51 protein-coding genes and 2 pseudogenes (1 of these 53 only partly in view) are annotated in these 56445 nt (G+C 70.2%); 15 read left to right on the top strand and 38 right to left on the bottom strand.

From position 1 onward, the window contains the following. A protein-coding gene (locus C470_RS07945; RefSeq protein ID WP_004598676.1) for an ABC transporter permease crosses the window boundary here: on the top strand, positions 1-1088 show its 3' portion. The gene continues 523 nt to the left of window position 1, outside the view; 1088 of the gene's 1611 nt are visible here — the last part of the coding sequence; its start codon lies off the left edge, out of view; it ends in the stop codon at positions 1086-1088. 76 nt (positions 1089-1164) lie between these two features. On the opposite strand, the gene C470_RS07940 is transcribed toward C470_RS07945, so the two are convergent. Both C470_RS07940 and C470_RS16090 read right to left on the bottom strand, forming a co-directional pair. Then, positions 1165-2223 carry a sulfite exporter TauE/SafE family protein gene (locus tag C470_RS07940; protein WP_004598677.1) on the bottom strand — a complete coding sequence of 353 codons (1059 nt, stop codon included), beginning with the start codon at positions 2221-2223 and terminating at the stop codon, positions 1165-1167. Then, entirely contained in the window at positions 2213-2377 is a 165-nt protein-coding gene (locus tag C470_RS16090) for a DUF7512 family protein (RefSeq protein WP_004598678.1), read from the bottom strand. Before C470_RS16090 ends, C470_RS07940 begins: the two co-directional genes overlap by 11 nt. Positions 2378-2599: 222 nt before the next feature. Between C470_RS16090 and C470_RS07935 the strand changes: the two genes are divergently transcribed. Then, positions 2600-3445 carry a universal stress protein gene (locus C470_RS07935; protein WP_008366473.1) on the top strand — a complete coding sequence of 282 codons (846 nt, stop codon included), beginning with the start codon at positions 2600-2602 and terminating at the stop codon, positions 3443-3445. 490 nt (positions 3446-3935) lie between these two features. Here C470_RS07935 and C470_RS07930 read toward each other — a convergent pair whose 3' ends face one another. From C470_RS07930 to C470_RS07915, 4 genes are read right to left on the bottom strand one after another with little or no spacing between them, the layout of a single operon-like run. Beyond that, the gene (locus tag C470_RS07930; RefSeq protein WP_008366472.1) at positions 3936-5111 is read right to left on the bottom strand and encodes an inorganic phosphate transporter; all 1176 of its coding nucleotides are present in this window, start codon (positions 5109-5111) and stop codon (positions 3936-3938) included. Between the two features lie 12 nt (positions 5112-5123). Further along, positions 5124-5582, bottom strand: coding sequence for a YeeE/YedE family protein (locus C470_RS07925; RefSeq protein WP_007345798.1), 459 nt, complete (start codon positions 5580-5582; stop codon positions 5124-5126). Continuing rightward, positions 5583-6140, bottom strand: coding sequence for a YeeE/YedE family protein (locus C470_RS07920; protein WP_004598682.1), 558 nt, complete (start codon positions 6138-6140; stop codon positions 5583-5585). A gap of 8 nt (positions 6141-6148) precedes the next feature. Next, positions 6149-7342 carry an MBL fold metallo-hydrolase gene (locus tag C470_RS07915; protein WP_008366471.1) on the bottom strand — a complete coding sequence of 398 codons (1194 nt, stop codon included), beginning with the start codon at positions 7340-7342 and terminating at the stop codon, positions 6149-6151. A gap of 248 nt (positions 7343-7590) precedes the next feature. Between C470_RS07915 and C470_RS07910 the strand changes: the two genes are divergently transcribed. Beyond that, positions 7591-7836, top strand: coding sequence for a sulfurtransferase TusA family protein (locus C470_RS07910; RefSeq protein WP_004598684.1), 246 nt, complete (start codon positions 7591-7593; stop codon positions 7834-7836). A 2-nt stretch (positions 7837-7838) separates the two neighbouring features. Next, the gene (locus C470_RS07905; protein ID WP_004598685.1) at positions 7839-8465 is read left to right on the top strand and encodes a DsrE/DsrF/DrsH-like family protein; all 627 of its coding nucleotides are present in this window, start codon (positions 7839-7841) and stop codon (positions 8463-8465) included. Between the two features lie 205 nt (positions 8466-8670). Here the strand turns inward: C470_RS07905 and C470_RS07900 are convergent, their stop codons facing one another. The 6 genes from C470_RS07900 to C470_RS07875 all read right to left on the bottom strand — a co-directional run bounded on the left by C470_RS07900 (position 8671) and on the right by C470_RS07875 (position 13421). Beyond that, positions 8671-9297: a DUF1641 domain-containing protein gene (locus tag C470_RS07900; protein WP_004598686.1), complete on the bottom strand. Its 627-nt coding sequence runs from the start codon at positions 9295-9297 to the stop codon at positions 8671-8673. Positions 9298-9299: 2 nt separating this feature from the next. Next, positions 9300-10445, bottom strand: a complete 1146-nt coding sequence (locus tag C470_RS07895; RefSeq protein WP_008366470.1) for an NAD(P)/FAD-dependent oxidoreductase — start codon at positions 10443-10445, stop codon at positions 9300-9302. Next, the gene (locus tag C470_RS07890; RefSeq protein WP_007345802.1) at positions 10442-10678 is read right to left on the bottom strand and encodes a sulfurtransferase TusA family protein; all 237 of its coding nucleotides are present in this window, start codon (positions 10676-10678) and stop codon (positions 10442-10444) included. The genes C470_RS07895 and C470_RS07890 overlap by 4 nt, the downstream gene beginning before the upstream one ends. A gap of 122 nt (positions 10679-10800) precedes the next feature. After that, on the bottom strand, positions 10801-11394 hold the full coding sequence (locus C470_RS07885) for a class I SAM-dependent methyltransferase (protein WP_008366469.1): 594 nt from the start codon (positions 11392-11394) through the stop codon (positions 10801-10803). Between the two features lie 221 nt (positions 11395-11615). Beyond that, on the bottom strand, positions 11616-12899 hold the full coding sequence (locus C470_RS07880) for a M20 family metallopeptidase (protein WP_008366468.1): 1284 nt from the start codon (positions 12897-12899) through the stop codon (positions 11616-11618). Positions 12900-13004: 105 nt separating this feature from the next. After that, the gene (locus C470_RS07875; protein WP_049908407.1) at positions 13005-13421 is read right to left on the bottom strand and encodes a helix-turn-helix domain-containing protein; all 417 of its coding nucleotides are present in this window, start codon (positions 13419-13421) and stop codon (positions 13005-13007) included. A gap of 162 nt (positions 13422-13583) precedes the next feature. Between C470_RS07875 and C470_RS07870 the strand changes: the two genes are divergently transcribed. The 4 genes from C470_RS07870 to prf1 all read left to right on the top strand — a co-directional run bounded on the left by C470_RS07870 (position 13584) and on the right by prf1 (position 19337). Beyond that, positions 13584-14024: a DUF302 domain-containing protein gene (locus tag C470_RS07870; protein WP_008366467.1), complete on the top strand. Its 441-nt coding sequence runs from the start codon at positions 13584-13586 to the stop codon at positions 14022-14024. Between the two features lie 78 nt (positions 14025-14102). Beyond that, positions 14103-15038: an NAD-dependent epimerase/dehydratase family protein gene (locus C470_RS07865; protein ID WP_008366466.1), complete on the top strand. Its 936-nt coding sequence runs from the start codon at positions 14103-14105 to the stop codon at positions 15036-15038. A gap of 666 nt (positions 15039-15704) precedes the next feature. Next, complete coding sequence (gene argS, locus C470_RS07860) at positions 15705-17513, top strand: arginine--tRNA ligase (protein ID WP_004598694.1); 1809 nt, start codon at positions 15705-15707, stop codon at positions 17511-17513. A gap of 573 nt (positions 17514-18086) precedes the next feature. Next, complete coding sequence (gene prf1, locus C470_RS07855) at positions 18087-19337, top strand: peptide chain release factor aRF-1 (protein ID WP_008366465.1); 1251 nt, start codon at positions 18087-18089, stop codon at positions 19335-19337. A gap of 34 nt (positions 19338-19371) precedes the next feature. Here the strand turns inward: prf1 and C470_RS07850 are convergent, their stop codons facing one another. From C470_RS07850 to C470_RS07825, 6 genes and pseudogenes are all read right to left on the bottom strand, one after another. After that, complete coding sequence (locus C470_RS07850) at positions 19372-19815, bottom strand: metal-dependent transcriptional regulator (RefSeq protein WP_004598696.1); 444 nt, start codon at positions 19813-19815, stop codon at positions 19372-19374. A gap of 43 nt (positions 19816-19858) precedes the next feature. After that, positions 19859-20344 (bottom strand): hypothetical protein, encoded by a 486-nt coding sequence (locus tag C470_RS07845; protein ID WP_004598697.1) that lies wholly within the window; start codon positions 20342-20344, stop codon positions 19859-19861. A 143-nt stretch (positions 20345-20487) separates the two neighbouring features. Continuing rightward, positions 20488-21702 carry a Fe-S cluster assembly protein SufD gene (gene sufD / locus C470_RS07840; RefSeq protein ID WP_008366464.1) on the bottom strand — a complete coding sequence of 405 codons (1215 nt, stop codon included), beginning with the start codon at positions 21700-21702 and terminating at the stop codon, positions 20488-20490. Between the two features lies 1 nt (position 21703). Further along, positions 21704-23202: pseudogene (gene sufB, locus C470_RS07835) on the bottom strand (Fe-S cluster assembly protein SufB). 52 nt (positions 23203-23254) lie between these two features. Continuing rightward, positions 23255-24178, bottom strand: coding sequence for an ABC transporter ATP-binding protein (locus tag C470_RS07830; protein ID WP_008366463.1), 924 nt, complete (start codon positions 24176-24178; stop codon positions 23255-23257). A gap of 146 nt (positions 24179-24324) precedes the next feature. Continuing rightward, positions 24325-28353, bottom strand: coding sequence for an intein-containing DNA polymerase II (locus C470_RS07825; protein ID WP_008366462.1), 4029 nt, complete (start codon positions 28351-28353; stop codon positions 24325-24327). 102 nt (positions 28354-28455) lie between these two features. Between C470_RS07825 and C470_RS16085 the strand changes: the two genes are divergently transcribed. From C470_RS16085 to C470_RS07815, 3 genes are all read left to right on the top strand, one after another. Beyond that, positions 28456-28629 carry a DUF7331 family protein gene (locus C470_RS16085; RefSeq protein ID WP_004599863.1) on the top strand — a complete coding sequence of 58 codons (174 nt, stop codon included), beginning with the start codon at positions 28456-28458 and terminating at the stop codon, positions 28627-28629. Between the two features lie 111 nt (positions 28630-28740). Continuing rightward, complete coding sequence (locus C470_RS07820) at positions 28741-29211, top strand: DUF7322 domain-containing protein (protein WP_008366461.1); 471 nt, start codon at positions 28741-28743, stop codon at positions 29209-29211. Between the two features lie 26 nt (positions 29212-29237). Continuing rightward, a complete protein-coding gene (locus C470_RS07815; protein WP_008366460.1) occupies positions 29238-29708 on the top strand; it encodes a DUF7346 family protein in 471 nt (156 codons plus the stop codon). A gap of 353 nt (positions 29709-30061) precedes the next feature. Here C470_RS07815 and rad50 read toward each other — a convergent pair whose 3' ends face one another. From rad50 to C470_RS07795, 4 genes are all read right to left on the bottom strand, one after another. Then, positions 30062-32755: a DNA double-strand break repair ATPase Rad50 gene (rad50, locus tag C470_RS07810; protein WP_008366459.1), complete on the bottom strand. Its 2694-nt coding sequence runs from the start codon at positions 32753-32755 to the stop codon at positions 30062-30064. Continuing rightward, entirely contained in the window at positions 32752-34188 is a 1437-nt protein-coding gene (mre11, locus tag C470_RS07805) for a DNA double-strand break repair protein Mre11 (RefSeq protein WP_008366458.1), read from the bottom strand. Before mre11 ends, rad50 begins: the two co-directional genes overlap by 4 nt. Then, positions 34185-34538: a hypothetical protein gene (locus C470_RS07800; protein WP_008366457.1), complete on the bottom strand. Its 354-nt coding sequence runs from the start codon at positions 34536-34538 to the stop codon at positions 34185-34187. Before C470_RS07800 ends, mre11 begins: the two co-directional genes overlap by 4 nt. Positions 34539-34615: 77 nt before the next feature. Beyond that, the gene (locus C470_RS07795; protein ID WP_004598708.1) at positions 34616-34879 is read right to left on the bottom strand and encodes a helix-turn-helix domain-containing protein; all 264 of its coding nucleotides are present in this window, start codon (positions 34877-34879) and stop codon (positions 34616-34618) included. A 193-nt stretch (positions 34880-35072) separates the two neighbouring features. Here C470_RS07795 and C470_RS07790 point away from each other — a divergent pair. Next, positions 35073-36376 (top strand): annotated as a pseudogene (locus C470_RS07790) (proteasome-activating nucleotidase). A 57-nt stretch (positions 36377-36433) separates the two neighbouring features. Here the strand turns inward: C470_RS07790 and C470_RS16390 are convergent. The 12 genes from C470_RS16390 to C470_RS07735 all read right to left on the bottom strand — a co-directional run bounded on the left by C470_RS16390 (position 36434) and on the right by C470_RS07735 (position 49369). Continuing rightward, complete coding sequence (locus tag C470_RS16390) at positions 36434-36565, bottom strand: hypothetical protein (RefSeq protein ID WP_007345815.1); 132 nt, start codon at positions 36563-36565, stop codon at positions 36434-36436. A gap of 89 nt (positions 36566-36654) precedes the next feature. Beyond that, positions 36655-37830 carry a DHH family phosphoesterase gene (locus C470_RS07785; protein WP_004598712.1) on the bottom strand — a complete coding sequence of 392 codons (1176 nt, stop codon included), beginning with the start codon at positions 37828-37830 and terminating at the stop codon, positions 36655-36657. A gap of 125 nt (positions 37831-37955) precedes the next feature. Further along, a complete protein-coding gene (locus tag C470_RS07780; protein ID WP_008366456.1) occupies positions 37956-38858 on the bottom strand; it encodes an NAD-dependent epimerase/dehydratase family protein in 903 nt (300 codons plus the stop codon). Next, positions 38855-39307 carry a DUF5791 family protein gene (locus C470_RS07775; protein ID WP_008366455.1) on the bottom strand — a complete coding sequence of 151 codons (453 nt, stop codon included), beginning with the start codon at positions 39305-39307 and terminating at the stop codon, positions 38855-38857. The genes C470_RS07780 and C470_RS07775 overlap by 4 nt, the downstream gene beginning before the upstream one ends. A gap of 80 nt (positions 39308-39387) precedes the next feature. Next, on the bottom strand, positions 39388-42618 hold the full coding sequence (locus C470_RS07770; protein ID WP_008366454.1) for a DUF7286 family protein: 3231 nt from the start codon (positions 42616-42618) through the stop codon (positions 39388-39390). Continuing rightward, positions 42612-43280 carry a DUF7284 family protein gene (locus C470_RS07765; RefSeq protein WP_008366453.1) on the bottom strand — a complete coding sequence of 223 codons (669 nt, stop codon included), beginning with the start codon at positions 43278-43280 and terminating at the stop codon, positions 42612-42614. Before C470_RS07765 ends, C470_RS07770 begins: the two co-directional genes overlap by 7 nt. After that, complete coding sequence (locus C470_RS07760) at positions 43271-43744, bottom strand: DUF7285 family protein (RefSeq protein WP_008366452.1); 474 nt, start codon at positions 43742-43744, stop codon at positions 43271-43273. Before C470_RS07760 ends, C470_RS07765 begins: the two co-directional genes overlap by 10 nt. Before the next feature lie 6 nt (positions 43745-43750). Continuing rightward, complete coding sequence (locus tag C470_RS07755; RefSeq protein WP_007345819.1) at positions 43751-44251, bottom strand: DUF7283 family protein; 501 nt, start codon at positions 44249-44251, stop codon at positions 43751-43753. A gap of 83 nt (positions 44252-44334) precedes the next feature. Next, complete coding sequence (locus C470_RS07750; RefSeq protein WP_008366451.1) at positions 44335-46167, bottom strand: hypothetical protein; 1833 nt, start codon at positions 46165-46167, stop codon at positions 44335-44337. Next, positions 46164-48104 carry an ATPase, T2SS/T4P/T4SS family gene (locus C470_RS07745; RefSeq protein ID WP_008366450.1) on the bottom strand — a complete coding sequence of 647 codons (1941 nt, stop codon included), beginning with the start codon at positions 48102-48104 and terminating at the stop codon, positions 46164-46166. The genes C470_RS07750 and C470_RS07745 overlap by 4 nt, the downstream gene beginning before the upstream one ends. A gap of 73 nt (positions 48105-48177) precedes the next feature. Then, positions 48178-48642, bottom strand: coding sequence for a DUF7311 family protein (locus tag C470_RS07740; RefSeq protein ID WP_008366449.1), 465 nt, complete (start codon positions 48640-48642; stop codon positions 48178-48180). A 7-nt stretch (positions 48643-48649) separates the two neighbouring features. Then, positions 48650-49369, bottom strand: a complete 720-nt coding sequence (locus tag C470_RS07735) for a DUF7310 family coiled-coil domain-containing protein (RefSeq protein WP_008366448.1) — start codon at positions 49367-49369, stop codon at positions 48650-48652. A 74-nt stretch (positions 49370-49443) separates the two neighbouring features. Between C470_RS07735 and C470_RS07730 the strand changes: the two genes are divergently transcribed. Beyond that, positions 49444-50523 (top strand): tubulin/FtsZ family protein, encoded by a 1080-nt coding sequence (locus C470_RS07730; RefSeq protein ID WP_007995196.1) that lies wholly within the window; start codon positions 49444-49446, stop codon positions 50521-50523. 90 nt (positions 50524-50613) lie between these two features. Then, entirely contained in the window at positions 50614-51321 is a 708-nt protein-coding gene (locus tag C470_RS07725; RefSeq protein WP_004598724.1) for a phosphoglycerol geranylgeranyltransferase, read from the top strand. Positions 51322-51828: 507 nt separating this feature from the next. Here C470_RS07725 and C470_RS07720 read toward each other — a convergent pair. After that, entirely contained in the window at positions 51829-52455 is a 627-nt protein-coding gene (locus C470_RS07720) for a riboflavin synthase (protein ID WP_008366445.1), read from the bottom strand. 110 nt (positions 52456-52565) lie between these two features. Between C470_RS07720 and C470_RS07715 the strand changes: the two genes are divergently transcribed. After that, positions 52566-52880: a DUF7533 family protein gene (locus tag C470_RS07715; protein WP_008366442.1), complete on the top strand. Its 315-nt coding sequence runs from the start codon at positions 52566-52568 to the stop codon at positions 52878-52880. A gap of 9 nt (positions 52881-52889) precedes the next feature. On the opposite strand, the gene C470_RS07710 is transcribed toward C470_RS07715, so the two are convergent. The 3 genes from C470_RS07710 to C470_RS16080 form a co-directional block, all read right to left on the bottom strand. After that, positions 52890-54245, bottom strand: coding sequence for a M24 family metallopeptidase (locus C470_RS07710; protein ID WP_008366440.1), 1356 nt, complete (start codon positions 54243-54245; stop codon positions 52890-52892). Further along, a complete protein-coding gene (locus tag C470_RS07705) occupies positions 54242-56086 on the bottom strand; it encodes a UvrD-helicase domain-containing protein (RefSeq protein ID WP_004599867.1) in 1845 nt (614 codons plus the stop codon). Before C470_RS07705 ends, C470_RS07710 begins: the two co-directional genes overlap by 4 nt. A gap of 139 nt (positions 56087-56225) precedes the next feature. After that, positions 56226-56384, bottom strand: coding sequence for a DUF7563 family protein (locus tag C470_RS16080; protein ID WP_004598729.1), 159 nt, complete (start codon positions 56382-56384; stop codon positions 56226-56228). Positions 56385-56445 lie beyond the last annotated feature (61 nt).

The following is a 56445-nucleotide window of genomic DNA, read 5'->3' as shown; positions in this document are numbered from 1 at the left end:
ACACGACCCTCCTGGAGGCCGCCCGAACGCTGAACCACGGCCGGCTCGCGGCGTTCCGCCGCGTGACCCTCCCGACGATCCGGCCCGCGATCGCCGCGGGCTCGCTGCTCGCCGCGCTGTACGCGGTCTCCGACTTCGGCACCCCGTCGATCATGCGGCTCCCCGTGTTCACCCAGCAGATCTACGTCGAGTACAACGCGTTCGGCCGGGACTACGCCGCGCTGCTCTCCCTCCAGCTGCTCGTCGTGGTGGTCCTCGTGCTCGCCCTGGAGTGGGCGGTCCGCTCGGACCGGGAGACGAGCGGCGACGACGCGGGCCGGACCGAGGACCGGGTATCGCTCGGGCGGTGGCGGTGGCCGGCGACGCTGCTCCCCGCCGGCGTGTCCGCGTTGGCGCTCTTGGTGCCGCTGTGGATCCTCGGGCTGTGGCTGGTCAACTCGGAGGCCGGGCGTCGCCCCTCGCTCGCGTTCGAGCCGATACAGGTGCTCAACTCGGTGTCGGTCTCGGCGGCCGCCGCGGTCGTCGCCGCGCTCGCCGCCATCCCCATCGCGTACTTCGCCGCGAACCACGACTCGCCGCTCGCGGTCGTCTTCGAGCGCGCGACGTACGTCGGCTTCGCGGTGCCCGGCATCGTGCTGGCGCTCGCGCTGGTGTACTTCGGCTCCGGGTACGCGCCGTGGATCTACCAGACGCTGCCGCTACTGATCTTCGCGTACGTCGTCCGGTTCCTCCCGCAGGCGGTCGGCTCCACTCGGACGTCGATCCTCCAGGTCGACCGACGGCTCGTCGAGGCCGGGCGCACGCTCGGCGAGTCGCCGACCGGCGCGTTCCGCCGCGTCACGTTCCCGCTCACCCGGTCCGGGATCGTCGCCGGGGCCGCGCTCGTGTTCCTCACGACGATGAAGGAGCTCCCCGTCACCCTCGTCCTCCGCCCGTCCGGCTTCGACACGATCGTCACCCAGATCTGGCGCGCGCAGTCGACCGCGCTCTACCAGTACGCGGTCGTGCCGACGCTCATCTTACTCCTCATCTCCGGGCTCTCGATGGTCGTCATCCTCACGCAGGAGGGCGGCGAGGAGGGGCTGTGAGGGACGACGGCGACCGGACTCGCGATACTGTTGTAGAATAAACACAATTCCGCTCTCGCGGACCGAGCGGGACGTTTCAGTCCGCGGTGGACGTCTGCTGTTGCCGCGTCACGCGGAGCGAGGTGACCGTCGTGTAGAGGACCGCGAACGCGACGACGACCGCCGCGCCGATGACGAGCACCAGTCCGATCAGTTCGAGCGTCGGGTTGCCGAGGTACGAGCCCACTTCGCCGATGCCTACGGCGATGGAGCCGACCAGCAGCATCCCGCCGAAGTACACCTTGATCTCGTCGGAGTCGACGACGGCGGTCGCCGCGGAGCCGACCCGCGCGCCGAGGGCGCTTCCGAACAGCAGCGGCGCGACGATGCCGAGGTTCACGCCGCCGCCCTGTCCGTAGAGGTAGCTCCCGAGCCCGCCGGAGAAGACGATCTCGAAGAGGTCGGTCCCGACCGCGACGGGCACCGGGACGCCGATCGCGTAGATCATCGCCGGCATCCGGATGAACCCGCCGCCGACGCCGAGGAATCCGGACAGGACGCCGGTCGAGAAGGCGACGGCCGTGATGACCCACACGGAGACGCTGACGTCGCCGCGGAGCGTCACCATCGGCGGGATCCGGACGGTCCGTTGGATCTTCTTCGCGATCTCGGGGATCTCGTACTCGTCGAGGTCCTTGTCGGCGGCCTCGTGGTCAACGCCGCCCCCGCCGTCGCCCTTGAGGGCGTCGCGGGTGACCATCGCCCCGACGCCGCCGAGCAGGACGACGTAGGCGACGCTGATGACGCCGCCGGCGAGCCCCATCGACTCGAGGTAGTAGACGCTGGCGCGGCCGGCCTCGATGCCGATGGTCGTCCCGGTGATCATGATCACGCCGAGCTTGTAGTCGACCTGCCCGAGGTCGTGGTGTTTCAGCGTCGCGATGACTGCCGTCCCGAAGACGAACGCCATCCCGCTCCCGACCGCGACGGGCGCCGGGTAGTCCAACATGAGCAGGGCCGGCGTGACGAGGAACGACCCTCCCATGCCGAAGAACCCGAACAGGACGCCGACGACGAGGCCGAACCCGGCGAACAGGGCGAGCATCTCGGGGCTCGTCCCCAGGAAGCCGGGGCCGCTGAGGAGGCTACCGAGCACTCGCGTCACCCCCGACGATGATGTCCATTAGGTACGGCCCGACGAGCCGTTCGAGGCCCCCGTAGCCCACGTACAGCACGAACGCTTCGAGGAGGATCGCGCCGATAAGCAGGGCCGTCTCCGGGTCCCAGCTCGGGATCTCTAGTCCTGCCATCGACTCACCCTCCGACTTCCGAACGCGGAAATTCGCTTTTGGCACATTTCTGCTCACTCTCCCCTACCCGCTTCGTGCCTATAACGGTTTTGGGCTGACTGTACAATACTATATTCCGGTAACCTCGGCCGGAGTACCGATAACTTACAGCGAGGTTTTCGAGCGGGCGCATCCGCCGAACCGAGCGCAACCGTGTTGTCGCCGCTCGCCGTAGGCGTCGCCATGAGGGCCCTGTGCGCGACCGACCTGTCGGCCGCCAGCGAGGCGACGATAGCGAACGAGACCTGCCTCGACTGCTTGGGCCGTATCGGCGTTCGGGCGGTCCACCTCGTCACGGTCGTCCCGGCGAACGTCCACACCGGGACACCCGGCGTCGACTTCGAGGCGCGCCGGCGGCGCGGACTCGACAGGTACCGAGCGGTGATCGAGGCCGCGGGGTTCGACGTCGAGACCCACGTCGTCCGCGGGACGCCGCACCGCCGTCTCAACGACATCGCCGAGACCGTCCACGCGGACCTCGCGGTCGTCGGGTCGCGGGGACGGAGCCCGCTGGAGAACCGGGTCATCGGCTCGACCGCGCGCAACCTCGCGCGGACCACCGTCGTCCCGCTGCTGGTCAACCGCGTCGAGCGCGCGGCCGACGACCCCGAGGTCCGCCGCGAGCACCTCTTTCGGCGGATACTCTTCGCGACGGACTTCTCCGAGCACGCCGCGCGCGCGTTCGACGCCTTCTCGTACCTCCGTCACGCGACCGACGAGGCGACGCTCGTCCACGTCCGGTCGCCGAAAGACGCGGGGGCCGACGACGGCGTCGGCCCGGCGGAGCGGCTGGCCGAGCGAGCGCGCACGCTGGAGGAGTGGGGGATCGAGACGCGGACCGAGGTCCGCCGCGGCGACCCCGCCGAGGAGATCCTCGCCGCCGAGGCGGCGGTCACGCCGTCGACGGTCCTCGTCGGGTCGAAGGGGCGGAGCCGCATCCGGCGGCTCCTGCTGGGGAGCGTCTCCGGGGAGATCGTCGCGCGGGCGAGCGGGAACGTCTTCCTCGTCCCGCCGCCCCGAGCGACTTAAAAAAGCAACCGTCTTGATGAGCAGATCGTCACGCCGCGGTGACGCGATCGCTGCCGTGGCGGCTACGTCAGTAGCTCCTGCCGATCGTTTATAAACAGATGCCAGTGAGTCGCCTGCGAACACCTCCAAAGCCCCAGTCGCTCGCTTATAAATCATCAGTGACGAATCAGCGGGGAACACCTCCAAAGCCCCAGCCGCGAGGACTCGCGCGACTCGCTGTGCGCTTCACTCGGTCGCTCACTGCGCTCGCTCCCTCGTTCCAGTGCTTGCGTCGTCGTGCTTCGCCCTCGCGACTGCCCCTTTGAGTCCCGCCCCACACAGCACCGCGACCGCACCTCACGCCTCCCCAGCCTCGTCGGCCGCCCTCCGCTTCGCTCCGGGCGCCCGACTCCCTCGCGCGTGCTGCTCGGCCGCGGGGCGGCCTCGCAGGCACGCGCCGCTGCTACCGCTTCGGGTATTTATAAAGAAACGACGCCGCGGCGTGGGTCGCTTATAACGCGAGCGCCGCGACGGCGTACGCGAGCGCGAACGAGACGGCGAACGAGCCCGCCCACGCGCCCACCGTCGTCAGGATCTTCTCGGCGTCCACCGCGTCGCGGCCGCCGACGGCCGCGCCGCTCCCGATGATCGCGCTCACGACGATCTCGTTGAACGAGACCGGCACGCCGAGCAGCACGGCCAGCTGCGCGATCAAAAAGGACGGGACGAGCGCGGAGATGGAGCGGCGCGGCCCGAGCGAGGAGTAGTCCTGCGCGAGCGACTTGATCATCCGGGGCGCGCCGGTCCACGAGCCGACCAGCATCCCGAACCCGCCGCCGACGAGGACGGCGGTCGCCGACACCATCTCGACTTCGTCGAGCAGCGGGAGCAGCGGCCCGACCGCCAACCCGACCTGACTCCCGCCCGCGGAGAAGGCGACGAGCGACCCGAGCGCCAGCAGCACGCGCCGCAGCCCGCCCGCTTCGTCGCGGCTCACGTCCCACCAGACGACGGTCGCGATCGCCAGCGCGGCGAGGCCGGTGATCGCGGCCGCCGCCGCGAGGCCGTCGACCGAGAGGGTCCGCTGCGCGAGGCCGCGGACGGTGCCCGGCGCGGCCCCCTCGCCGAGGAAGCTGAACCGGACGTTCACGAGAACGGCGCTGACGAGGCCCGCGAGCGCCGCGACGCTGTATCGCTCGGGCACCCCGGGCCGCGGGAGGACGCCGGCGATGGCGAACGCGACGCCGCCGCCGACGAACGGGGTCAGGACCCAGACGGCACCGATCTGCTGGTACTTCGCCCAGACCGGCGTCCCGCCGAGCGCGAGGCCGACGCCGATGACGGCGCCGGTCACGGTGAACGCGGTCGCGATCGGGATCCCGGTGGTGATACCGATCGCCATCAGCCCGGCGCCCAGCAAGAGCACGAGAATGACGCCGGCGACCGGCAGGCTGATCCCGCCGACGAGGCCGCTGCCGACGGCCTCCGAGACGTTGCCGCCCTGCGTCACGGCGCCGGCGAAGCCGAAGACGCCGACCAGCAGGGCCGCGCGCATCGTCCCGATGGCGTTCGCGCCGACGGCAGGGGCGAACGGGGTCGCGCCGCTCGACCCGGCGCCGATCACCCACGCCATGAAGAGGCTGGCGAGCGCCGCGCCGACGAAGAGGGCGATGAGAGCGGGGTCCATGGAGGGGGCGTGTCAGTCCGCGCCCGCCGGGGCGGCGTCGCCGGCCTCGCTCCGACTCCGCCAGTACCCCTGCGCGTACGCGCCGACGAACATGCCGCCGAGCGCCCAGAGGATGGTGACGTTACCGACCCCGAGGCTGGCGTACGCCGCGCCCGGGCAGATGCCGGAGAGCCCCCAGCCGACGCCGAAGACGGCCCCGCCGATGAGGACGTTCCGATCGAACGGCTTCAGGCGCCGCTCGTAGGGGTCGCCCGTGAGGGGCGCGGCGTCTCGGATCCGGGGCAGCAGCGCGAACGCGATTCCCGAGACGATCGCGGCCCCGAACATCACGAACGGGAGGCCGAGGTCCTCGAACAGGAGGAAGTTCACCACGACCTCCGGCCGCGCCATGTGGCTGAACCCGAGCCCGAACCCGAATATCAGGCCGCCGACGAAGACCAGCGGCTTGAACAGGGGATGTCGGTCTCCCATTTAGGGGCTCACCCCCAACGCCGCGACGACCTGCGCGGTCCCGATCGCCACGGTCAGGAACGTCGCGACGCCGACCAGCGACGTCTTCGACGCCGAGCCCACGCCGCAGACGCCGTGGCCGGACGTACACCCCTTGCCGATCCGGGTCCCGATACCGACCAGGATCCCGCCGAAGAACAGCCGCCACGGCTGGACGTCCGTCGTCCAGAGCGTCACGCCGGCGACCTCGTACAGCTGACCGGTCGTCCCGGGCTCGTACAGCGAGGTCGTGACCACGCCGGACTGGACCGTCGCGGCGAACGCGAGCGCGCCCAGGACGATCCCGGCCGTGAACACGAGCCGCCAGTCCCGCGAGCCGACGTACCGCTGGAACCGCGACTGGTCGGAGACGTACGACAGCGTCGACTCGAGGAACGTGCTCGCCCCGGCCGGGATACCGGTCCCGACGTAGATGACGACGGTCCCGAGCCCGACGAGCAGCCCGCCGACGGCGTACCGGCTGATCCCGTTGGGGAAGAGGTCGGCGACGGCCTGAAGCAGTACTGGGTCAGCGACCATGGGCGTCGTCAGTCACCCGCGAGCGAGTCCTGACTGGCGGCGCAGTTGTTCGGCCCGAGCTCGAGGGTGAACGCCTCCTCGTCGTCGACGGCGTTCTGCCCGAGGTTCGTCGCGATGATGTCCTCGTAGTTGGCCGGCCGCGGCGGCATGTCCGAGAGGATCAGGTCGACGAAGTCGTCCTCGTCCATCGTGAGCGCGTCCATCTCCGCGACGAGCTCGCCGATCGGCGCCGTGTAGGTGCCGTCCTCGGCCGGGACGGCCGCGTCGCTGAAGTGCGCGCCGCCGATCAGGGTGTCGTCGGGCAGCGTGAGGACGCGCTCCTGAAGCGACTCGTACAGCATGCGCGCTGCGTCGGGCGCGCCCTCGTCGCCTTCCTCGAGGTCCGGACGGGCGACGCTCTCGATGAACAGCCCGTCGCCGGTCGCGAGGAGGCTCTCGTCGACGAGGTAGGAGGTCATCCCGGTCGTGTGGCCGGGCGTGTGGACGGTCTCGATGGTGGCGTCGCCGACTTCGAAGGTGTCGCCGTCCTCGGCCGTAGTCAGCTCGTCGGCGTAGGTGACGCCGCGGTCGACGGCGGCGTCGGGGATGACGCCCTCCACGCCCTCGGCGTCGAGGTCGCGCACGCCCGAGATGTGGTCGGCGTGGACGTGCGTGTCGATGGCGTACGTCAGGTCGACGCCGAGCTCGTCGGCGTCGTCGAGGTAGCGGTCGGTGAAGGCCCGGAGCGGGTCGATGATCGCGGCCTCGTCGTCGTCGTAGAGGAGGTAGCCGAGACAGCCCGAGGAGGGGCGCTGGTACTGGAGGAGCGTGCCGGCGCCGTCGTAGCGGTCGACCTCGACGGCCTCGTAGATGCTCGCCCAGCCGTTCATCCCGTCCTCGAGGTGGTCGACGTCGTAGCCGCGCTCCGCGAGCGTGCCCGCGACGTACTCGCTGGCGCCGCCCTTCGCGCAGAGGACGGTCACCTCGCGGTCGTCGGGAATCCGATCGAGGACGTCGTCGTCGACCTCGTCCTCGAGGAACTCGAAGTACGGGACGTTGATCGACGTGACGTTCTCGCCGTCGATGCGCCACTCGTCGTAGTCGGACCCCATACGCGTGTCGAGGATCGTGACGTCCTCGCCCGCGTCGATTCGGTCTTTGAGCGATTCCGGGTCGACGGAGTCGACGTCGACGTCCGGAGTCGGGAAGTCGTCGGCATTCATGTTTCGCACTCGGTTGTACCGGGTCGACGCACAAAAGTATTTTCATAGTATTTCCTTTTTTGGACAATACTGCTGTCGGCGATGTTCGCCCACGAGCCCCCGCTCGACCGAGTATGGGGGTTATAGAACCGCTTAACCGGTTTCGTCTTATACAGTAGTCGGCACTCTCCACAAGAATCGACAATCTTTTACTCGGTCGGGGGGTATTGTGCGATAGCTCCAATACAGACAACCGGAGCAGATATCCAATGAGTGCTGAATTCGACATCGCGGAGACGCTCGACGTGAAAGGCGCATCGTGCCCCATGCCGGTGGTAAAGACGAAGTCCGCCATCGACGGCCTCGCCGCGGGCGAGGTCCTCGAAGTGCTGGCGACGGACCCCGGAAGCATGAGCGACATCGACGGCTGGGCCGACGGCACCGAGGGTGTCGAGCTCGTCGACCAGACCGAGGGCGACGACGTGTACACACACTACGTCCGCAAGACCGAGTAACGATGGGCACGGACACATCCGACGCGTCGGCCGGGGAGGCGCAGACCGAGGACGTGCCGGCCGACGAGGCGTCGGCCGAGGATATGCCGGCCGACGAGGCGCCCTCGCGCGCCGAGCTGGCCGCGCGCGTCGACGAGCTCGAGGACGCCCTCGCCGAGGCCGACGACGGGGGGAAGAAGATGAGCATCATCGCCACGAAGGGGACGCTCGACATGGCGTACCCGCCGCTCATCCTCGCCAGCACCGCGGCCGCGTTCGGCTACGAGGTGACCGTCTTCCACACGTTCTGGGGGCTCGAGATCCTCCACGAGGAGCGCTCGAAGGACCTCAAGCTCAGCTCCGTCGGCAACCCCAACATGCCCGTCCCGAACGCGGTCGCCGCGCTCCCCGGCATGGACCGCGTGACGACGAAGATGATGGAGAAGAAGATCGCGGACAACGACACCGCCACGATCGAGGAGCTCCTCGAAACGAGCCTCGACATGGGCGTCGAGTTCCAGGCCTGTCAGATGACAATCGACCTGATGGGCTACGACGAGGACGACTTCTACGACGGCGTCACCACGGGCGTCGGCGCCGCGACCGCCCTCCAAGACATGGCCGAGGCGGACATCCAGCTCCTCGTCTGACCGCCGAGGAAACGGACCCGTGGGTCGGAATCTCGACCGGCGGCCCCCGACACGGCGGACGTCGCGCTTCTCGACACGGCGGACGTCGCGCCGGTCGGGACGGCAGACGTCGCTCCGGCTGTCGTCGATACTTTATCAGGGTACAAGGGACGGCGATAGCGACCCGTTCGATCGACCGGCGGAGCGGCGCGAACCGCCGCGGGCGTTACTCGGACTCTGCGGCGGTGCGTTCGCGGCCGATCGCGCTCGCCACCGCCAGCAGGTAGCCCAGCCCGTACTGGACCTCCGGGTCGCGCACGCCGCGGAGTAGCCCGACCGCGCCGACCCGCTCGGGCGGTTCGCGCTCCGCCTCGCCGACGCCCTTCAGCAGGGTCTCGACGCCGTCGCGCGTGTCGTCGTCGGCCGCGGTCTGTGCCACCTCGCCGAGCGCGGCGCCGGTCCCGGCCAGCGACGCGACCATCTCGTCGTCGAGGGCCGCGGTCGCCAGCGACCCGACCTCGGCGATCTCGGCCAGCTCGTCGAGGGTGCCGCTCCGCTGGAGCGTGACCAGCGTGTCGAGCGCCGCCCGCAGCTCGTCGCCGTTCTCGCCGACCGCCGCGGCCAGCGCCACGGTCTCGTCGGTCGCGAGGCCGTCGGCGGACTCCGCGAGCGTCGACCCGGTGGCCGAGAGCTCGCGGACCATCTCGTCGGAGAGCGCGCCCTCGCCCAGGGAGAGCACGTCCAGCAGCTCGTTGACCGCGTCGAGCCGCTCCACGAACGCGGCGACCGCCTCCGGGTTCTCCGCGATCGCCGCCTCGAGGTCGGTCGGTTCGGAGGCTTCCGTCTCGGACATGGTCAGAGCAGCCCCCGCGCGGTGAGCCAGTAGGACTCGTTGTACGCCAGCTTCGACCAGTGGAGCTTCTCCGAGGGCGGCGCGGGCGACGGCGGGTTCTCGTAGTCGAACTCGACGAACGAGGCCGAATCCATCCCGGTCTCGATGAAGCACAGGGTCTTGCCGTCGTACGTCGCCGTCGCCGGCCGGCCTCGGATCTCGCTCGCGAGGCGCTGCCCGACGACGCCGGCCTGGTAGTGGGCGACGCTGCCCGCGTTCGGGACGCCGGTGTCGGCGGTGTCCCCGAGCGCGTACACGTTCTCCGCGGCCTCGGCCTCCAGCGTGTGCTTGTCGACGTCGACCCAGCCGCCGTCGCCGAGCCCGGCCTCCTCGATCAGGTCGACGCCGCCGTGGGGCGGGATCGACACGAGGAGGTCGTAGTCGAGTTCGGTTCCCTCCATCGACGCGATCGTCTCCGCGTCGGGGTCGACCGACTCCGCGTTGAAGAACGTCTCCACGTTGATGTCGCGCTCCTCCATGATGGGACGGGCCCACTCGGCGATGTGGGGATTCCCGTGGACGCGCTGGATCGGGTACGTGTAGGTGACCTCGACGTCCTCGCGCAGGCCGCGCTCGCGGAACCAGTCGTCGACCATGAAGACGAACTCCAGCGGCGCCGCCGGACACATGTGCGGCGTCCCGATGACGCTCAACACGATCTCGCCCTCGGTGAATTCCAGCAGCTCCTCGCGCAGGGCGGTCGCGCCCGACTCGCTGTAGTAGTCGTGTCCGCCCTCGACGAGCCCGGGGATCTGCTCGGGCTCCAGCGTCGACCCGGTCGCCAACACGAGGTGGTCGTACTCCATCGGCGCTCCGCCGCCGTCGAACCGGAGCCGCCGGGCGTCGGTGTCGATCTCGGACACGCGGTCGATCCGGAGGTCGACCGCGTCGTCGACGAGCTCGTCGAGCGCGCGGCGCCCGTCCGCCGGCTCCCGCTGGCCGAACGGCACGTACAGCCAGACCGGCTTGTACACGTGGTCGGGGCCGTCGTTGATCAGGGTGACCTCGACGTCGCCCGCGTCGAGCTCGGGTTCGAGCCGGTCGGCGAGGTCGTTGGCGAGCACCGACCCGCCGGTCCCGCCGCCCACGATGACGATGCGCTCGGTCATGCTTTCTCCACGTAGAACGCGTTGTGGTCGTCGAGCTCCTCGACGGCGAGCAGCTCGTTGCCGGCCTCCTCGGCCCACTCGGGGACGTCGGTGAGCGACCCCTCGCTGTCGCTCAGGAGTCGGACGACGTCCCCGGACTCGGCGCCTCGGATCGCTCCGATGAGGTCCATCAGGGGGCCGGGGCACGCCGCGCCTCTGGCGTCGACGGTGTTGTCGGGTTCGATGTCGGTCATGGCAGTCTCACACGCGACAGTTGCGGGGGCGGCCTATTAGTCTTGTGCGAGAATTCCACTATTCTAAAATCCGACCGCTGCGAGCGCGTCGGTCGCGACCGCGACGCGAGCGCGCCGGTGCGCTACCGGCGGAACACAAGCGCGTAGTGGTACGGCGGCAGATCGATCCGCCGGTCGAGTTCGAACGCTGCGGCCCGACTGACGGCGCCCTCCGTTTCCTCGGGGGGCATCCGCAGCTCCGTCGGCGGGCCCCGGGGCTCGCCCCCGACGGTCGTCGCCTCGCGCGGGCGGTCGTGCCAGTTGACGACGATCAGGCTGCCGCCGGGCGCGATCGCGTCGAACGCCTCCGCGACGAACGCGGCGCGGTCGTCGACGCCGTGGAAGGTGTTCGCCACGACGAGCGCGTCGACCGGGTCCGGGAGGAGTTCGGTCAGATCTCGGGCGTCGCCGTGGACCGAAACGACGTTTTCGACCGCCTGTCGCTCGGCGAGCGAGCCCAGCTCGTCGAGCAGTGCCTCGTCCAAGTCGACCGCGTACACGGGCGCGGGCTCGACGATCCGGGCGGCGGGGAGCGCGAAGTAGCCGCTCCCGCAGCCGACCTCGGCGACCGACAGCCCGGCCTCGATACCGAGGTCTCGGAGCGTCGCGCCCGGAGTCGGCCAGAGCTTCCCCCACCAGTCCCAGTCGGGCTGGCCGGTGTTCTGAAACCGATCCATCGTCAGCGGCCACCCGACACGCCGACTCGCGGGGGTCGGTGCGGAACGGCGACTCGGTCGATTCCGCCGACTACGGAACCGCGCTCGTCGCTCCCGCGAGGCCGTTCGTGCGCCGAGTTAGTATTGTTTTTCATGCCCATAAATAACCAATTTTACTATCTAAGCCTTTCTGACCCGCTCCGGGCCGGCGGTGAGCGAGTCCTCCCGCCCGTCGCGGTCCGCTACCGGTCCGTTTCCGCTCGCCACGCCGACGGAAGTCGAGCGTAGACGACCGCGTTGTCGACGAGCGCGTCGACCGGGACGTACTCGTCCGGGGCGTGGAGCGTGTCGGTCCCGAGCGCGAACTCGACGGTCGAGATCCCGGCGTTCCGGAGCTTCTTGGCGTCGCCGCCGCCCGTGGCGCTCCGCCTGAAGACGCGGTCTCCCGTCACGGCGGCCGCCGTCGACGCGACGGCCTCGACGAGCGGGCCGTCCGGGTCCTCCGCGGTGCCGACGCTCCACGAGACGTCGGCGATCGCGACTCCCTCGCAGTCGGCGACGCACTCGCGGATCCGCGCGAGCACGTCGGGCGTGTGGACGCCCGCGGTCAGCCGCACGTCGACCTCGGCGCGCGCGGACCCCGGGACGGCGTTTATCGCGTCGCCCCCTTCGAAGACGCCGAGGTTGATCGACGGGTATCGGAACAGGTCCCGCGCGGTGCTCTCGCCCATCGACGGGGCGTAGTACTCGATCGACTCCTCGACGATCGGCTCCATCTCGGCGTCGACGTCGAGCCGCTCGGAACCGAAGCGTCGGCGCATCGTCTCGACGGCGTCGTAGAGCCGGTCGACGGCGTTGACGCCGAGCGCCGGTCGAGAGCCGTGGGCGCTCTCGCCGCTCGCCTCGAGCGTCAGCCAGATGCTGCCCCGGTCCGCGACCGTGACGGAGTGGCGTCCCTCCTCGCAGGTCGGCTCGCCGATCACGCACGCGTCCGCGTCGAGCGTATCCGCGTCGAGCAGCGCCGGGAGGCCCGCGTCGCCGCCCACCTCCTCGTCGCTCACGAAGGCGAACAGGAGGTCGACGGGCGGCTCCGTCTCGGTCGCGGCGACGGCCCGGATCGCGAACAGCAATGACGCCACGGCGCCCTTCATGTCGGTCGCGCCCCGGCCGTAGACGCGGTCGGCGGCGCGTTCGCCGAGCGGATCGCGCGTCCACGCGTCGGCGTCGAACGGCACGGTGTCGAGGTGTCCGTTGTACAGCAGCGTGCGGTCTGACGCGCCGGGGACCCGCACGAGCAGGTTCGGCTTCGTCGGGTCGACGGCGAACCGCTCGACCGCGACCGGAAGCGGATCGAGGAACCGCTCGATCTCGGCGACGATCTCCCGCGTGTCGCCGGGCGGATTCGACGTGTCGACCGCGAGCAGATCGAGGGTCAGCGAGACCAGCTCCTCGCGGTTGGCCCGCACGTATTCGGCGGGAGCGTCGTCGGCCGCGGGCGGTCGAGACGCTCCCGTGTCTTCGGCCATACCCGTCCGTTCGATCCCCAGCGATTTATTTATTTGTACGCTTCTCACAATATCGCAGCGGGTTGCGTGGGTACCGCCACGCCGAGCGGTGCGGTCGCCCGCGCGTCAGGTCCCGGGCCGAATCGGACGGTCCTCGCGTTCGTCCGTCTCTCGGCCGTACCGGTATTCGAACTCCTGAACGAGCTGACCGACGGTCGCGTACCAGCTGTTGAGCAGCCGTTGCATCTCGCGGGCGACCTCTTCGGGCGCTCGCAACCGGTACACGTAGTAGTACCCGCCCTGATCGTAGTTGACTTGCCGTTGGACGACGACGCCGGCCTCGACGAGCCGGGAGATAGACCGGTACGCCGTCGACCGCTCGCAGTCCAGCCGGTCCGCCACGTCGTCGACGGTGAGCCCCTCGTTCTCTCCGTGGAGCGCCTGAAACACCGCCTGATCCCGCTCGTTGAGCCCGTGAACGCACTCTAAGAGCTCGAGGCACTCCATGTCGCGTTCGAGATCGTCACGCACTGACGCGGTCATCGTACCGGACAATAGGGCGGCAGAATGGGTTAAAGTTGTTCCCGAAACGCACAATACTATCGGGGCGCCGGTCGCTCCGATGAGGTTCAACAGGTCGGTTCTCGGCTCTCTCCGCGTGCTATCCGAAGAGCCTTTGTTACGTAGGTCCAAGACGGTACACGAATGACGCTCCCAATCGACCCGAGTCAGATCGACCCGGACGACATCGGCGAACAGCAGACCACCCTCGAGATGGGTCACGAGGAGGCGATCGAACACGTCCGCGAGGTGTTCACCGATGCCGGCTTCGGCGTCCCCGTCGAGTTCTCCCCGTCGGAGATGCTCAACGAGAAGGTCGACGCGGGCCGCGACCCCTACTACGTGCTGGGCGCGTGCAACCCCGAGGTGGCCGACCGCGCGCTCGACGCGACCGACAACACGCTCGGCGCGCTGATGCCGTGTAACGTCGTGGTCTGGGAGGAGGAGCCCGGCGTCCAGCGCGTCTACCACGTCTCCATCATGCGCATCGCCCGGCTCGCGGGCATGGCGCCCGACGACGACGTGATGGCGGACATCGTCGCCGACACCGGCGAGATGGTCGACGAGGCGTTCGAGAGCCTGTAGTCGCGTCCGCTCCGTTCCCGCCCCGCCGCCCTCGCTCCGATTCCACACCTACTTATCCGCGACCGCCGACGGACCGGTATGAACCTCGCCGATTCGCGCGTCCTCGTCACCGGGGGCGCCGGCCTCGTCGGGAGCCACCTCGCCGCCGCGCTGCTCGACCGCGGCGCGACCGTCCGCGTCGCCGACGATCTCTCGAAGGGGACCCGCGACCGGGTCCCCGACGGCGCCGAGTTCGTCGAAGCGGACGTGACCGACTCGGACGACGTCGCCCGCGCGGTCACCGAGGACCTCGACGCCGTCTTCCACTTCGCGGCGTACACCGACACGAACTACGACGACGACCGCGTCCTCTTCGAGGAGAACACCGAGATGACGTATAACGTCTTAGAGCGGATGCGCGAGGTCGGCGTCGACCGCTTCGCGTTCACCTCCTCGTCGACGGTGTACGGCGAGGCGCCGCGGCCGACGGCCGAGGACTACGCGCCGCTCGAACCCATCTCGATCTACGGCTCATCGAAGCTCGCGGACGAGGCGCTGATCTCGACGTTCGCGCACTCGTACGGGGTCCAGTCGTGGGTGTTCCGCTTCGCGAACATCGTCGGCCCGCGCCAGCGCGGCAACGTGATCCCGGACTTCATCGAGAAGCTGGACGAGGACCCGACGGAGCTGGAAATCCTCGGCGACGGCCGCCAGGAGAAGTCGTACATGCACGTCACCGAGTGCGTCGACGCCATCCAGCACGTCGTCGAACACGCCGACGACGCGTACAACGTGTACAACCTCGGCACGCGGACGACCACCTCCGTCACAGACATCGCCGACATCGTGAGCGAGGAGCTGGGCGTGGAGCCGGAGTACGCCTACACCGGCGGCGACCGCGGCTGGACCGGCGACGTGCCGAAGATGCGGCTGTCGATCGAGAAGCTCGCCGACTTGGGGTGGGAACCCTCGATCGAGAGCGATGAGGCGGTCCAGCGGAGCGCGCGCGAGCTGATCGAGGAGATCGTCTCATAAGTAGCGGCTGATGGATGCCGTGACCTCCCGAATTGCCGTTCAGAGTGATTATTTATAAATCGTTGATTGCGGTCGACCGTGGTCGCCCCCGAAACTCCAGCCGGCCGCTTATAAATGGTTGCTGACGGATCGGCGGTGAACAGCTTCAAAGCCCCAGCCGCTTGTTTATAAATAACTGAGAACAGATCGGCGGTGAATGCCTCCAAAGCCCCAGCCGTGAGGACAGCGCACGCTCGTTGCGCGCTTCAGTCGCTCGCGGTGCTCGCTCCCTCCAGTGCTTCCGTCGCCTGCGCTGTCCTCGCGGCTGCCCCTTTGAGTCCCGCCCTGCCCCGCCCCGCACCTCACACCTCCCCAGCCTCGTCGCCGGACTACGTCCGGCTGTAAGCGAGAGCTTCGCTCTCGCCCTGTCAGTCGCCTCNCCCCAGCCTCGTCGCCGGACTACGTCCGGCTGTAAGCGAGAGCTTCGCTCTCGCCCTGTCAGTCGCCTCCGCTTCGCTCCGGCGACTGACTCCCTCGCACGGTGCTGACTCGCGGCCGCCCTCGGCGGCCGCTCGCAGGCACGCGCCACCGCAGTCCCGAATGTCTCAATTTCGTCCCTTCGATCCCACGCCTCGTCCGCCGAGCCGCTTCGGAAGGGCCTTTTAACCCGCCCGTCGAACGGACGGTATGTTCAGGCAGTTCCGGTCGGAGGTCGAGGCGGCGCTCGCGGACGCGCTCGGCTCGCTCGACCTCCCGACCGACGACCTCGGCATCGAACGCCCGCCCGACGACATGGACGCGACGCTCGCCTCCAGCGTCGCCTTCCGGCTCGCGGGCGAGGTCGGCGCGCCCCCGCCGCAGGTGGCGGGCGAGGTCGCCGAGGCGGTGTCGGTCGCGGACGCCGACTACGTCGCGAGCGTCGACACCGCGGGGCCGTACGTCAACTTCCACGCGAACGAGCGCTACCTCGCGGACACCCTCGACGCGGCCGCCGTCGACGACGACTACGGTGCGCTCCCCGACCGGGACACCTCGGTCGTGGTCGAGCACACCAGCGCGAACCCGACCGGCCCGGTCCACGTCGGCCGCGCGCGCAACCCCATCGTCGGGGACGCCGTGGCGAACCTCTTGGAGTACGCGGGCTACGACGTCGACCGCCACTACTACGTCAACGACGCCGGCCGGCAGATGGCGGTGTTCACGTGGGCGTACGAGCGGTTCGACGAGTCCGACCTCGACGCCGACCCCGCCCGCGACCGCGCGGAGTACGACCTCGTGCGCTACTACCGGAAGGGGAACGCCTTCTTAGAGGAGGCCGACGCCGACGCGGTCGAGGCCGCGGAGGCGGAGATCCAGTCGATCCTCCAGGGGCTCGAAGCCGGCGACGAGGAGACATACGAGCGCGTCGGCGAGGTCGTCGACACCGTCCTCGGCGGGATGAAGGATTGTTTGGCGCGCCTCCCCGCGGAGTTCGACGAGTTCGTCAAGGAGACGCGGTTCATGCGCGACGGCTCCACCGACGACATCGCCGGCCGCCTGAAGGAGACCGACCACGCGGTCTACGAGGAGGACGCCTGGCAGCTGGAGCTCGACGAGTGGGGGATCGAGAAGAACCTCGTCTTCCTGCGCTCGGACGACACGAGCCTCTACACCACCCGCGACTTGGCCCACCACGAGTGGAAGTTCGACAACTACGACCGCGCCGTCACCGTCCTCGGCGAGGACCACAAGCTCCAGGCCGACCAGCTCGACGCGACCCTCGAACTGCTCGGCAACGACGCCGACCGGCTCGGCCACGTCATCTACTCGTACGTCAACCTCCCCGACGGGAAGATGTCGACGCGGAAGGGAACGGGCGTGATGCTCGACGACCTCCTCGACGAGGCGATCGACCGCGCCCGCGACGCCGTCGAGTCCCGGATGGACGACCGCATCCGCGACGACGACCTCACCGACGCGGACGTCGAGCGCATCGCCCATCAGGTCGGGATCGGCGCCGTGCGGTACGACATCGTCTCCAAACAGCCCGCGAAGGCGATCACCTTCGAGTGGGAGGACGCGCTCGACTTCGAGGCGCAGTCGGCCCCGTTCGTCCAGTACGTCCACGCGCGCTGCGCCGGCATCCTCGGCGAGGCCGCGGCGGAGGGCGTGGACGTACCCGGCGTGACCGCGGACGCCGACGGCGAGGTCGACCTCGACGCGCTCGACGTGGACGCGGGCGCCCTCGAAACCGACGCAGCCCGCGACCTCCTCCGCGAGGTCGCGCGGTTCCCGGCCGCGATCGAGGCGGCGGCGGACGACCTCGAACCCCACACGATCGCGACGTTCACCCGCGAGTTCGCGGACGCGTACAACGCCTTCTACCGCGAGTGCCCGGTCGTGACCGCCGAGACCGACGAGCTGCGGGACGCCCGGCTCGCGGTCGTCGCGGCCGCGAAGCACACGATGGCGAACGCGCTCGACGTGCTGGGCGTCGAGGCGCCGGAGTCGATGTAGGATCGGTGCCGTCGAGTTCGGCCCTTCGGGTACTGACCGGAAATCGGCGGCGAACACCAAAGCCCCAGCCGCACGTTTATAAATAGCTGCTAGCGGATCTGCGGCGAACACCAAAGCCCCAGCCGCGAGGACAGCGCACGCTCGCTGCGGTCCTCGGTCGCTCGCGCTGCTCGCTCCCTGTGGTCCTTGCGTCGCCTGCGCTGTCCTCGCGGCTGCCCCTTCGAGTCCCGCCCCACACAGCACCGCCCCGCACCTCACACCTCCCCAGCCTCGTCGCCGGACTACGTCCGGCTGTAAGCGAGAGCTTCGCTCTCGCCCTGTCAGTCGCCTCCGCTTCGCTCCGGCGACTGACTCCAGCGAGAATCGGAGATTCTCTGGCAGCCGGCGCGTAGCGCCGGCGACCTCGCGCGTGCTGTCTCGCGGCCTCCGCTTCGCTCCGGCCGCTCGCAGGCACGCGCCACCGCCTCGTCTATTTATAAGCAAGCGTGCGTTCGACGACCCGTACGACCCGCTATCGACGCGCCGGCCGGGAGGTCAAAGATTACTTACACGCACGCGACCGTATTTCAGGCAATGAGTAGCGACGCACAGGAGGCGAACGAGGACCGCCGGAAGTACGAGTTCCGCAAGGTCATCGAGGAGCTCAAAGACTTCGAGGGCTCCGGCACCCAGCTCGTCACCATCTACATCCCCGAGGACCGGCAGATCTCCGACGTGGTGGCCCACGTCACGCAGGAACACAGCGAGGCGTCCAACATCAAGTCGAAGCAGACTCGGACCGCCGTCCAGGACGCGCTGACGTCTATCAAGGACCGACTGCGCTACTACGACACCTTCCCGCCGGAGAACGGGATCGTGATCTTCTCGGGCGCCATCGACGCGGGCGGCGGCCAGACCGACATGGTCACCCGGACGCTGGAGTCGCCCCCGCAGCCCGTCGAGTCGTTCCGGTACCACTGCGACTCGGAGTTCCTCACCGAGCCGCTCGAACACATGCTCGAAGACTCCGGGCTGTTCGGGCTCATCGTCCTCGACCGCCGCGAGGCGAACGTCGGCTGGCTGAAGGGGAAACGGGTCGTGCCCGTCAAGTCCGCCTCCTCGCTCGTCCCCGGCAAACAGCGGAAAGGGGGCCAGTCCGCACAGCGGTTCGCCCGCCTGCGCCTGGAGGCCATCGACAACTTCTACCAGGAGGTCGCGGGGATGGCCAACGACCTGTTCGTCGACAAGCGCCACGAGCTCGACGGCATCCTCGTCGGCGGTCCCTCGCCGACCAAAGACGTGTTCCTCGACGGCGACTACCTTCACCACGAGCTCCAAGACAAGGTGCTCGGCAAGTTCGACGTCGCCTACACCGACGAGTCCGGGCTGAAGGACCTCGTCGACGCGGGCCAGGAGGCGCTCGCCGACCAGGAGATCGTTCAGGACAAAAACGACATGGAGGAGTTCTTCGAGAAGCTCAACACCGGCCAGGAGGCCACCTACGGGTTCGAACAGACCCGCCGGAACCTGATCATGGGCTCCGTCGACCGGCTGCTCATCTCCGAGGACCTCCGCTCGGACGTCGTCGTCTACGAGTGCCCGAACGGCCACGAGGAGTACGAGGTGGTCGACGCCCGCCACTCGACGCCGGACCACGAGTGTAGCGAGTGCGGCGAGGAGGCGGCGGTCGAGGAGCGCGAGGACGTCATCGAACACCTGATGGCGATCGCGGAGCAGCGCGGCACCGAGACCCGGTTCATCTCCACGGACTTCGAGAAGGGCGAGCAGCTCCTCGACGCGTTCGGCGGAATCGCGGGCATCTTGCGCTACTCCACCGGCGTCTAAGGCCGAGAACCCGCTCCGCGACCGTTTACCGTTTTTACTGCTGCTCCGGTTCGACCGGCTCCGGAGCGATCTCTAAGCACGCGCAGGCGTCGGACTCGGGGTCGAAGCAGTCCGGGCACTCCGGCTGGCGGTCGATGATCGTGTCGAGCCGCTCCGCCACCGTGTCGTCGATGACGGCCTCCAGCTCGCGGGCCTCCGCCTGGAAGTCCTCGACCGCGAGGACGTTCGCGAGGAAGCGCTCGATGATACAGTAGGTCTGGAGCGCGTCGCGGGCGCGGACGATACCGTCGTCGGTGAGCGTGACGCCCTTGTACTTCTCGTGCTCCGCGAGGCCGCGCTCTTCGAGCTTGCCGATCATCTCGTTGGCGCTGGCCGGGCTGACGCCGAGCGAGTCGGCGATGGACCCGGTCGAGGCGGGACCGTCTTCGCTGTCCTGTACGACGTATATCGTCTTGAGGTACTGATCTGCGGTGTTCACGGCTGTCCTCCGTCGGCGCTCGTCGGCGACTCGTCTGCCCGGTTCATCGGCGCTCCATGACCTCCGTGACCTCGCGCACTCCCTCGGCCTCCTCGTCGCGGATCGTCGTCAGGGTGGCGAGCAGCTCCCCCCGGTCGATCGAGAACGTCGCTTCGGAGTCCTCGATCGCCTCGATGAGGTCGTCGTAGAACTTGTACGCCGTCTCCTCGTTGCACAGCTGGTCGTACAGCACGTCGTCGAAGTCCTCCGGCCGCGTCCGCCCGTAGCGGGCGTCGACCAGCGACTCGATCTCGCCGAACGGGACGCTGTCGACGCCGAGCCCCTCGACGAGCGACTCAAGCCGCTCGCGGTGGTCGGCGGACTCCTCGGCGGCGTCCGCGAGCAGCGTCTCCACCTCCTCGTCGAGCTCGGCGTCAAGCTGCTGGTAGTGGCGGTGCGTTCGCGCTTCGACGACCTCCTCGAGCACGATTCCGATCTGGAGCAGCCGCGCGAGCTGGTCGTCGGAGGCGACCCGCTGGCTCACACTCACCGCGACCACCCGAGACGGCGCGATACGCGGGTTCGCATACCTCCGACTCGGGCGTCGTCGGTCTTAAGAGATTCCCCTCGCTGGCCGGTCACTCCTCGCCGCGACCACGCCGGAATAAAAAACCGCCAGTCCGCGTCGACGGCCTACTGAAGCCGTTCCAAGACGAGCTCCTCGACGTCGTCGCGGAACTCGTCGACCGCGATCTCTTCGAGGACGGGCACGAAGAAGCCCTCGACGAGCATGTTCCGGGCCGTCCGCGAGTCGATCGACCGGCTCTCGAGGTAGAACAGGTCCTCGGCGTCGACCTGCCCGACCGTCGCGGAGTGGGAGGCCTCGGTGTCGTGGTTGTGGATGATCAGCTTCGGCGACGCGTCGGCCTCGGCGTCGTCCGACAGCATCAGCGTGTTCTCGCGCTGGTAGCTGGAGGTGTTCCACGCGTCCTCGCCGACGTCCTGGACCCCCTCGTAGACGGAGCGGGCGATGTCGTCGAGCACGCCGCGGGTGACGAGGTCGGCGGTCGTCTGCTCCGCCTGGTGCCACACGCGGGCGTTGATGTCGAAGTGCTGGTCGTCCGTACCGAAGAACGTCCCGACGATCTGGCTCTCGGAGCCGTCGCCGTTGAGCTCGGTCTCGATGTCCGAGCGGGTGAGCTTCGACCCGAAGTTGCTCTCGATCCAGTCGACCGTCGCGTACGTGTCGGTCACGCCGCGCTTCAGCGAGTAGGTGTACGCGTCGTCGTCGAGGTTCTGGAGCGAGCCGAACTGGACGTTCGCGTTCTCGCCCGCGACGACCTCGACGAGGTTCGAGAAGTAGCGGTCGTCGGCGACCTCGGCGTCACCCGTCTCGATCGACTCGAGGATCGTCACCGACGACGACTCCTCGGCGACGACGAGCGTCTGGCTGAACAGCGAGCGGGAGTTCATCTCCGCGCGCACCGTCACGTCTTCGACGTCGACGCCCTCGGGGACGTAGACGAACGTGCCCGTGGTAAAGAGCGCGACCGAAAGCGCCGTGAGGTAGTTGTGTTCGGGGTCGAGGACGGAGCCGAAGTTCGCCTCGATGACGTCGCCGTACTCGTCGAGCGCCTCGGTGAACGGGAGGACGACGACCTCGTCGTCGCCCGCGGTCCGCTCGGTCTCGTCCGCCTGGTTCAGCGGGTCGACGAGCGCCTCGAAGTCCAGCGCCTCCAGGTCGGTCCAGCGGCGGCCCGGCGTCTGGATGACGTCGGGCAGCTCGGCCGTCTCCAGCGCGGAGAGCGCGTTCAGGCGGGTCTCTACGAGCCACTCGGGCTCGTCGCGTTCGTCGGCGATGCGTCGTACCGTGTCCTCCGAGAGGCTCTCGATTGCTTGCGTGCTCATGTTATCCGAGCGAACCCTCCATCTCGAGCTCGACGAGCCGGTTCAGCTCGACGGCGTACTCGATCGGCAGCTCCTCCGTGATCGGCTCGATGAACCCGGAGACGATCATCTGCTTGGCGTCGTCGTCGTCGAGACCGCGCGACTGGAGGTAGAAGATGTCCTCGTCGCCGATCTTGCCGACGGTCGCCTCGTGGGCGACGTCGACCTTCGACTCGTTGATCTCCATGTACGGCATCGTGTCCGACGTCGACTCGTTGTCGAACATCAGCGCGTCGCACTCCACGGCCGTCGAGGAGTTCTCGGCGCCGTCCGCGATGTGGACGAGGCCGCGGTAGTTCGTGCGGCCGCCGTCCTTCGCGATCGACTTCGACTCGACGGTGGACTTCGTGTCCGGCGCGTTGTGGTACACCTTCGCGCCGGTGTCGATGTCCTGGCCCTCGCCCGCGAAGGCGATGGTGATGTGGTTGTCGGAGGCGCNTTCGCGCCGGTGTCGATGTCCTGGCCCTCGCCCGCGAAGGCGATGGTGATGTGGTTGTCGGAGGCGCCGCGGCCCTTCAGGATCGTCGACGGGTACAGCATCGTCGCCTTCGAGCCCATCGAGCCGGAGATCCACTCCATGCGCCCGCCCTTCTCGGCGATGGCGCGCTTCGTGTTGAGGTTGTACGTGTTCTTCGACCAGTTCTGGACGGTCGAGTACTGGACGTGGGCGTCCTCGCCGACGAACACTTCCACGCCGCCGGAGTGGAGGTTAAACGCCGAGTACTTCGGGGCGGAACAGCCCTCGATGTAGTGGACCTCGGAGCCCTCCTCCGCGATGATGAGCGTGTGCTCGAACTGGCCCATCCCCTCGGAGTTCATCCGGAAGTACGCCTGGACCGGCATCTCCACGGTCGTGTTCTCCGGGACGTAGACGAACGAGCCGCCGGACCAGATGGCGCCGTGAAGCGCCGCGAACTTGTTGTCGCTCGGGGGGACGCACTTCGTCATGAAGTGCTCGCGGACGATCTCCTCGTGCTCTTGGACGGCCTTGTCCATGTCACAGAAGATGACGCCCTTCTCCTCCCACCGCTCCTGCATGTTCTGATAGACGATCTCGGACTCGTACTGCGCGCCGACGCCCGAGAGCGCGTTCTTCTCCGCCTCCGGGATGCCGAGCTTGTCGAAGGTGTCCTGGATCTCCTCCGGGAGGTCCTCCCAGCTGTCGGCGCCGCCGCGCTTGTCGATGTCCGGCCGGATGTACGGCACGATCTCGTTGATGTCGACCTCCGAGAGGTCCGGCTGGCCGGGCCAGTCGGTCGGCATCGGCATCTCTTGGAACTGCTCGAGCGCGCGCAGGCGCCGCTCCAGCATCCACTCCGGTTCGTCCTTGTCCTCCGAGATGACGCGGACCGTCTCCTCGGTGAGACCCTTTTCGCTCTTGAAGGCGGACTTCTCCTCCTTCTTGAACTCGAAGCGGGCCTCGGTGTCTGTCTCCTTAAGGTCGTCCTGTTGTGAACTCATAGTGTATTGTTACGGATTCCCGTGTTTACGTGTGTCGCGTGCCCGCATTTGGTTACGCCGCCTCGAAGGCGTCCTCTCGGACCCAGTCGTACCCCTCGTCCTCGAGCTTCTCGGCGAGCTCCGCGCCGCCGCTCTTGACGACTTCACCGTCGAGCATGACGTGAACGTGGTCGGGCTCGACGTAGTCGAGGATGCGCTGGTAGTGGGTGATCTGGAGGATACCCGTGCCCTGCTCGTCGCGGAGCGCGTTGATCCCCTTCGAGACGTCCTTCAGGCGGTCGATGTCGAGCCCCGAGTCGATCTCGTCGAGCACGGCGACGCTCGGCTCCAGCATCGCGGCCTGGAGGACCTCGTTCTGCTTCTTCTCGCCGCCGGAGAAGCCGGCGTTGAGGTAGCGCTGCATGAACTTCTCGTCCATGTCGAGCAGCTCCATCTTCTCGGAGAGGATCTCCTGGAACTCGGCGACGCCGATCTCGCCGTCGTCCGCGGGCCCCTCCATCGGGGAGGTCTCGTAGCCCTCGTCGTCGTCGTCGTCGGCCTCGGCTTCCGCCTCGTCTTCGTCCTCGAACAGCTCCTCTCGCTCGTCCGCCTTCGCGTTGAGGGCCTGGCGGAGGAAGTTCGTCATGGTGACGCCCTCGATCTCGGCGGGGTACTGGAAGCCGAGGAAGATGCCGAGCGCGGCGCGCTCGTTCGGCTCCAACTCGAGCAGCTCCCAGTGATAGTCCTCGTCGTCCAGGTCGACGTCGACGTCGGCGACGTCCTCCTCGCTGAGGTGGAGCAGGATCTCGCCGCCGGTGACCTCGTAGGCGGGATGGCCGGCGATGACCTTCGCGAGCGTCGACTTACCGGAGCCGTTCGGCCCCATCAGCGCGTGGATGTCGCCGGACTCGACGGTCAGGTCGACCCCGAGAAGGATGCGTTCGCCGCCCTCTTCCGCCACTCGTGCGTGAAGATCGTTGATTTCGAGAGTAGCCATGTGTATTCTCGTGCCTCGTACGTTGACGGTGGGGGTTGAGGGGGTTAATGGTTACGCATCTCCCCGTCAAAAGTCGCAAATCAACCAAGAAATTTTCTTTCGATCGAAAACTGCTTTCGACGGTCGGCGTTCACCCTCGCCGACGGTCACATGAACGAGCCGAGTCCGGTCTGTTCCTGGCCCGTCTTGACCTCCTCCCACGACATCCCGAGCGCCTCGATCACGCGCTCTATCGGTCCTTTGAGCGTCTTGTCCAGCATCTTCTCCCAGTCGACCTCGAACTCCTCGGGGACTTGGTCCGCGTACTCGAAGCAGATCACGTCCGGATCGCGTTTGAACTCCCCGTACAGGTGATCGCGCTGCGGGTCGAGCCCCTCCTCGTCTTCCATCCGCGCCCAGAAGTCGGGATGGACCTTCTCGATGTACAGCCGCTTCGGCTTCGACCCGCTCCCGAAGTTGGTGCCGAGCATCAGGTTCGCGTACTTTGCCCCCCGGACCTGCGCGGTCGGCGTGTCGTAGGCGTCCAGCTTCTTCCCGATCCCGCCCGGGATCCCGACCTCGTCGAGGTCCATGTCGCCGTCGAGCACCCGCGCGATGACGTCGACGAGGTACTCTTTCACCTCCTCCATGTCCTCGTCGATGTCGTCGCCCGTGACGATCGTCTCGATGACGTTCTGTTGGACCTCCTTCGTGATCCCGGCGATGTCGGAGCGCTTGTACTCGAAGCCGGTGATGTCGATGTCGTCGACGTCTTTCCCCTCCTTCCAGACGATGTGGCCCGCGTACCGCTTCTTCTTGCCCGCCTGGAAGAAGCGCCGGTAGAGCTTCTCGAACTCGATCTGGAAGCGGTGGTCGTCGGCGTTGAGCTCGTCGCGCGCGAAGTCGTCGTAGCGCTCGTTGATGTGGTCCTCTATCTCGAAGGAGGTCTCGATCGCCTCCTCCTTAGACATGTCAGAAAGGGATAACATAACGCTGTCGGTGTCTCCATAAGATACTTGATAGTTAAGCTCTTCTGCGGCCTCCTCGGTGAAGTCGATGACCTCGCGACCGGTCGCTGTGACGGCTGCTGCGCCCTCTTTGTCGTAAAGCCGGAACCGATCCCATCCCGTAACTCCGTATAGTGATTGGCCGACGAACTGGAACTTCCCGTTCCGCCCCGCGAGGAGCGTGTGATTGTCCTCAACGGTCACGCAGTAGACGCCGTCCTCGGCTTCGCTCCGAGACCCGCTCCGGTGCATCCGAAGCGTGTTCTTCGCGTCTTCCGTGACGTAAATCCGCCAGCTCCCGCTGTCACGGTTGTAGCTCGCGGTGAGCCCGAGGTGAGCACACAGGCGGAGCACGTCGTCCCGAAGCCGTTCGCTCGACGTCGTGTACCTCCACGACCCGGACTGCCGGTCGCCATCGCCGTCGATCAGCGTCTCCAAGAACGCGCGCTTCTGCGTCCTCGTCGCCTCGAAGACGCGGTCCGGGATCCGCTTCTTGAAGCTCCCGTCGCCGCAGCGGTCCCGGAGGAGGTCGCCGAGCAGCGCCGAGGTGAACTGATAGCTGCGGTCGTCGACGTAGTAGTCCAGCCCCATCCGATCGAGAAGATCCCCGATCGTCTCGTGGTCGGAGTCGCCGCCGTCCGCCACGGCGTCCTGCGCGATCTGTATCGTGGTCGCGGAGCCGCGGAGATTGTCGCCGAACCGCTTCTCCTCGGAGGTGTACACGTTCCCTTCCGTGACGTACCACGCGAGCAGTTCGAGGAAGTCGTCGCCGTCGAACGTCCGCGGGATCCACTTCCGACCGGACTCGCGGTGGACGAAGCTCGTCTCGCACACCGATTCGACGTACTCGCGGTGTTCCTCGAACTCGGCAGCCGTGAACACGTAGCCGGTCTCGCCGACGTCCGCCTTCGGCACGCGCCGCGGCGTCCAGCCGAGTTCGGCCGTGAACGTGTGACCGTGGACGCTCGGCCGGACCCACACCTCGTACTCGCCGTCGACGAGTTCGGTCAGATCGACCTCATCGATCCGTTCCCCGTCCGGTCCGTCCCAATCGTGAGGCAGTTCGTAGTTCGTCGCCCGGTCGAGGTCGCCCGCCTCCACGAAACTGTACCCGTCTTCGGTGATCCCGTTCGTCTCGTTCTTTCGGACGAGCATCCGGTGGTTCGGCGTCACCCGGAAGTCGATCTTCGACGTTTCGATGTCGACGAGTTCGTCTCGGTAGTCCGGGTACGCGTGGGTCTCTTCGACGGTCTTCAGCTCCATCTCCTCCGTATCGGGATCGAGCGAGTACACGGCGTCGCCGACCTCCAAGTCCGTAATCGACCGAACGCCGTCGGGGGTTACGACCTCGGTGTCCGGCGTGAAGCAGTTCATAATAACCTTCACAGACGCCTGCTGACGGTCGTACTGCTCGTACGGCTCGGTGCCGGGATCGTGGTCGTTGCGGAGCGCCTTCTTCTCCTCGCGCTCGGAGAGGAGCTCGTCGACCATCTCGCGCATGATCCCGTCCGGCTGTTTCCGGAAGTGGGTCCCGTTGGGCGCGACGTACGTCTCGCCGTCGTACTCGTCGGGGTCGACCTTCGTCTCCGGGCCGGCGTTGATCGTCACCATACACATCGGGTAGAGGCTCTTCAGGTCTTGGACCGTCACCATCTGCTTGACGCCGGTGATCGGGTCGAAGACGGCGCCGCCCTCGAAGTCTTCCGACTCCTGTTGGCCCTTCGTCGGGAGCGCGAACTTCCCGAACGCCTTGTGGAGGACGTACATGTCGACGGTGTCGCCGGGCGTCGGCGCGTCCTCGATCTTACACCCGACGAAGGTGCGCACCTCGTCCCAGAAGGCGATCACGTCCTGTTTCCGGTCGATCTCGACGCACAGCTCCACGTCGCGGATGCTGTACTCCAGCAGGCGCTCGGGGTCCTGCTCCCAGAGGTCGCCGATGTCGCCGGTGTAGCGCTCCTTGCCGACGCCGAGCTCGCGCTCGCCGACCGCGTCGAGGCGGTACGACTCCAGCTCGGTGAACATCGTGCGCTTGTAGGCATACAGCAGGTCGAAGACGACCCGGCCCTTCACGTCCGGGCCGCCCCAGCCGGAGCGCCACACCTCGCCGATCCGGGAGAGTCGGTCGACGTCGAGGTCGTACTGGCTCCCGTCGTCGAGCACCTCCAGCCGGTCGAGGACGTACGGCGCGTCGAAGTCCTCGAAGTTCCACCCGGTCAGGAGGTCCGGGTCCGTCTCGTCGATGTACTCGACGAACGCGTCGAGCATCGCGGCCTCCTCCTCGAAGGTGCGGACCCGGAAGTCGAGCTCCCCGTCGCCGTCGACGATCCCCTCGTAGTCGGGGAGGTCTTCGGGCGGGGGGATCTCGGCCTCGGGCGCATCGTACAGCCAGACGACGTACTCGTCGTCGTAGGAGTCGTGGCTGGTGAGACAGATGATCGGCTCCTCGCCGTCCTCGGGGAATCCCCGGCGGTCGTCGACCTCGATGTCGAAGGTGTTCACACGGAGGTCGGCGTCCACCTCGGCGGGTTCGAGGTGACCCTCGTGGACCTGGATCGTCCCCTCGCCGTCGTCGAGGCGCCGCTCCTCGACGCGGATCCCGCCGTTGATCCCGTTGTCGATCAGGAAGCGGTTCGGGAAGAGGATGTCCGCCTCGAAGCTGGTCTCGAAGTCGTCGCGGATGTTCCCCACGTCGCGGGGCGTCCGGGTGACGATCCGGGTGAGCGGCTCGCCGCGGATGCTCTCGTAGGGTTCGCCGTCGGGGTTCTCCTCGCGCGTGCCGATCACCACGTCGTACTCCTCGACGGGGTCGCGGTCGAGGTCGGCCGTGGGGACGTAGAAGTACGGCTCGACGCCCAGGACGCGGAGGTGTTCGACGACGTCGTGGTCGGCGTCCTCGACGTGTGCCGCCGGCCGCCGACCGAACACGTGGACGACCGGGTACTCGTCGCTGCCGTACCCCTCGACGGCGTAGTCGATCTGCGTGATCATCAGCTCGACGGTCCCGGTCGACTCCGGGAACTTCGCCTCGTCGACGTCGACCACGTCGCTGACGTGGCCGCGTCCGCCGCCGGCGACGGCGGCCGCCTCCTGGGCGGCCAGCTCCTCCCGTTCGGTGTCCGTGTCGCCGTCGGCCCCGTCGCCCGCGTCTCCGGTCGACGAGAAGTCCGACAGCCCCGACTGAGTCATATCCGCCCTTCGGCGTCACCCGGCTAAAAAACTCGGCTTTCGGGTGCGGCGAGGTATCCCGCCACGGAAAGGCATATATTGTGTGACGACTTACCATGGTCTATGTCTTCGGACCCACGTTCCGAACCCCAGGCGGCTCGCCCGGCCGATTCCGACGCGGTCGACGCCGAGGTGGAGGCGTACGAAGACGACGGGAACGTGGTGCTTTTCGACGCCACGAACCCCCTCGCGTGGGTCGAAGCGAGCCGAACCGTGCGGCTCGCCGACGCGGTCTGAAGCGGCTCTCGGCCTCGATCCTCCGTTCCGTCGCAGCGCGCCTGTTCCACCGTAGCCGCGGCGCCGCGTCCGGACGGAACCCCTTTGCCCCGGCGCGGCGTACGCCCGGGCGTGTTCAGCCTCGACGAGGACGACGAGGGCGAGATCTCCGTCGGCGAGAGCTCCGACGCCGAGCGGGAGATGACGCCCGACATTCCGAAAGCGCCCTCGGTGAAGTCGTTCGACGACGGCGGCGACTTCGAGGGCGCGAGCGACGTGGACCAGGGGACCCTCCGCGCGTTCGTCGTCGCCGTCATCTACGCCAACGCCGCCGTCCTCCTCGTCGCGCTCGGCCCGATGGTGTGGTTCTTCGAGGGCTGGTCGCGGATCGGTCCGGCGCTGTTCGTCGGGGGGGTCCTGGCGGGCGTCCGGACCTACCAGACCTACCGATCGTGGAAGCGCTCGCGGGACGAGGCGGACGAAGCCGCCGAGGGCGAAGCAGACGCTGAAGCCGCCGAGGGCGACGAGAACGCCGAGACGGACGGAGACGCCGAACCCGACGAGGACGACTTCGACCCCGACGCGGCGCCCCCGGAAGCGTAATGTCCGCGGGCCTCTCCGCTTCCACCATGCAGACGGTCCGCGACGGCGACGGCGAGACGTACCTCCTCGTGAAACGCTCCGCGGAGTCCAGCCGCGTGCGGGACCCGGCCACCGGCGCGGAGCGGTACGTCGACAACGAGGAGCTCAGCGTCGTTGACGGCGAGTCACCGCTCGCGACCGCGGCCTCCGGCGTGCCGGAACCGGTCCGCCGGACGCTCGGCGCGGTCCGCGACGACCGGTCGCTCGGCCTGCTCGCCGTGGTCGTCGACGAGGGACCGATCGCCGCGATCGACCTCCTCGACGCGGCCGACATGTGCGAGTCCGACCTCCACGGGACGCTCACGGAGTTCCGTGCGGCGGGACTGGTCGACGAGGCCGAGGTCGCCGGGCGACGCGGCTACGAGGCGACCGCGGTCGCGGTCGAGGCGCTCGAACTGTTGCGGGACGGATCGGCGGAGGAGGGCGACGGATCGGCGGAGGAGGGCGACGGCGACTGATACCTCGCTTATAACCGCTATCTGCGGCCGGCTGCGGCTGTTCGCTTATAAATAGTTGATTCTAGATCGACGACGAACAGCTCCAAGGCCCCAGCCTCGCGGCTGCCCCTTTGAGCCCCACCCGACCGCGACCGCACGGCACCTCACGCCTCCCCAGCCTCGTCGGGCGCGTCCGTCGGGCTCCCTTCGGTCGNNNCTCGCGGCCGCCGGTGGCGGCCGCTCGCAGGCACGCGCCGACGTGGAGGGGCGGGCTGACGTCGCCGCCGTCCCTCTCAGCGGCGGTGTCCCCGCGGGCTTCCACCGCTCCTGCCGTCGTCGGATATTTATAAAGGAAACAGTCGCATCGGTGGCGCTCAGTCGTCCGCGAGTTCGGCGACGTCGAGGTCCGCCGCGTCCTCCCGGCGGACGGTCGAGCGGTTCGAGCGCGGGTCCTTCTCGACGGTGACCAGCTCGTCGGCCGCGCCGACCAGCTCGTCGTCGTGGCTCACGATGACGATCTGGCGCACGCCGAAGCCGCGCATCTCCTCGACGAGCCGGACGAGCCGCGAGACGTGGCCGGAGTCGAGGAACACCGTCGGCTCGTCGAGGATGAGCGGCGGGGTCGGCGCCGCGCCCTCGATCCCCTCCGAGAGCAGCCGGTAGATCGCACAGCGCAGCGAGAGGTTGAACAGGGCGCGCTCGCCGCCGGAGAGCTGCTCGGGGTCGAGCGGCTCGCCGTCCTTCTGGTAGACGGTGAGGACGTACTCGCCGTCGAGTTCGATGTGCGAGTAGGCGTCGTTGCCGTAGACGAGCTCGAACGTCTCGTTGAGGGTGCGCTCCAGCTCGGTGACGTTGCGCTGGCGGAGCTCCGCACGCAGGTCGCCGTACATCGACTCCAGCTCGCTCGTCTCCTCGTGGAGCGTTTCGAGCGCTTCGACGGTATCAGCGAGTCCGTCACGCTCCGCTCGGAGCTCTTCCAGCTCGCTGAGCTCGCCTTTCACCCCGCCGATCGCGTTCTGAAGCTCCTCCCGCCGTTCGTTGAGACGGTCGAGCTCCTCGGCGACCTGTTCGAGGTACTGCTCGGCGTCGGCTTTCCGCTCCTTCGCGTTCTCGACCGCGTCCTCGTCGACGGCGTCCGCGAGCTCGTCGCGGCGCTCGCGCTTGTCGGCGAGCCGGTCGCGCCGCTCGTCGTTCACCTCGTCGAGGTTCTCTCGCTTCTCGCGGCGGCGCTCGATCTCGTCTTCCGCCTCCGCGATCGCGGACAGGCGCTCCTCGACAGCCGTCACCGCCTCGCGGGCGGCGTCGACCGCTGACAGCGACGCCTCCAGCTCGTCGACGCGCTCCGCGGCCGCCTCCGCCTCCTCGCGCTTCTGGGCGGCAACCTCACGGGTCTCTTCGGCCTCCTCCCTGAGGTCGGCCGCGCGCTCGCGCTTCTCCTCGGCCGTCTCCCGCTTCCGGTCCGCCGCCTCTCGCTTCTCTTCGACCCGCGCTTCGAGGGTCTCGACCCGCTCGTCGATCTCGTCGAGCCGGTCCGCGGCGCTCGCGAGCTCGTCCAGCTCCGCGATCCGCTCGTCGAGGTCGTCCTCGCGTTCGCGGGCGTCCTCCAGTTCGGCTTCGAGCTCCGCGACCCGCTCGCGGTCCTCGTCGATCCCGCTGGCGTGCGGCGAGTCCTCGACCGGTTGGCCGCACTCCGGGCACTTTCCCGCCGCGAGCAGCTCCTCGGCCTCTTCGACCCGCTCGCGGGCGTTCTTCAGCTCCGCCGACAGCTCGGCGATCCGCTCGCGGACCTCGCCGCGCTCGTCGCGCAGCGCGTCCCGCTCGTCGGCGACGCCGTCGCGGTCGACGTCCGCGTCGGCGGCCGCGAACCGGTCGTGGAGCCCGTCTGCCTCATCGCGGAGCTCCTCGATCGACGCTTGGGCGTCCTCGGCGTCCTCGGCCGCCGCCTCCGCCTCGTCGGCGAGCTCGTCGGCCTCGGACTCGATCTCCGCGGCGCGCTCGGTGCGGTCGTCCGCCTTCCCGGCGAGGTTCGTCGCCTGGTTCCGGAACGCCTCGGCGCTCACCCGCTCGTCGTCGAGCTCCCCGCGGACCTCCGCCTCCCGGTCGTCGAGCTCCGCGCGCCGGTCGGCGATCGCTGTCTCGGTCGCCGCGTCGAGCCCGGCGTCGTCGAGCCGGTCATCGATCGCGGCCTCGATCTCGTCGATCCGCTCGCGCGTCTCGCGGATCGCGTCGCGGTGCTCGTCGCGCTCGCGCTCGGCCTTCCGGATCGACGCCTCGATCGCGTCGATCTCCGACTCCACCGACTCCAACTCCTCCCGCTTCTCGGCGTGGGTCTCGAGCGTCTCGGCGGCCGCGTCGCGCGTCTCTTTCGCCTGCTCCCGCTGCGTCTCGTACCGGTCGATCTCGTCGGTGACGTCGCCCAATTCGCTCTCCAACTCGTTGAGCCGCCCGTGGAGGTCGCGGTCCTCCTTCGCGGCGATCTGCTCGTCGAGCTGGTCGAGCCGCCCGCGACGGTTCTCCAGCACGTCCTCGACGCCGAGCCGAGCGTCGCCGGCGCGATCGCGGTACTCCTCGAGCTTCCCCAGCTGGAGCAGGTCGTCGATCGTGTCCTGTCGCTCCCGCGGGGTGGCGTTGATGAGCTTGTTCACCTCGCCCTGCCGGACGTACGCGCAGTTGACGAACGCCTCGGCGTCCATCCGTAGCAGCTCGGTGACGAACTCGCGGACCGCCCGCGCGCCGTCGCGCGTCACGTCGCTCCCGTCGGTCGACTCGAGCGTACACTGGTGGTCGATCCGGCCGTCGTACGACTTGAGCCGCCGCTCGACCCGGTAGGAGGCGCCGTCGTGGGTGAACCACAGCTCGACCTCCGTCTCCGCCTCGCCGTTCGTGATGACGTCTTCGAGGGTGCCGTCGAGCGCCTTCGACCCGTACAGCGCGAAGAAACAGGCCTCCAACAGCGACGACTTCCCGCTGCCGTTGAGCCCGTGGATGACCGTCACGCCCTCGGTCAGCCGCAGGTCGGCGTCGCCGTACGGCTTGAAGTTCGCGAGGCGGACGCGGTCGAACTTCACAGGTAGTCCTCCATGGAGACTTGGCCGTCGTTCGACGCCGGATCGGGGTCCGTCGCCTCCGCGCGATCGGACTCGGCGTCCGGCTCGTCAGTGGTCGATTCGTCCGGGTCTGTGTCGGCCGCGTCTGATTCGTCCGACTCGGATCCGTCGGTGTCTGCTTCCTCGGTGCCTGCCTCCTCGCCGTCGTCCGCCTCCTCGCCGTCGTTCACCTCTTCGCCGTCGTCCGCCTCCTCGCCGTCGTTCACCTCTTCGCCGTCGTCCGCCTCCTCGCCCTCGACCGCCTCCGCGTCCGACTCGACCGGCTCGAACGCGCCGAGGTCCGCCTCCTCGTCGAGCCGCTCCTCGATCCGCCGCTTCACCGTCTCGCGGACGTTGGCGTCGGGGACCGTGTCCTCTCGGACCGCGCGCTCGACGTCGCGCGCGGCGGTCGACAGCGCCATCTCGTCGAGCCGGTCGCGGACGGCGTCTTCGGGGTCGGCGAAGCTCACGTCCACCTCGCCGTCGGCGTCGACCTCGCGTCTGTCCGTGACGCGCGCGATGAGCGCGCCCTCGTCGGTGGCGAACTCCTCGACGGCCGCGGGCGTCACCGGGTCGCCCTCGCCGGTGATCTCGACGTGGACGACCGCCTCGGCGAGGTCGTACTCGCGCACGCGCTCGCGGACCCGGGACTCGCCTTCCCCCTCGCGCAGTTCGACCGAGACGAAGACGAACGGACGGGTGTCGAGCGCGCGGCGTCGGATCTCGACGCGGTCGTCGCCCCCGGCCGCGTCGGCGTCGAAGACGACGAGGTTGTAGCCGCGCCCCTCGCGCTCGCTCGCGCTCGCGCGCTCGGTCGAGCCCGGGTACGTGACCCACGTGTCCGCGACCTCGGCGGTGTCGGGCTTGTGGTTGTCGCCGAGCAGCATGGCGTCGAACGCGACGTCGCTCTCGGTCAGCACGGTCTCCGTGTCCCAGTCGGCGTAGCCGAACGGCTCGAAGAGGCCGTGTGCGACGAGCGCCGCGTACTCGGCGTCGTGGTCGGCGAACGCGTAGTCGAGGTCGTCGCGCCGCGAGACGGGGACGTGGTCGAGGCCGTAGAAGGCGGTGTCGCCCACGACGACCGGCTCGTCGCCGAGCCGGGTCGCGAGGCCGAGGCGCTCGAAGAGGTCGAGCCACTGCCCGCCCCGCGTCGACTCGTGGTTGCCGACGACCGCGAGGAAGGGGATCCCGGCGTCGTCGAGCCGGCGGAGGACGGAGATGGTCCCCATCAGATCGTCGAGTTCGGGCCGGCGGTCGTGGAAGAGGTCGCCGGCGTGGACGACGGCGTCGACGCCGTCGTCGACCGCGTCGTCGACCACGGCCTCGAACGCGTCGAGGAAGTCCTGGCGCCTGACCGGCGAGTGGTACTGCGAGTACCCGATGTGGGTGTCGCCGGTGTGGATCACCCGTGTCATCTGTTCGCGTCTTGGCCGGTGTCCGGCTTAGGGATTCCGGGGCCGGAGCGGAAGTGGTCGGAGTCGCAGTTGCCGCCTTCTTTGACCGCTGCGGCCCGCCGGTACCCTCGGTACGCGGCGAGGGCGTCACGGCCCCGTTCTGCGGTCGCCTCGTCGCCCGCGCGCTCCGCGGCATCGACCGCGTCCGCCAGCCGGTCCAACCCGACGGCGTCGACGAACCCCGCCGCGCGCCGGAGGTCGGCGCGCGCGGCGTCCGCCTCGTCGATCACTGCGGCGTACGGGCGCCTCGCGGTGTCGGTGCGTGTCGCGAGCGCGGCCAGAGCGCGCTTGACGGCGGTAGTCGAGACCACGGGCCCACTGGCGCGGTATCGGATATAAATCGTCGCGGACGGTCGTCTCCGACGCTCAGGTGCCCGGAGTCAGACGCTCAGATGCCCAGCGAGTACAGGCGCTTTCGCGCGTCCGTGAAGGAGAACCGCGAGTCGACGACGCCCTCCTCTTCGAGCCGCGACAGCGCGTAGCGGACGGTCCGGGGCGGGAGCAGCGTCTCCTCGGCCAGTTCGCTCTGGGTCAGCGTGTCGTTGTAATCCAGCACCTTCGCGACCAGCTTCGCGCTCGGGGGGAGGTCGCGAACGGCCGCCCAGCGGTCCGCGGTCCCGTCGTCGGCGGTGACGGCATCGGTCGTGCTCATGCGTGGTCCGATCGTCGTCATGCCGATTAATAATATTTACTATCCATTTTAATTATTTTGAGTTATATCTTGGCGGTCAACGGTATCGATAGTCGCGGGCGCAGACCGCCGTCGCTCGCCGTCTCGCTGGCGGAACGCCCCCATCGTGCCCCCACCCGAAGCCTCTTATCCGCGAGACGCTTTAATAAACACAATGAGCGATACGGTCGACGACGTCGATATGCCCTACGACGAGGGAGCGGCGTCGAAACAAGAGAAAATCGACTCCCTTCAGGAGCGGCTCGACGTCCTCGAGTCCCAAAACGAGGAGATGCGCGACAAGCTCCTCGACGCCAACGCGGAGAACAACAAGTACCAGCAGAAGCTCGAGCGGCTCACCCACGAGAACAAGAAGCTGAAGCAGTCCCCGCTGTTCGTGGCGACGGTGCAGGAGATCACGCCCGACGGCGCCGTGATCAAACAGCACGGGAACAACCAGGAGGCGCTCACGGAGATCACCGACGAGATGCGCGAGAAGCTCGACCCCGACGACCGCGTCGCGGTCAACAACTCCCTGTCCGTGGTCAAGAAGCTGGAGAAGGAGACCGACGTCCGCGCCCGCGTGATGCAGGTCGAACACTCCCCGGACGTCACCTACGCCGACATCGGCGGGCTCGAAGACCAGATGCAGGAGGTCCGGGAGACCGTCGAGATGCCGCTGGAACACCCCGACATGTTCGAGGACGTGGGCATCACGCCCCCGAGCGGCGTCCTGCTGTACGGCCCGCCGGGCACCGGGAAGACGATGCTCGCGAAGGCCGTCGCCAACGAGACGGACGCGACGTTCATCAAGATGGCCGGCTCCGAGCTCGTCCACAAGTTCATCGGCGAGGGTGCCAAGCTGGTCCGGGACCTCTTCGAGGTCGCCCGCGAGAACCAGCCCGCCGTCCTCTTCATCGACGAGATCGACGCCATCGCCTCGAAGCGGACGGACTCGAAGACCTCGGGCGACGCCGAGGTCCAGCGGACGATGATGCAGCTGCTCTCCGAGATGGACGGCTTCNCTCGAAGCGGACGGACTCGAAGACCTCGGGCGACGCCGAGGTCCAGCGGACGATGATGCAGCTGCTCTCCGAGATGGACGGCTTCGACGAGCGCGGCGAGGTCCGCATCATCGCCGCGACCAACCGCTTCGACATGCTCGACCCCGCCATCCTCCGCCCCGGTCGCTTCGACCGCCTCATCGAGGTTCCCAAGCCGGAGACCGAGGGCCGCGAGATCATCTTCCAGATCCACACCCGCAACATGAACCTCGCCGACGGCGTCGACTTCGCCGAGCTGGCCGAGCTGACCCCGGACGCCTCCGGCGCCGACATCAAGGCGATGTGTACCGAGGCCGGGATGTTCGCCATCCGCGACGACCGCACGGAGGTCACGCTCGACGACTTCCTCGAGGCCCACGAGAAGCTCAGCAAAGACGAGGAGACGAGCGCCGACGACTCGCTGGCGTTCGCCTAATCGGGCCGCGCCCCGATTCGGGAGCCGCCGTCGACTCGCTTTTTCCCGCGACCGTCCTCACAGCGCCGCGACCGCGAGGTACGGGACCACGAACACGAGCAGGAACACCAGTCCGACCGCGAGCGCGTAGCCGGCGCCGACGCCGGCGAGCGCGAGCCATCCGTCGTCGAGCGCGTCAGCGACGTTCATGTCGGACGCACCGCGGCTCGGAACTTAAATCCGGGCGCTCGCGTTACCGCGAACGCCTGTCGCGCGCGGCCGCACCGCGTCGGCCCCGGTCACACGTCGCCCGCCATCGCCCGGAACAGCCCGTCTGCGAGGGCGTCGCGGTCGACGGTCTCGGGCTCTCCCTCCCCGGTGGGGTCGACGCTCGGTTGGATCGTCCCGCCGCCCATCCGGGAATGGCCCCCGCCGTTCCCGTTGTCGACGTCGTCTAACACCGCCGCTATCGCGTTGCCCATGTGGACCCGATCGTCGCGCGACCGCCCCGAGAGGTGGACGGTCCCGTCCCGCTCGCCGATCACCACGACGGCGCTGACCCCCTCGAGCTGGATCAGCTCGTCCGCCGCCTGCGGGATCGCGTCGACGTTGTTCACGCCGCCGACGTCGGCGACCCCGAACGACCCCTCGATGCGGCGTCCCGCGATCGCCCGCGCCTTCACCTCCAGCACCTCCGCGTCGACCGCGGGGTTCGCGATGCGGTCGAGCCGGTCCTGGTCGACGCCGGGGTAGAGGTAGGCGGCCGCCGCGAAGTCGGGCTCGCTGGCGCCGACGGTGAGGTGCTTCGTGTCGGCCAAGATCCCGTACAGCAGCCCGGTCGCCGTGTCAGTCGACAGCGTCAGGGCACTCGCCGTCTCGCTCGCGTGCTTGTCGGGGGGCACGGGGACGGCGTCGTTGTCTTGGAAGTACTCGGCGACGACCGACGCGGTCGCGCCGTAGTCGGTCCGCACGTCGGTGAACGACTCGCCGGCGCCGTCTCCCGGGTGGTGGTCGACGACCGCCGTCGGCAACACGCCGTCGGCGCCGGCGAACCCCCGCGGCTCGTTGTGGTCGACCAGGACCACCGACTCCGCCGCGAGGTCGCTCACGTGTTCGATCGGCTCCAGTTCGAGGTCGAGAACGGTCCGGAACGCCCGGTTCTCCTGGTGACGGATCTGGCCGGGGTACTGGACGGTCGCGTCGACGTCCACCTGGGCGGCGAGCGAGGCGACCCCGACCGCGGCCGACATCGCGTCCGGGTCCGGGTTCGGGTGCATCAACACCGTTATCTCGTCTTCGTCGGCCAGCAGTCGGCGGAACCGCACCCCCGGCGTCCGTCGGGACCGCAGCACCACCACTCCGGCCGCGACGGCGATCAGGACGACGAGCGCCACGGCGACGGCGAGCTCGGGATTCTCTCGGGCCATGGCCTCCGCCTGCGAGAACCGGTCGCCGACAGCGCTCATCGCTCGCATGGGTTGTGCCGAATCGCTCCCGACACATGAAGGTTCGTTACCGTTCTGACGGAGTGAAATCGACGGAAAACGGCCGCATTCGGGCAACTACCCACCGAACTGACCGGCCGTCCGGTCGAGGCGTGCTACTCGGTCCGCGCTCGGTACGCACGCACGGCGTCGCGGTACCCCGACCGGAACGTCGGGTGGACGAGCTCGTAGCCGAGTTCGCGGAGCAGCGCGTTCGAACACCGCTTGCTCGTTCGAATCCGGCGCTCGGCGGCCGCGGAGAGGTCGCCGGCCGCGATCCGCTCCTCTTTCGACAGCTTCTCCGGCCGCGGGACGCCGCAGGCGTCGGCGAGCCAGTCGGCGAACGCGTGTTTGTCGACCGGTTCGTCGTCGACGACGAGGACGACGCGGTCCCGTGCGCGGTCCGTCTCCAAGAGGTGTCGGATCGACCCCGCGGCGTCCGCGCGGTGGACCATGTTCAGGTAGCCGGCCGTCACCGGTCCCTCCACGTACCGCTCCAGTCGGTATCGGTCGGGGCCGTACAACCCCGCGAACCGGACGACGGTCCCGTCCACCCCGGCGTCGCCCGCGCGCTCGGTCGCGATCCGCTCGGCCTCGGCGAGGACGCGGGTCTTCTCGGTGGTCGGCTCGACCGGCGTCTCCTCGTCCACCCAGCCGCCGTCGTGGTCGCCGTACACGCCGGTCGAGGAGGTGTACACCAGCCGGTCCGGCGGCGAGGGGCGCGACCCGTACTCGTCGACGACGTTCGCCAGCCCGTCGACGTACACCTCCCGCGCCGCGTCGGCGCCGCGGCCGCCGGAACTGGCCGCGAAGACGACCGCGTCGGCGTCCGGCAGCGCCGAGAGCGACGCCGGGTCGGTCGCGTCCGCGCGGACGGCCTCGACGTCGGGGGCGACGGCGTCGACCGCGTCGAGCCCGGCGTCCGACCGCCGGACGCCAGTCACCGCGTGGCCGCGGGCGTCGAGTTGGCGTGCCAGCGCCAGCCCCACGTAGCCGCAGCCGACGACGACGACCCTCATGGCTTCCGGCGCTCGATGACCGCGAGGATCTCGGCGAGCTGTCCGAGCGTCATCGCGGTCCGTCCTTCCAGTGCCTGCTGGACCTCCTGACCGGTGAGGTCGGCGTCGATCTTCGCGGCGATCGCGTCGACGTCGAGGACGGCGGTCGCCATCCCCATCAGCAGGTGATCGCGCACCTCCGCCACCATCGCGTCGGCGTCGCGGTCCGGGTTCGCCGCCGCGAGGACGGCCGCTCCGTCCGCGAGCGAGAGCGCCGTGACGTCCCCGTCGCGGACGGCGTTCGCGTCCGCCTCGCTCAGTCCGACCTCGTCGACGAGCGGGTCGGCATCGACGCTCGCCGCCGCATCCGACACCATCGCTTCGAAGGCGGCGAGCAACTCCGGCGCCGTCGGCTCATCGGCGTCGACGTGGGGTCCATCGCCGCGACCGTCGACGACCTCGTGGAACATACCGTCACTCGATCGCCGCGTCTCAAAACGCCTGCGGTCGGCGGCCTTCCGACCGTTCGACGCTTCGATCGACGGGTTCCTCACGCCCCCGTACAGTCGTCGCCCTCCCCCGGAGTCGCGCTCAGGGGACCCGGACACGGCCAGCCGGCGGACGTCTCCTCGCGCGTTCCGTCGACGTCGCCGACGCCCGGCGGCCCGGCGGGGACGGCGACGACGACGACCGTCCGCGTCTCGAACGCGACCGGCTCGGTCCTCCCGAGCGCGACCGACTCGCCGTCCACCTCGACGCTGACCGCGCCGGGTTCTCGGACGTACTCGAACGGGCGGTCTGGCGTCCCGACGTTCGCGCGGAGGGCGAACCGGGGGTACTCGCCGCGCACCTCGACGTTCCACGCGTTGACCGTCGCCACCCAGTAGCCGGGGACGGGCGCGACCGGAAGTCCCGCCCCCACGGTCCGAACTGGCTTCGGGACCCGCTCGTCCGGGACCGACGCGACCGCCTTCTGGGCGCGGGATTCGATCTTCGACTCGACCTTCTTCCGGCGAATCGCACGGGACGCGGCCGTCGTCTCGTCGACGAACCGGGCCGGAACGCGGACCGCGTTCCGCCCCGCCTCCTCGCGCGCCTCGACGCGGAGGTGCGCGGCGAGCCCGAGCCGCTCGGCCGACGAAAGGGAGCCGACCCGCGCCGCCTCGCTCGCGACGCGATCCGGATACCCGCCGTCGCCGACCGCGACGGCCCGCTCGCCGAGCGAGTCGTACTCGGCCGCAGTGTTCTCCAACACCGCGTTCCGCTCTTCGCGCGAGAGGTCGGTCCGCGCCGCGAGCCGGTCAGCCAGCGCGTCGTCGACGCGTCGCAGCGAGGCGTCGACCCGGCCGGCGAGCGCGCGTCGGTCGGCGCGCAGGTCGTCGCCGCCACCCGCCGCGAGCGCCTCGTCGGCCGCGAGGAGCGACCGCCCGGCGACGCCGAGACGGACCGTGTCGTCGGTGCCGAGGATTCGGTCGGCGATTCCGCCAGAGACGTCGCTGTACGGGAGGGTGACGTAGTTCACGTTCCGGGTCGCGAGCGGTCGCGTCGTCGTGCCGTCGACGCCCTCGACGCGCTCGCCGTCGACCGCCGTCCGCGGGAGGTACCCGGGTGACCCCTCCGGGGCGAACGTGACGGCGCCGCCCGGCCCCTCGTCGCCGACGCTGTAAGTCCCCGGGTCGCGGGCGGCCTCGCGGCTGGCGATCACCTCGCCGACTGGCGGCCCTCCGAACGCGTCGTTCACGCGTCCGAGAACCCCCTCCGTCGCGGCCTCCCTGTCTTCGGACGCCGATTCGAGCTCCGCGATTACGGCGTCGAGATACGCGACGCGAGCGGCGACGCGCCCCCGGTCGACCGCGCCATCGTACCTCGGCGGGGCGTCGCGGAGCGCGTCCCGGCGGTCGCGCACGGTCGCGGCGAGGTCCCGGTACGGGGTCGACTTCCCGGCCGCGGTGTCCGCCATCGACGCCTCGGTCTCGATCTCGCGGACGCGCTCCGACAGCGACGAAACGTCCCTCGCGATCCGGTCTACGTCCGCGTCCGACCGATCGCCGTACACGACCGTCGACCGCGTCTCGTCGCCCCCTTCGACGGCGTCGCGCGCCAGTCGGTCGACGTCGCCGTCGGTTTGGACGTTCAGGGCCGCCCTCGCGGCCGCAGGCGTGTCCGCGAGGTCCGGCCCGTCGACGTCGCCGCCCTCGGCGGCGCCGAACGTCGCCGTCGGCCTGTCGGGCGCGCCGTCGCGGGGCGCGTACGTCCCGGTCACTGACACGCGGACGCGGTATCGGTCCGTCGCCTCGTCGCTCGTCACGGAGCGGTCGACGCGCACGTTCTGTACCGTCCCGTTCGGCCCCCGCTCGACGACTCGCCGCTCCCACGTCGCGGTCGCCTCGCGCTTGACGAGGACCTCCCGCGTCGCGCCGCCGAAAGACACCGACTCGCCGGCCGACACCGTCGCGCCGTCGGTCCCGGTTCGGAGGTCGCTCCCGCCGACCACGCGGACGCGCTCCGTCCGCGACGCGTCGACCCGTTTCCACGGTTCGTCGAGCAGCGATCGGGGGCGGTCCGGCGTCACGGGGCCGCCGTCGGTCACCCGGGTCGTCTCCGTCTCCGCGGTCGCCTCGACCCGGTGGCTCGCCCGAACGATCGATTCGAGGTCGTCGTGGACGCGCGTTGCGGCCCGGTCGGCCGCGTGCCCGACCTCGACCGACGCGGTCTCGCTCGTCGCGTCCGAACCCGGGTCGAAGGCCGCGTCCTCGCTCGCCGTCGCGTCCCCGATCGAGGCCGAGGTTCCCCCCTCGCTGTCCCCCGCCCCCGTCGGCGTCGGCGCTCCGAGGACGGCGTCCGTCCACGAGGCCTCGTGGACGCCGGTCGGCGACAGCAGATCGGTCACGCCGGTCCGGGCGGCCGCGCGGGCGACGCCGCCGCGCGCGTCGGGGTCGCTGGTCCCGAACACGTCCCGCTGGACGCGGACGATCCCGGCGTTCGTCGACAGCTCGACGTGGCGGTTCGCGACGACGTTCTCGACCGGGGCGCCGGCGTACTGGCCGTACCCCCGGGCCCACGCCATCGCGTAGAGGCTGGCGGTGACCTGTCTGCCGAGTCCGGGCCCCTCGACGGGGCCGCGGTTGAGTCGGCGCTCGAACCGTTCGGTTCGCTCGTGAGCGGCCAGGGTCGGCACGGCGACCGTGACCGTCCGCGACCGCGTGCGGTTCACGACGGTCCGGCCGTCCCGCGTCGCGGTCGTCGCGACGCCCTCGAAGGTGACCCGCGTCGCGGTCCCGTTCGCGGCCGGTTCGACGCCGACCCGCTCGCGCGCCGCGACGAGGTCGTCGGCCGAGTCGACCGCCGGGAGCGAGGCGTTCGCCGTCACGCCGCCGACGTCGCTCTCGACCGCGCGCAGCGCCTCCGCCCCGGCGATAGCGAGCCGGACCCGGAACGCGTCCTCGAAGGCGGACCCCTCGCGGACCGCTTCGGCCCCCGGTTTCGTTCCTTCTGGCCCGCGCGTCACCGGCTCCGCGGCCGCGTCGTGAGCGGCCTCTCGGGCCGCGCTCCTGAGCGCGGCGGTGGCGTCGGCCTCGACCCGCTCGACCGCGCGTTCGACGCGGCGGTCCTCCCCGACCAGTCCCTGCTCGGCCAGCCCCGCGGCGTACGCCGAGCTCGTCACGAGCAACAGCACGCCGACGAGCGCGAAGGGGACTCGCGCCCGCTCGTCGACGGTGAACGTCCGCGAGCGACCCCCGTCCGCGGCCCGACCGCGGCCTCGTTCTCCCACGATCACCACCTCCGGACGACGATCCGAACGACGCCGCCCGACGAGCGGCGCTCGCCCCTTGCGCCGTCGAACCGGTCCGGAACCGGCTGTCGGACCACCGCGACGCCGATGTCGGCGTTTCGCGGCGGTTCGGGGCCGACGGCGACTGCCACTCCGGCATCGCTCGTGTCGTCCGCTCGGTCCCGCCCGCCGCGGCCGTCGACCCCTCCTACCGGGACCGCCTCACCGGCGATCGAGTGCGGAGACGCCGCCGCTCCGCCCCGGGTCCTCGGAGCGCCGGGCGCCCCATGCGATCCGCCGCCTCCCGTGGCGGCGACGGTGTCGTCCGCGTCGCTCTCGCCGCCGCGTCGGACCGTTACGTCGACCCGCGTCCGCGGACCGACTCCCGCGCGGACCGCCTCGACGGCCCCGCGGTCGAACGCCCCGTCCGCGTCACGGACGGCGACGAGCGCGAGCAGCTCCGCGCGGGTCGCGTGGGCGCGCCGAGTGCCGTTCGGCGCGCCCTCGTCGGGGTACGACACGGTCGCGGTCTCGGTGACGAGCCGGTCCGCGGCGTCGGTCGCGGTCGGGCCGTCGGGACCGCCGACGTCGCTCGCGCCGAGCGCGACGACGCTCGCGGAGACGCACAGCAGCAGCACGGTCACGTCGAGGACGGTGCTGGTCACCGCCACACCACCGCCCGGAGGGTCCCGCGCACGTTACGGCCGGGCGCGACGCGGACCGTCACCCGCCGCTCCGCGACCGCGACGGCGTCCGGCGACCGGACCTCCGGCGGTCCCGGTGCGTCCGGGCCCGACGCGGCCAGCCACCGCTCGCCGTCCGCTTCCAGTTCGATCGCGGTCGCGGTCCCCGGCGCCTCGACCCGCCGCATCCGGTTCGGATCGACGACGCCGCCGACGGTGAGCGTCTCCTCGACGCGGTCGAGCGCCGCCCTCGCGGCCGATCGGTCGTCGTCGGGGGCAGCGTCCCCGAACGCGCCGGCGTACAGCCCCAACGCGAGTCCGACGACCACCACTGCGACGAGCGCGGCGGTCGGTTCGACGGCGGCACGGTCGGCGGTCGAGAACGTCGCAGTCGGTCGCTTCGACGCCCCCGTCGCATTCGACTCGTCCCGCCTTGCGGAGTCACGTACCACGTGCGATCACCCCACGAGCGTGACGCGGACGTCGCCGTAGTGGACCCGTCGAACCGTGATCCGCTCCGGTGCGGGCGTCCACGTCGCGTCCGCCGCTCGCGCGCGCTCGGCCGCCGCCGCGAGCGCCGCCGGATCGTCGAACGCGGCGTCCGGGGGAGCGCCGGCGAGGACGCGCCGAAGCCGCGCGTCCGTCGTCGCCGCCGGACTCACCCCCGCCGCCGGCCGGATCACCGGCGTGATCCGCGGGGCGTCGAGCGTCGCCCGCGCCGTCGTCCGATCGTCGCCGAGCGAGACGGAGCCCTCCGCGAGCCGGAGCCGCTCCGCGGCGATCCCGTGTTCGGCTGTCGCCGGGTACTCCCCGTCCGCGACCGAGTCGATCGTGTGCGCCACGCCGTCGGCGTCCGGCGGCGGCGAGGCCGGAAACGATGCGGCCACGCCGACGGCCGCGACGCTCACGACGGCCAGACCGAGCCACGCGTACGTGGCGTCGAGGTGCGTCTCGAACATGGCGCGGCTGGCCGCGGCTTGGTATATAAATGATCGGCGCGGAGGTCGGGTCCGAACGCGACCTCGTTCACCCGCCGGCCGACTCAAAACAGGAGTCCGGCGCCGGCGAACGCGACGAGGAACGTCGCGGTGGCCGTCGGCAGCGCGATGCCGATCCGGTACGCCACCAACGTCCGGTCGAACCCCCGCTCCAGGCCGGTCGCAAGCCCGGTGAGGAGCGCGGCGAGCAGCAGCACGTACGTCCCGACGATCCGTCCGAGGACCGGCACCGAGAGGGTCCCCGCACCGCCGCTCGCCTCCGCCGCGCCGCTCCCGCCGGCCGCACCGCCGGCGCCGGCGGTCGCTCCGCCTCCGGCGCTCAGCCCGCCGCCGCCGAGCGCGTCGGCCCCCGCGGCCGCCCCGGTGCCGAGACTGCCGACGTCGACCGCGTCGATCCCCGTCGCGAGCGCGACGGTCGCCCCGCCGACGAGCGGCGCGAACACCGCGGCGGTGTTCGAGAGCGTCCCCGTGACGGTCGCCAGTTGGCGGCGCGCGTCGCGTTCGAGATCGCGCAGGGACTCCAGTTGGTCCGCGAGCTCCAGCAGGACGTCGCCGGCCGGCCGCCCTTCGCGCGCGGCGACGGCGAGGAGCGCGATCGCGCCCCGGAGCCGGGGCGACGGGACGGCGGCCGCCGGCCCGCCCTGTCCGAGGAACGCCTCGCGGACGCCGACCCGCAGCGTGTCGCTCCGCCGTCCGGCGCGCTCGAACAGCTCGCCGGTCGCGCCGTCCAGCCGCTCGCCGGCGTTCGCGACCGCGGTCTCGACCGCGACGCCCTCCGCCACGTCGCCGCCGATCACGGTCATCGCGTCCGGGAGCCCTCGCTCGACGTCGCGCACGTCCGACAACACGGCCCGACGGGGTCTCGCGACGACGAACAGCGCGCTCCCGACGCCGACGCCGACCCCCGCGACCGGCCACGCCCACGGCGCGACGGCCCGCGCGGCGACGACGGCCGCCGCCGCCCCGAGTGCGCACCCGACGAGGAGGGCGTGGCCGCGTCGCTCCGGCACGTCCGGGTGGTCACCGTTGATTTCCGGCGGCGGGAACGCGACTGGGCGGCGAAAGAGCAGCCACGCCGAGGCGGCCAGCAGTCCGGCGGGAAGCGCGACGAGGTACAGGCCGGCGACGAGGCCGGGGCCGATCGCGACGCCGGCGGCGGCGCCCGCGGGAAGCAGCGCGATGAGCGCCAGCGGGAGCAGCACGCCGAACGCGTACAGCGCGGAGACCGGCCCGCGGACCGCGCCGACGAACGACGCGAGTCGGTCGGTCGTCCCCGAGAGCGTCGCGTCGAGTGCGCGGTCCAGACACCGGCCGCGGCGTTCCGGCGGCGCGGTCGCCGCCGTCCGGACGAGCGCCGCGGCGCGGTCGATCGCCGGGAACCAGGGGCGCCACTCGCGGGCGAAGGCCCGAAGTCCGCTCGTCGGGCCGTCCGCGCACCCACGCTCGTGGCGGGCGAGCGCCGCGGCCAGCGGCCCGTCCCCCGTCCGCCCGGCGAACCGAACCGCCCGCTCGGTCGAGGGGTCGAGCCGCATCCGCAACACGAGCCGCCCGACGAGCCCCGGCGCCGCGCCGAGCGCCCGCGTCCGCCGAAGCGACGCGAGCCACACCGGCGCCCGGTGGACGGCGTGAACCCCGCCGACGAAGGCGGCCAGCCCCGCCGGTGCGGCGGCGACCGCGCCGGCGAGGAGCGCCGCGACGGCGGTGACGACCGCGCCCGCGACGGCGCCGACCCGATACCCCACGGTCACGATCCGCTCGGCGGAGGCGTCCCATCCGAGGAACGCGACCGCCCGGCGCAGCTCCTCCGAAGCGGCCGAGTCGTCGTCCCCGGCGGATCGGAGGGTCCCGTCGGACGCTGTCGACCGGTGCCCCGTCATCGGTCGCCTCCGGCGTACCGCGTCGGCGCGATCCGTCCCGTTCGAACCGCGTCCCGGACTCGGTCGCTCCGCCGGTCGACGGCCGCTCGAACCGCCGCGTACGATTCGCTCGATCCCGCGAGGTCCTCGATCAGTCGGCTCTCGCCGCGGTCGATCCGGCCCGTCGCGACGAGTCCCTGCTCGGTCCGCTCGAAGAGCGGATCGAAGCTCACCCCGTCGCCCTGGTCGACGACCTCGACGATCGACTCGACGCGGTGGTCGTCGAGGACCGCGATCAGGTCGGTCGCGGCGAACGACGAGCGGGCGACCCCGAGATCGGTGACGACGCGCTCCTCGACGGCCGCCGGGTCCTCGCCGTGGATCGTTCCGAGAACCGTCTCGCCGGCGGCCCCGACGCGCATCGCCTCGTACAGCGCCCGCGCCTCCTCGCCGCGCACCTCGCCGACGCTTATGGCGCCGCCGCCCATGCGGAGCGCGGTCCGCACGGCGTCCGCGGGCGCGAGTTCGGCGCCGTCTCCGACGCGGAGTCGCTGGGCGTCCCGCCCGGCGTCGGCGAGCGCGTCCACCGGGAGCTCCGGCGTGTCCTCGATGACGATCGCCCGGGTTTCGGCGGGCAGTTCCCACAGCAGCGCCCCGAGCGCGGTCGTCTTGCCGGCCGCCCGGCCGCCCGCGACCAGTCCGGTCACGCCGCGCTCGACGGCGACCGACAACAGCCCCGCCGCCGCGGGCGTGAGGGTGTCGACGGACACAAGTCGAGCGAGCGTCCACGCCTCCGGATCGCCGCGCCGGAACGTGAACGAGAGGCCGTCGCTCGCCGGCGCCGTGGCGGCGGCGACCCTGACGCGACCGGTCTCGGATTCGATCGTCGCGTCCAGCGTCGGCGTCGCCCGCGAGAACGCCCGTCCGCTCTCTCGCCGAAGCCGCGACGCGAGCGTGGCGGCGCCCTCCGGCGGGAGCCGCACGTTCGTCCGGCACCGCTCGCCGTCGAGGACCACGCGGAGCGGGTTCTCCGCGACCGGCGCCGTCACCGTCGCGTCGCTCACCCGGTCGTCCGCGAAGACGTGTTCGAACGCGCCGTAGCCGTGGGTGTGTCGCCGCAGGACCTCGGTCAGGTCCGCGACCGGGTCGTCGTCGTCCGCCACGGCCCGCACCGCACGCCCGGGCGCCCTGTCGCCGCCGCGGGGGTCGTCGAGCAGCCGGTCGCGCGCGGCGGCCAGCGTCGCCACGCTCTCGGCGCCTAGGTCGGCGCTCGGCGGCGTGAGGTGGTACGTCCTGAGGGAGCCGTCGCCCTCGTAGAGCCGGACCGTCGCCCCGGTCGAGACCGTCCAGCGGTCGACCAGCGTCGCGCCCGGCGGGGGAGCGGCCGCGACGCGCGCGGTGGCGGCCGTCGGCCCGACGTGCGCCCGCAGGCGCTCGTTCAGGTCGCGATCGCTCTCCGCTTCGTCCGCGTCTCCGACGAGCTCCTCGGCGGCCGACAGCAGTCCCGTCTCGCTTGCGATCCGCTTCGCGGGACCCGCGCGTCCGGCCGCTTCCGCCGCCGCGCCGAGCGGGTCGCGGGCGACTCGCTCGGCGAGCCGCTCCTCGTGGAACTCGATCCGCTCGCGGAACCGTCCCGCGGCGATGAGAATCTCGGCTGCGCGGTCGGCGTAGGAGCGCTCTCGCCCGCGGTGTCGAGTCCTGATCACGTCCGCGTCCCGGTCGGTGAGCGTCGTGATAACGGTCGCGAGGCAGTCCGGGCTCGCGGCGAGGTCGCCGCGTCCGGGGCAGCCGTCGGCGTCGACGTCGAGGACGACCCGGTCCTCGACGCCCGTCCCCACGGGCTCGCGGAACGTCGGTTCGCATCGACACCCGCCGGCGTCGACGTCGACCCACGGGAGCCGTCGGAGCGGCGTCTCGCCGTCGTCGCCGGCGATCCGCTCGCTGAGACCGAGGTTCATGGCGGGCGTGGCCGCGGTTCGGTATATAAATGATCGCTCGAACGTCCGCCCGCTTGAACCCGGTCGATCGGATCTATCCGACGCGACGGATCCGGACCGTCGGACCCCCGTCGTCGACGTACCGGACCCGGATCCGGTTCGTTCCGCCCGGCCGGAGTTCGATCGCTCCGCCGGCGAGGTCGACGGCCGTCTCCGCGGGCCCGGTGCCGACGCGGAGCGTGCGCTCCGGCCGATCGTCGATCCGATACGCGAGCGCGAGGCCGCCCGGTCGGTCCGGCGACTCGACGAGCGCGACGCGATCGACGTCCGCCGCGGCGAACCCGGTCGGAACCCGGAGGAGCACCGTCGTCTGCGCCGCCATCGCGGGGTCGCTCACCGGGGTCGACCCGGCGACGACGCCGCCGATCGCCCGCTCCAGTCGGTCCGCCTCCGCGCCGATCCGCTCACCCGTCGTCGCGGTCCGGGCCGTCTCGACCGCGGGCATCGACGCCGCCAGCAGCGCGACCGCCACGAGGACGGTGAGGACCACGCGGATCACGGCGCGCTCACAGTGACTCCCGGAGCCGGTCCAGCGCGTCCGTCGCCCACGCGCCGTCGTCGCCGCCTCCGCCCTCCTCGGCGCTCTCGCTGTCGCCGGTACGCTGTCCGGACGTCGGCCGATCGTCCGGCAGGGCGGCGTCGAGGGCGCTCTCCGACGGAACCGCATCGTCGGGGCCATCCCGGTCCCTCGCGCCTCGATCTGGCGCGCCGCTCCCGCCGTCTCGCTCGGTCTCGCCGCTGGCGGCTCGACCGGCCCCGTCGCTGGCGCCCCGGCCGGCCCCGTTGCCGCCGCGGTCTCGCCCGCTCTCCCGTCCGGCCTCCGTCGCCCGCGCGAGCGCCAGATCGGCCCGTCGCTCGACCTCGCGGTTGACGGCCCTGACCGCCCCCGCGTAGCCGCGGATCGCCTGCGTCGCTGCCTCGAGCTCCGCGACGCGCTCCTCGAGGTCGTCGAGCCGCGATTCGAGCCGCTCGCGCTCGGCGGTCGCCTCCGCCCCCGCGGCGGCGTCCGCCGGGCGCGCGTCGCTCCCGGTCACCGCGCGCTCGACGGCGCTGAGGCGGGCCTCGATCCGGTCGTCCGCTTCGCTCGTGTCGGTCGTCGCCTCGTTCGCTCCGGTCGTCGCCTCGTTTGCCGCCGCCGTCCGCGTCGCCTCCGTTCCCGCGCTCGGCGGCTCCGGGTTCGGCGGCTCCACGCTCGGCGGCTCCGCACCCCGCGTGTTGTCGCTCATGCGCGCCGTTGCCCGCGGCTCCACTCTTAAACCTCGGGGAAAGGGTATTGTCGCGGGGAGTGATACGTCCTCGCATGAAAGCAGTCCTCCTCGGCGTCGGACAGGCGGGCGGCAAGCTGACGACCGCCATCGCGGAGTTCGACGCCGACGCCGGCTACGGCGCGGTCCTCGACGCGCTCGCCGTCAACACGGCCGCGGCCGACCTCGACCCGCTCCCGCTCGAAACGGTCCTCGTCGGGCAGTCGCGCGTTAACGGCCACGGCGTCGGCGGCGACAACGAACTGGGCGCGGAAGTGATGGACGAGGACGCGGTCGAGGTGCTCGACGCGCTCGCGCCGAAGGTCACCGCGGAGGCCGAGGCCGTGTTCGTCGTCGCGGGCCTCGGCGGCGGAACTGGCTCCGGCGGCGCGCCGGTCCTCGTCCGCGAGCTGAACCGGGTGTACGACGTGCCCGTCTACGCGATCGGAATCTTACCGGGTCGCGACGAGGGCACGATGTACCAGGTGAACGCCGGGCGGTCGCTGAAGACCCTGGTCCGCGAGGCGGACGCGACGATCCTGCTGGACAACGACGCGTGGCGCTCTTCGGGGGAATCCATGGAGGGCGGCTACGAGGCGATCAACGCCTCGATGGCGAAGCGGATCGGCCTCATCTTGGCCGCCGGCGAGGCGGTCGAGGGCGTCGGCGAGTCCGTCGTCGACACGAGCGAGGTGATCAACACGCTCCGCGCGGGCGGGATGGCCGCGGTCGGGTTCGCCTCCGCGCCCGCGGCCGAGGACCCGCAGGAGAACGTCACCACGGTGACGAGCGCGGTCCGCAGCGCGGTGATGACGGGCCTCTCGCTGCCGAGCGCCACCGACGCCGACGCCGCCCTCGTCGCGGTCGCCGGCGACCCGGACCGGATCTCGCGGAAGGGCGCGGAGAAGGCCCGGAAGTGGCTCCAAGAGGAGACAGGCTCGATGCAGGTCCGCGGCGGCGACTTCCCGCTCGACTCCGACCGGATCGCCGCCTTGGTCCTCCTCGCGGGCGTCGAGCGCTCACAGCGCGTCGAGGCGTTCTTGGAGCGCGCCAGGCAGGCGGTCCGCGACGAGCGCGAGGAGAAGCCCGACCCGGCGGCCGCGTTCGAGAACGACGAGATCGACGACCTGCTCTGAGCGCGCTCCGCCGTCCGGAACCGGGCGACGCGCCCGGCCGACGGGACAGGTTCCGCACCTTTTTGTTCTCGCCCGGTGGAGTCTCGCCCGATGACCAACCCGTGGGACGACTGGGACCACGTGCTGAAGGTCGACCCCGACAAGGACCTCCGGCCGGGCGAGACCTTCGAGGACGTCTGCCGGACCGGGACGGACGCGATCGAGATCGGCGGCACCCTCGACGTCACCGCGGAGAAGATGACGCGCGTCGTCGACGCGGCCGCGGAGTACGACGTGCCGCTGTACCAGGAACCGTCGAACCCCGGGGTCGTGATCGACTCCCCGGCGCTCGACGGCTACCTGATCCCCACCGTGTTCAACGCGGGCGGCCCCTTCTGGATCACGGGCGCGCACAAGGAGTGGGTCCGCATCGACGACCTCGACTGGAGCCGGACCCACACCGAGGCGTACATCGTGCTGAACCCCGAGGCGTCGGTCGCTCAGCTGACGGAGGCCGACTGCGACCTCGCCGCGGACGACGTGGGGGCGTACGCGAAGATCGCGGAGCGCATGTTCGGCCAGGAGATCGTCTACGTCGAGTACTCGGGCACCTTCGGCGACACGGAGAAGGTCGCGGCCGCCCACGACGCCTTGGACGACGCGACCCTCTTCTACGGCGGCGGCATCCACGACTACGAGTCGGCCAACGAGATGGCCGCCCACAGCGACGTGATCGTCGTCGGCGACCTGCTCCACGACGAGGGCGTCGACGCCGTCCGCGAGACGGTGAAGGGCGCGAAGGACGCGCACGACGACTGACCACCTTTTTGTCGTCGGGTTCCCCCGCTCACTTCGTTCGCTCCGGGAACCGCTCGTTTCGCTCGCGGATGCTCTCTACGGGGAAGGCAGTGGATCTGCTGGACTGAGCGAGCCACCAATACGGTCGGCGCGTGCCTCCGAGCGCCCATCGGGCGCGAAGAGCACGCGCGAGGGAGTCGGCCGGTCGGAGCGAAGCGGAGACCGGCCGGCGAGACTGGGAGGCGTGAGGTGCGGTTGCCGTGCGGTTGTGGGTGGGACTCAAAGGGGCAGCCGCGAGGACGAAGCACGGCGACGTACGGACCGCAGCGAAGGAGCGGTAGCGACTGAGCGAGGACCGCAACGAGCCGCGCGAGTCCTCACGGCTGGGGCTTTGGAGATCGATTCGGCGCCGACACCAGGTTATAAACAAGCGGCTGGGACGTTGGCAGAGTCCACCGCAGTCTCGTCTCCGGAGCTACACGATCCAACTGCTCGGGAGTTCGGACTACCGTCTTGCCGTATCTCTTCTCAGACGTATCCGTCCAGCATGTTCTCGACGTACTTCGCGATCACGTCGACCTCCAGGTGGACCGGGTCGCCGACCGACTTCTCCGAGAGCGTGGTGAGGTCGTAGGTGGTCGGGATGATCGCGACGTCGAACTCCCCGTCGCGCTTCTCGGCGACCGTCAGCGAGATCCCGTCGAGCGTCACGGAGCCCTTGTCGACGAGGTAGTCGCCGTGGCCCTCGGGGATCTCGAAGGTGAACCGCCAGTCCTCGCCGACGCGCTCGATACCGGTCACCTCCGCGACGGTGTCGACGTGGCCCTGGACGACGTGGCCGTCGAACCGGCCGTCGGCTGGCATCGCGCGCTCGACGTTGACCGCGTCGCCCTCGCGGACCCCACCGAGGTACGTCTTCGCGACCGTCTCGCTCGCGAGGAACACCTCGAACCAGTCGCCGCCGTCGCTGTCGTCGTCGCCCGCGTCGCTCGACTCTCCGTACTCCTCGACGGTCAGGCAGACGCCGCTCACGCTGATCGACTGCCCGTGGTGGAGGTCGTCGAACCCGTCGACGCCGATCCGAAGCCGGAGTCCGTCGTCCGTCTCGGTCCGATCGCGGACCGCGCCGGTGCCCTCGACGATGCCGGTGAACATACCGGAACTGGGGGCGGGCGACGGTTATCGGTTCTGGGTCGACCCGGTCGGAACGCCCGTCCCGTCGCGCGCCGCGTTCCTTTTGCCCCCCGGGGATCAACGGAACCGCAATGCGACTCGGACTGCTGGACATGATCGGGCTGGCGGCCTCGCTCGTCTTCGCGCTGCCGCTCGCGAACTACGCCGTCATCCGGCTGGTCGCCGGCGAGGTCGCGCTCGGCGCCGGGCTGCTGGTCGTCGCCGTCGCGATGGTCGTCCTCCCGCAGTACTTCCTCGACCCGGCTCGGATCGCCCGCAGGCTCCTCTCGGGACTGTTGCCCAGCCAGCTCAGGGGCGGCTCGGCCGACGCCGGTTCGGAGGACGAGACCGAGGCGTCCGAGTCGGCGGACGCCGCGGTCGACGGGAGCGACGCCGGGAGCCGGTAGGTCGGCTCCTCAGCGCGCGTCCGGCCGCTTCTCCGGCACGATACCGAACGGGTACTCCGCCAGTATCTCGTACCCCTCGTCGGTGACGACGATTAGGTCCTCCAGCCTGACGCCGCCGATTTCGGGGTCGTAGACGCCGGGCTCGACGGTCACCACGTGGCCCGGTCGGAGCTCGCCCGCGCCCGACAGCGACGGCCCCTCGTGGAGGCTCACCCCGACGCCGTGGCCGGTGCCGTGGGTGAAGCCGGCCTCACCCTCGCCCGCGTTCGGGTCGAAGCCGTACGCGGCCAGCTCCGCGGCCGCCTCGCCGTGGACCGTCTTCGCCGGGACGCCCGGTTCGATCTCGTCGAGCGCGGCCTCGCGGGCGGCCTCGACCGCGACGTACGCGCGGCGCTCCCAGCCGCCGTCGCCGTCGACGACGAACGTCCGCGTCACGTCGCCGTAGTACCCGTCCGGGCCGCGCGGTGAGATGTCCAGCAGCACCGTCTCGCCGGGCCGGATCGGGTCGTCGCCGACGTAGTGGAGGTCGGCCGCGGAGGGGCCGGCGCCGATAACCGTGTTGCCGGCGTCGCGGACCCCGCGAGCGGCGAGGACCTGATTCACCTCGCGGCGGAGCCGCTCGGTCGTGAGGGGCTCGTCCGCCCAGCGGAGTGGGGGGCGGCGGTCGTCGCCGGAGCGCTCGTCCGCTTCGCGCTCGTCTTCCCCCGCTCCGACGACCGCGCTCTCGGCGAGGACTGCCTCGGCGCGGGCCATCCCGGCGACCGCGGCGCGCTGGACACGTCGGAGCCGGTCGACCTCCGCCGGCGTCTTGCGCGTCCGAGCGTCGGTGACCGCGTCCGTCGACGCCAGGTCGTTGCCCGCTCGTTCGAGGTACACCGCGGCGTCGTGAGGAATTGAAGCGGGCGCGAGGACGGTCGGACCGTCGCCCTCGGCCGCGGCGCTCGCGCCGTCGACGAGGTCGTCCACGACCGCGGCCGCGCGCTCGCCGGCGTGGTCGCCGACGCTCTCGGTCCGGACCTCGCGAGCGACCCCGTCGTGGAATCCAGTGTCGGCGTCCTCCGTCGGATCTGCGGCCGCGTCGCGAGCGGGCGCGACGAACTCCCGCTCCGCCTGCTCGCGGAACAGCGCCGGGGCGCAGAGGACGGCGCGCCCGACGGGCTCGTCGGGAACGACGACCAGCGCGTACGGGCGGTCGGGTCCGGAAAAGCGCGTGAGGTAGCGCAGGTCGTCGTCGAAGCGATCGCCGACGGCGACGAACGCGGCCGCGTCCGCCTCGCGGACCGCCTCGACGATCGGACGGAGGTCGGTCCGGAGGGGGCGGCGGCCCTCCTCGGCGGCTTCCGGCGTCGCGTCGTCTCCGCTCACGGCTCCGGTTCGGGCACGGCCAGCTCCGCTTGGACCTCCTCGACGAGCTCCTGGGCCGGCTCGTCGCGGAGCTCGTTGAACAGGAGGACGCTGATCGGGAGCGTCGGCGCGCCGCTGATGAGGCTCTCCATGATCACGAGCCGCTCGCGGGCGCGGGACATCCCGACGTAGAAGACGCGGCGCTCGTTGTCGGTGAGCACCGGGACGGGGCTCGTCGCCTTCGTGAACTCCTCGACGCCGTCGACGTCGGTCGGGTCGTCGATGGAGGCCGCCATCTGCTCGACCACCTTCTCCGTGAGGTCCGTCGCCACGAACACGTGGTCGGCCTCGCGGCCCTTCGCGGAGTGGATGGTGCCGACGCGGACGCGGGTCGGGTCGGCGCCCTGATACTCCCCCTCGAAGTACGCGCCCATCGACTTGCGCTGGAAGCTCGTCACCTTCCGGACCATGTCGTCCGCGCTGGCGGTGTCCGGCATGAAGGGGATGTACTCGCTCAGCGTGTCGGCCGCGACGTCGATGTCGGCGACGTCGTCGGTGTCGGCCGCCTCCTCGCGGTCGTCGAGGTAGTCGTAGAACTCCTCGCGGTCGTGGGTGCCGAACGCCGACTCCTGGAGCATGTCGGCCAGCCGGCGCGCCTCCAGGCCGGTGACGGGCTCGTCGGCCTCGGCCTTCTCGATGGCGCTCACGTAGTCTTGGACCCGGTCGGTCCACATCCGCCCGTCGGTGAGCATCGTGAACGGGATGCCGTGGTCGATGAACTCGTCGATGAAGTCGAACATCTGGTAGCGCGCCCGGAACAGGCACATAATGTCGCCCTCGTCGTCCTCGACGGTGTAGCGGACGTTCCGGACGAGCTCGATCATCGAGGGCGACTCGATCGCCTCGACGGTGCCGCCCTCCGTGCGCGGGTGGAGGTCCTTCTCCTGGCGCTTGTCGATGTGCCGGATCTCGGCGTTGACGACGTTGAGGATCTCCGAGGGGAGCCGGTAGGAGTTCGGGAGGACCACGTCCTCGTCGACGTCGGTGTCGAGGAGGAGGTCGGGGTCGGCGCCCTGCCACGCGTAGACGACCTGGTCGTCGTCGCCGGCGATGAGCACCTTCTCCATGTGCGGGCGCCACTCCTCGAAGACGTTGTACTGGAGCGTCGTGATGTCCTGGAACTCGTCGATGATCAGGTAGTCGACGCTGGGGACGAGCGAGCGCTGCGCGACGCGTTCGAGCATGTCCGCGAAGCCGACGAGGTCGTTGTCGCCCTTGTACGCCCGCCACGCGCGGATCGTCTCGGGGATGTCGATCCGGTCGTCGTCGGAGGGCCACGTCGGGGTGTACTTGTTCCCCTGCTGGGCGTTGGGGTCCTCCTCGGGCGGGAGGCGGACCTCCTCGACGTTCCACTGGAACGGGACGTCGTACCAGTCGGCAACGTCGCGCTCGGTGCGCTGGAGCCACTGCGAGGTGGCGATGATCTTGTTGCCGATGGTCGTCGAGCGCGCGGTCCGGCGGCCGGCGCCGCCGTGCTGGTCCTCGAACTCGATGCCGTACTCCTCGCAGAACGCCTCCTTGTCGTCGTCGCCGACCACGTCGCCCCGAGAGAGGTCGAGCAGCTCGTACGCCTTCGCGTGCATCGTGCTCACGTTCCCCTGGAGGCTGCGCGGCGAGATGTCGAGCCGCTCGGCGAGCCGCTCGCGGATCTCCGCCGCGGCCGCGCGCGTGTACGAGACGACGAGCACGTCGCGAACCTCGGCGTCCTCGTCTTCGAGGATCTCCTCGACGCGGTCCAGGAGCGCGGTCGTCTTCCCGCTCCCGGGCCCCCCGAACAGCCGAGTCACCGTGGTATCAGTCATTATTATCCCCAGATTCCGGCTCTCCTTAAACGCCGTGGCTCGACGATCGTCGACTCCGGGCACCGGTCCGCGGCGCTTGGACCGCCCGAGTCCCGGTTCGGCCCCCGTCGGCCCGGCGTTTCATCTCTCGGTCGGCTCGTCAGCTGCTCCGCGTCGCGCGCGCTTCGCGGACGTCGGCGCCGTCGCGGACCATGTCCTCGCAGGCCGGACAGACGCGGGGCCGATCGACCTCGTTCGGCGTGAACACCCGAACGTAATCTGTCGTGACGAACGAACCGCAGTTCTGACAGGTCGGCATGGTAGTCCCTATCGAGTAATTCCACATAATACTACCGGGGAGTATGACGGAAAGAAAATTC

The sequence above is a fragment of the Halorubrum distributum JCM 13561 genome, from assembly GCF_000337395.1.
GTDB lineage: Archaea > Halobacteriota > Halobacteria > Halobacteriales > Haloferacaceae > Halorubrum > Halorubrum distributum.
The sequence above is the reverse complement of the archived record's forward strand: the minus strand, read 5'-3'. Positions and strand labels throughout refer to the sequence as shown.

Coding starts and splice junctions, on each gene's coding strand:
- C470_RS16090 (WP_004598678.1), bottom strand. CDS start 2,377: ATGGCAGGACTAGAGATCCCGAGCTGGGACCCGGAGACGGCCCTGCTT.
- C470_RS07935 (WP_008366473.1), top strand. CDS start 2,600: ATGAGGGCCCTGTGCGCGACCGACCTGTCGGCCGCCAGCGAGGCGACG.
- C470_RS07930 (WP_008366472.1), bottom strand. CDS start 5,111: ATGGACCCCGCTCTCATCGCCCTCTTCGTCGGCGCGGCGCTCGCCAGC.
- C470_RS07925 (WP_007345798.1), bottom strand. CDS start 5,582: ATGGGAGACCGACATCCCCTGTTCAAGCCGCTGGTCTTCGTCGGCGGC.
- C470_RS07920 (WP_004598682.1), bottom strand. CDS start 6,140: ATGGTCGCTGACCCAGTACTGCTTCAGGCCGTCGCCGACCTCTTCCCC.
- C470_RS07915 (WP_008366471.1), bottom strand. CDS start 7,342: ATGAATGCCGACGACTTCCCGACTCCGGACGTCGACGTCGACTCCGTC.
- C470_RS07910 (WP_004598684.1), top strand. CDS start 7,591: ATGAGTGCTGAATTCGACATCGCGGAGACGCTCGACGTGAAAGGCGCA.
- C470_RS07905 (WP_004598685.1), top strand. CDS start 7,839: ATGGGCACGGACACATCCGACGCGTCGGCCGGGGAGGCGCAGACCGAG.
- C470_RS07900 (WP_004598686.1), bottom strand. CDS start 9,297: ATGTCCGAGACGGAAGCCTCCGAACCGACCGACCTCGAGGCGGCGATC.
- C470_RS07895 (WP_008366470.1), bottom strand. CDS start 10,445: ATGACCGAGCGCATCGTCATCGTGGGCGGCGGGACCGGCGGGTCGGTG.
- C470_RS07890 (WP_007345802.1), bottom strand. CDS start 10,678: ATGACCGACATCGAACCCGACAACACCGTCGACGCCAGAGGCGCGGCG.
- C470_RS07885 (WP_008366469.1), bottom strand. CDS start 11,394: ATGGATCGGTTTCAGAACACCGGCCAGCCCGACTGGGACTGGTGGGGG.
- C470_RS07880 (WP_008366468.1), bottom strand. CDS start 12,899: ATGGCCGAAGACACGGGAGCGTCTCGACCGCCCGCGGCCGACGACGCT.
- C470_RS07875 (WP_049908407.1), bottom strand. CDS start 13,421: ATGACCGCGTCAGTGCGTGACGATCTCGAACGCGACATGGAGTGCCTC.
- C470_RS07870 (WP_008366467.1), top strand. CDS start 13,584: ATGACGCTCCCAATCGACCCGAGTCAGATCGACCCGGACGACATCGGC.
- C470_RS07865 (WP_008366466.1), top strand. CDS start 14,103: ATGAACCTCGCCGATTCGCGCGTCCTCGTCACCGGGGGCGCCGGCCTC.
- argS (WP_004598694.1), top strand. CDS start 15,705: ATGTTCAGGCAGTTCCGGTCGGAGGTCGAGGCGGCGCTCGCGGACGCG.
- prf1 (WP_008366465.1), top strand. CDS start 18,087: ATGAGTAGCGACGCACAGGAGGCGAACGAGGACCGCCGGAAGTACGAG.
- sufD (WP_008366464.1), bottom strand. CDS start 21,702: ATGAGCACGCAAGCAATCGAGAGCCTCTCGGAGGACACGGTACGACGC.
- C470_RS07830 (WP_008366463.1), bottom strand. CDS start 24,178: ATGGCTACTCTCGAAATCAACGATCTTCACGCACGAGTGGCGGAAGAG.
- C470_RS07825 (WP_008366462.1), bottom strand. CDS start 28,353: ATGACTCAGTCGGGGCTGTCGGACTTCTCGTCGACCGGAGACGCGGGC.
- C470_RS16085 (WP_004599863.1), top strand. CDS start 28,456: ATGTCTTCGGACCCACGTTCCGAACCCCAGGCGGCTCGCCCGGCCGAT.
- C470_RS07815 (WP_008366460.1), top strand. CDS start 29,238: ATGCAGACGGTCCGCGACGGCGACGGCGAGACGTACCTCCTCGTGAAA.
- mre11 (WP_008366458.1), bottom strand. CDS start 34,188: ATGACACGGGTGATCCACACCGGCGACACCCACATCGGGTACTCGCAG.
- C470_RS07795 (WP_004598708.1), bottom strand. CDS start 34,879: ATGAGCACGACCGATGCCGTCACCGCCGACGACGGGACCGCGGACCGC.
- C470_RS16390 (WP_007345815.1), bottom strand. CDS start 36,565: ATGAACGTCGCTGACGCGCTCGACGACGGATGGCTCGCGCTCGCCGGC.
- C470_RS07785 (WP_004598712.1), bottom strand. CDS start 37,830: ATGCGAGCGATGAGCGCTGTCGGCGACCGGTTCTCGCAGGCGGAGGCC.
- C470_RS07780 (WP_008366456.1), bottom strand. CDS start 38,858: ATGAGGGTCGTCGTCGTCGGCTGCGGCTACGTGGGGCTGGCGCTGGCA.
- C470_RS07775 (WP_008366455.1), bottom strand. CDS start 39,307: ATGTTCCACGAGGTCGTCGACGGTCGCGGCGATGGACCCCACGTCGAC.
- C470_RS07755 (WP_007345819.1), bottom strand. CDS start 44,251: ATGTTCGAGACGCACCTCGACGCCACGTACGCGTGGCTCGGTCTGGCC.
- C470_RS07750 (WP_008366451.1), bottom strand. CDS start 46,167: ATGACGGGGCACCGGTCGACAGCGTCCGACGGGACCCTCCGATCCGCC.
- C470_RS07745 (WP_008366450.1), bottom strand. CDS start 48,104: ATGAACCTCGGTCTCAGCGAGCGGATCGCCGGCGACGACGGCGAGACG.
- C470_RS07735 (WP_008366448.1), bottom strand. CDS start 49,369: ATGAGCGACAACACGCGGGGTGCGGAGCCGCCGAGCGTGGAGCCGCCG.
- C470_RS07730 (WP_007995196.1), top strand. CDS start 49,444: ATGAAAGCAGTCCTCCTCGGCGTCGGACAGGCGGGCGGCAAGCTGACG.
- C470_RS07725 (WP_004598724.1), top strand. CDS start 50,614: ATGACCAACCCGTGGGACGACTGGGACCACGTGCTGAAGGTCGACCCC.
- C470_RS07720 (WP_008366445.1), bottom strand. CDS start 52,455: ATGTTCACCGGCATCGTCGAGGGCACCGGCGCGGTCCGCGATCGGACC.
- C470_RS07715 (WP_008366442.1), top strand. CDS start 52,566: ATGCGACTCGGACTGCTGGACATGATCGGGCTGGCGGCCTCGCTCGTC.
- C470_RS07705 (WP_004599867.1), bottom strand. CDS start 56,086: ATGACTGATACCACGGTGACTCGGCTGTTCGGGGGGCCCGGGAGCGGG.
- C470_RS16080 (WP_004598729.1), bottom strand. CDS start 56,384: ATGCCGACCTGTCAGAACTGCGGTTCGTTCGTCACGACAGATTACGTT.